Raw genomic sequence first — 53,809 nt, forward strand, 5'->3', positions numbered from 1 at the left:
CCGGTGCCGTGTCCCGGCCATTCGTTGGAGGCGAGGCAGGCGGCGTAGGTGGTGAGGTCGCGGCGGACCTGCTGCGCGCCCTGGTGCTTGCTGGCGGCGTCCAGCATCACGGCGCTGGCCGCATAGGGCCATTCCGTCTCGACCGCCACGAACACGAACGCCAGCACGTCCAAGCCGCTGGCGCGCGCGAAGCCGTCGCTGTAGAACGCGTCCTGCACGTGGTAGCGCTTGCGGGCGATCTGGCGGGCGAACTCGGCCGGGCTTGCGTCGCTGTAGGTCTTGACGTCCAGCAGGATCACGCCGTTGTCGCCGGCCGGATGCACCCAATCAGGACGGCAGCGGCACAACACGCCGGTATCGGGGTCGATCCAGTAGGCGGACACCTCGGGGCGGCCTGCGGCCAGCGCCTCGGCCACGTCCGGCAGCCGGCGCACGCTTTCGGCCTGGCGCAACGCCGTCTCGCGCTGCTCGTGCGTGATGATGATTCGGCCCTGGCTCTTCTGATTCCATTCGGCCCACCACTTCTGGCGCGCAATGCTGCTCTCGCTGGGGTTCTTCGCGTTGAGCATGGCTTCGGTGGGCCGGTCGGGCGCGTCAGCGGGCAGCACGGCGTAGCGCTTGTCGAACTCGGCCGGCTCCAGGATGGCGCAGTGCGCGAGTTGGCCTTCCAACTGGCCGGCGCGCTCCTTCTCGGGCGGCCGGCCCGGATCCAGGTGCAGCGCATAGAACGTCGCCGGCGAGCGCGCAACGTGATCCAGGCCCGTCTTGCTGATGCCCGGGCCGCGGTGATAGGCCTCGATGTCCTGGCCGTCGATCGTGCACGGCGCGTCGATCAGGCTCACGGCTTCGGTGATGGCGTTCATGCTTCGGACTCCGGGATGCCCGACCGCAACCGCAGCTCGCGGATGGTGTCGGCGGTGAATTCACTGTCGGCCGCGTGGCCGAACCATTCGCACGCGGCGACGACGCCGAACGCGCGAATCGTGTTCTCGAAGCGGTCGGCCGGCACCAGCTCGTCTACGGGCGGAATCTCGCCTGGGCCACCGTGGGGGATGCGGCTCATGTTCATTCCTTCGCGACGACCACGGTCTTGCCGCAGCCATCGCAGGCGGTGAGGGTGGATTGGGCTTGCTCGTCGCGCTGCTGGCGGTCGCCGTAGCCGAAGAGCAGGGCGGTCAGCACGGCGGCCACGGTGAATGCGGACAGGCGGGCGTCGCGGTCGCGCAGGAGGCGGCGGATCATTGGGCACCTCGGGCTTTGGCGATGGCATCGCGCGCGGCATCCGCAGCGCGGCCCGACGTGTACTGGTGCGTCAGCGGGTCGTCGACGAAGGCGTCCAGCATCTGTTCCAGGGCGGACAGAAGCTCGGGCGCGGCGGCGATGAGGCGGGCGTCCTCTGCGCGCCAGATGCTCTCGGCGATCAAGTGGCCGCCGTAGTAATCGACATGGTCGTGGCCGCCGTTGAGGGTGTAGTTGGGCAACGGTTGGTCGGACACCACGGTGCCGCCCGTCTTACCGGCGGTCCAGTTCCCAGGCGTGTGTTTCGTCGTCATGCCTTGCTCCAGCCGCGGCGGGCAAACGTCACGCGCTGGCCGTCGTCGCACAGGTCGACCAGATCCGAAACCAGATGGCCCTGGGCCAGCAGCGCCCACTGGCGGAAGTGCGCGCCCACGACGGCGAGATCGTCGCCGCGCACGGAAGACGCAACCGCCATCGCAAACGCCAGCTCGGCAGCCGGCCGGGCCTCGGTCGCCGCATACAGCGCCTCGGCAGCGCGCTGGTCGGCCTCGTGCTGACGAACGACCATCAGGTCCTGAATCAGCACGCGGTGCACGTCGGCGTCCATTTCCCGCAGGGCAGCCGTGCGGCGCTGCGTCTCCGTCAGCGGCGGAATGATCGCGGCCGTGCCGCACTCGGTGGGGTAGGCGAGGTTGGCCATGTCAGTTCCTCGAAGCCAGCTCAGCGTCGTGGGCCATCGACCGGTAATGCTTCAGCGCGGCGGCATCAGCGCGGTAACGGTCGAATTCGGGGCGGAAAGCCTCTTTCACTCGGGCCTGATTCATCGGATCCGCAACGAGCCAGGCTTGCGCCAGCATCTTCACGAAGCTGCCGCCGTACTGGTGCATCGTCTCGGCGGTTTCGCGGTCCGTAGTGGCGTCGATAGCCGCCTGTTTGATCATGCTGCTCATGGTGGTCTCCTTGCCCCGGCACCCGGGGCGGGGTGGGGAAGGATCAGCGGTAGGGGAGGAAGGATTGCTTCACGCCATCAGCGGCGAGATTCGCAGCGACGGTGCTGAACCAGCGGCTGCCGCGGTGCTCTTTCGAGTAGCGCAGGCCGAGCGCGCGAAGGACGCGACCGATCGCCATGCCGGCGATGTGCTGCGCGTTGTCGATCAGGCCTTGCTTCGTCATTTCCGTCTCCCAGGTTGCTCACGGGTTGTGAGTGATGCATTACCGTTTGGTGATGCGATGGGAGAAGATTACCAAATGGTAATTGTGCGATCAATACCAAATGGTAATTTAATTTGTAACGGGCACAAAAAAACCGCCCGGAGGCGGTTGGGTGTACTGGGCGTCTCTATTGGAAGCCGATTGGGAGCGCCCGGACGAGCGCGATGGTGGCCATGTTCAGGGTCTGCTCCGGGTGCTTCTCGCAGTAGTTCTTGATCCAGCCGGCCAGGCCCTCGCGGTCGGTATCGATTTGCCCATTGTCGGGCCTCGTCATATTGGTTGCTGTGACGAACCCTTGCACCCATGCCATGTAGTGGTTGGTCATTGTCGGGTAGGTCTCGCCATTACCGAGGCGGATGGCCCGATCAGGGCCCGCTTTTTTGAACGCAGAAAGGAACGAACCGCAGGAGTCATGCACCCCTACGCCGTGCCCGATTATCTGAGCCTGGCCAGCAAAGGAAACCGTGCAAAGCAGCGATGCGGCGAGCAGGGAACGCTTCATCTATGCAGCCTCCAGGAAGGCGACTAGACCGGCACGAATTTGCCGATCACCACACCGCATATCGTAGCGCGGCCGTTCACGCGAATCACCTTTTCGGGCCAGTCCGGATTGAGTGGGCGCAAGAACATTTCGCCATCCTCGATGATGAGCTGCTTGAACGTCGCGCGTTCTTCATCATCCAGACGGACCACCACGTGCTTGCCGCTGTAAGCCTCGCGCGAGGGGTCCACGAAGATGATGTCGCCGTCCTGAAACTTCTTTTCCATGCTGACGCCTTGGACCTTCAAGGCGAAGGTGTTGGGGCCATGCGCGACGGGACACGGTAGCCACTCGTCGGCGTCCGCGGGCTGGAAGTTGTCGCATATTTCAGCCCATGCGCCTGCCTGCACCCACGAAATCACTGGTACCAACCCCCTTATTTCTGGTCCTGCGCTGATGTTGTCTCCGCTCACGCCGGCGCCCAGCGGACTGCCTTCGTCCGTCTGCTCGAGGTACCGGAGTGGCATGCCGACCGCTTCCTCGAGGTTGCGCGCCTTCCGGCTGCCAAAAGACTTGGTCTTCAGCAACCCAGAAATTTCGCCCTGGTTCAGGCCATGTCGGGCAACGAACGCGGCCATGTTCGGGAAGTGGCTGTCGATCCACTTCCTCAGCTGGCGGCGTCGGTTCTCGACCTCTTTGTCTGCGGCGTTGTTCATGCGCGGCATTGTCTATTACCGAAAGATAAATCACCAAAAGGTATTGACTTACCATTACCAAATGGTAAAGTCACGTCATGCGCACAGAAAACGAAACCCCCTCCCGAGTCCCCGTCGAGGCACTGTTGCAGTGGCTCCGGGATACCCCCAAAGCGGAAGCTGAGGCCCGTTGTGCCGCCCGCGGCACGTCGGTGGGCTATCTGCGACAGATCGCCTACGGCTACAAGGTCGCGGGCCTGATCGGCGCCGATATCGAGCTGATCACGGAAGGGAAGTGCCGGCGGCAAGACCTGCGCCCGCACGACTTCGCGCGGTATTGGCCAGAGCTGTCGACAGAAGGCAGGTCGGCGGCATGACCCCATCAATGCACCGTGGCGTATTCACGCCCATCGGTCGCCCACGCCGTGCGGTCACGTTCGGCGCGCAGTTCATCAAAGATGTCCAGCACCGCTTTCTCGCTCGGATCCACAAAGGTCCGGCGGGCGATGTCTTGCGCGGTCTGCAGCAGTTTTTCGGTTTCGGTCACAACTCAACCCTCGCTCTTTGTTCATAAGGAAGTACTCGATGAGCACCACCCAGCCAGTATCTGGTGACAGACAAGAAAGCACCCGCAAGACCGGCGCAAGATATTTAGCCGAGGTTTTGCAGCGCCTTGCGGTGACGACGCAGGACCGTGCAGCGTCTTGCATGGGCATGGATGCCAGCACGCTCAGCCGCTTCAAGGCAGAGCATCTGGAGCGCGCCTGCCAGCTGCTGGCGGCTGTCGGGCTACAAGTCGCGCCGGCGGATGCCGTTGTCGTGAGCCGCGACGACCTGCAAGCGCTCAAGCGCATGGCCTACAAGTACCTGCAGGCCGAGATTGAATCAGACGAGCGAGTCTGACATGCGCCAGCGCCTGCTGAATCCCCAGACCTATCTGCTGCGCGGAGCCAGCCAGCTTGCTGCCGTGCAGACGAAGCTGGACAACCTGCCGCTGGACGACGAGAACCCGCTGGAAGTCGTGATCCGCGAGCGCGCCAAGCCGCGCCGCATGAGCCAGAACGCGCTCATGTGGGCAGGTCCTCTGAATGACATCGCAGAGCAGGCCTGGGTGAACGGCAAGCGCTTCACCGCCGAGGCCTGGCACGAGCATTTCAAGCGCGAATTCCTGCCCGAGCAGTTCGACCCTGACCTGTGTCTGGAAGGCTATGTGAAGTGGCAGATCACCCCGCGCGGCGATCGCGTGCTGGTGGGCAGCACCACGGGCCTTACGGTAAAGGGCATGGCCCAGTATCTGACGCAGATAGAGGCCGCTGGCGCCGAGCTCGGCGTCGAATTCCGTACGCGTGAGGCCCGACCATGAAAAAAGCCGAGATTTCGGCCGGCGGCCTGCGCAACAGTTCTCTCATGAGAACCGCGCCTCTGACCCGCAAGACCCCGCTCAAGGCCACCACCGGCCTGCAGCGCACCACATTCAAGCGCCGCGCACCGAAGAAGCGCGCCGGCCATGAACCCAAGTACCTGGCCGCATGCCGCGGCGAGCCGTGTTTCCTCCTGATCCCCGGCGTGTGCCGCGGCGAACTGGAAACCGTCGTTCCGTGCCATGCCAACTGGTCTGCCTACGGCAAGGGCATGGGCATGAAGGCCAAGGACATCTTCACCGTTCCCGGCTGCTTTCGCTGCCACCAGTGTCTGGATCAGGGCTTCAGCCTGACCGACGACCAGAAGCGCGCGACCTGGGAATGGGCATACAACCGCTGGCTGCCCGTGCGCGCCGGCAAGATGAACGAAGGAGCCGCCCATGGCTGCTGACTGGATCAAGATGCGCGTCGACCTCCCGACGCATCCAAAAGTTGTCCGCATGGCGTCCGCTTGCAAAGCGGACAGATTGCGCGTTGTTGGTGGACTTTTGTCCGCGTGGAGTCTTTTCGATGTCCATTCCGTCAACGGCCAGCTTGAAGGTTACAGCCCCGAAGTGTTGGACGAGACGATTGGATTCCCCGGTTTTGCACACGCCATGATTTCGGTCGGCTGGCTCGAATTTGACGGCTCGTCCCTATGGATGCCGAGGTTCGAAGAGCATAACGGCCAATCGGCGAAGAAGCGCGCACAGGACGCAGACAGGAAGCGAAACGACCGAAATTCGTCCGCTAATCAAGCGGACAAAAAGCGGACTAGAGAAGAGAAGAATAGAGAAGAAGAAAAGAACCCCCTTAATCCCCCTGCGGGGGCTGAGGCTTGGGCGTTGCCGGACTGGGTTCCTGCTGAACCCTGGAAGCAGTTCGAGGAAATGCGGCGCCGGAAAAAGAAGCCCATGACCGACGCGGCCCGCAAGCTGGCCGTGACCAAGCTGGACACCCTGCGCGGTGCTGGCCACGACGTGGCGACGATGCTGGACCAGTCGATCCTGCACGCCTGGGACACGTTCTACGCCCCGAAGACGAACGACGCGCCGGCGCAAGGCGCCTTCGGCAATGACCAGCCGTGGACGGGGGCAGTGTGATCGGCCATCAATCCCTGTTCGATGCTCGCATGGCCGGTTTCCAACCTGGCGACGTCTGGGTGTCCTGCGTGCAGGAAGGCGTCGAGTACGGCAGTTTCACGCACCCCGATGCGCAGATCGGCCGAATGACGAACGGGCGGTGGGTTGGCCTGCCCGAGATCCACATCCACGACGGCGAGAACGCCGCGCTGCTGGACCTGCGGGTCGTCGTCGGCCTGACCGTCCACATCCTCGCGCCGAACCGCCGGCGCGCCCTGCAACTGATGCGCCAGGTGTCCGAGTGCTCCCCGGCCAAGGTCATCGCCTCCGGCCCGTGGGGTCTGATCGTCTGGCACCCGGCGCAAGAAACCGAGGAATACCCAGCATGAGCCAGATTCTCACCCCCAACGATTTCGACTTCCGGGCGTACATGGAGGAAACCGAGCCGCAGGCCAAGGTGCTGGCCGCCGAAGCTTGGCGCGACGACCTGGTGCGCTCGGTGGAGCATGGCGACCAGCTAACGGGCGCAAAGTTGCCCTGGTCGAAGACGCACGACTTGCTGCGCTTCCGCCCCGGCGAGGTGACGCTGTGGCAGGGCATCAACGGCCACGGAAAGTCCGAGTTGCTAGGCCAGGCCTGCATCGGCTTTGCCACCCAGGGCGAGCGCGTGTGCATCGCCTCGTTCGAAATGAAGCCGCAGGCGACCCTGAAGCGCATGCTGCGCCAGACCGCGATGAATGCCCGCCCGAGTGTGCAGGCCGTCGATCGCCTCATCGACTGGTCGCGCGATCGCCTTTGGCTGTACGACCAGCAGGGGACGGTAACCCCACCGATGCTGTACGCCGTGGCGCGCTACTGCGCCGACCGCAAGAAGGTGCGCCACATGGTCATCGACAGCCTGATGAAGTGCGTCCGCGGCGAGGACGACCACAACGGCCAGAAGGATTTCGTGGACATGCTCTGCTCGCTGGCGCGCGACCTGGGCATCCACATCCACCTCGTCCACCACGCCAAGAAGCAGGCCGACGAGGACCAGGTGCCCGGCAAGTTCGCCGCCAAGGGCTCCGGCGCCATCGTCGACCAGGTGGATCAGATGCTCACCGTCTGGCGCAACAAGCGCAAGGAGCGCATTGCCGAAGCCGAGCTGCGCAAGGACGGCGAGGTATCGGCAGACACCCAGGACCAGCCCGACGCGCTGCTCATCTGCGACAAGAACCGCCACGGCGAGTGGGAAGGACGGATCAACCTCTGGCGCCACGCCGAAAGCCTGCAGTTCACCAGCGACAAACGCCGCCAACCCCTGGACATGATCGGAGCCCTCGCATGACCCAACCCCAAACCGAAGCCTACGACCCGATGGCGGGAACGCTGGCGGCCCTGCAGACGTCGGACAGCTTCGCGCGCGCGCAGGTCGCTGACCCCTGGGCGCGGGATGGCGCCCAAACAGGCCCCGATGCCTCGCCACGCCGCGGCAATGCTGGATCTACGGTGGCGCCCATGCCGGGCGTGAACGTCACCATCCTGGCGCTGGACCTGGGCACGAGACTGGGCTGGGCGGTGCGCGCCCGCGATGGCGCTGTCTGGCACGGCACGGAAGCCTTCACGCCGCGCAAGAGCTGGACGCCGGGCCAGCGCTGGCTGCGCGCGCGGTCCTTCCTGACGGACCTGATCGTGCGCCACCAGGTGACGGTGATCGCCTACGAGGACGTCAAGCGCCACATGGGCACGGACGCCGCGCATGCCTACGGCGCGTTCCTGTGCATCGTGCAGATGGTCGCCGACAGCCACCGCGCCACGCTGCAGCCGGTGGGCGTGAAGACGATCAAGAAGTTCTGGACGGGCAACGGCAACGCCGACAAGGACGCCATGAAGGCCCAGGCCACCGTCCGGGGCCTCAAGCCGGACACCGACAACGATGCTGACGCCCTGGCCATCCTGCATTGGGCCGTCGACCAGGAGCGCAAAGCGTGAGTGCGGAGATTACGACCCCTATTCGCCGCAGTGACTGCGGAGATTACCCGGCGCACGTCTGGCGCAAGGAGACATCCATGAACAAACCCCACATCAAGCTCATCGGCGGCGTATGGCGCTGCCAGTCCGCCGACGTCATGAACACCGGCCCGACGCCGCGCCAGGCGTTCAACCGTTGGCTGGAAGCCACGATCAAGGCCGGCCTGGAGCATTACGGCCGGGCCGAGGCCCTCGTGGAGTTGCCCAAGCCGAAGCGCGAGCGAGCCCGGAGCCGGCCGCAGAAGCCCAAGGCGCTGGACGGCCTGGATATCCCGGTCTTCGTCGCCGAGCCGCGCACCATCAACGCCCTGCAGCGCCCGGCGCTCAGCCTGCAGTCTGTTGGCCTGCGCCTGAACGGCAGCCGCGCGCTGGAAGCGCAGCCGAAGACGCCTTCGCTGGCTGGCGGCCGGCGGGGAGGGGAGTGATGGGATCCATTGCGAACGCTCTTGGGGAAATGTGGCACGGGATTTTCACGCCGCCTGTGATGGCTGCCGATGTCGCGTTGGACATCGTCAAGCGTCAGGAGGAAGAACGGGTGTTTCTGGACCGTCTGCGTGGACTCGATCCCGTGCCAGGACCGAACATGGGGCCTTGGATCAAAAGCTATCGGCGCATCCGCCCCTTTCCGGAAACGGAGCCGCAGCCCGAGGTGATATTCGCCAGGTGGTGCTGGGGGACATTGGCGCGGGTGGAAGATCGCTCCAACTGTTGGGCGTGGGCCGCCGAGAAGCACCGCCGCCTGTGCGTTGAATACCGCTGGCTGATGCGCCAAGCAGAACGCGCGAGCGGCCCGCCGAAAGGCCACGATCACCCGGAATGGGTCTAGGAGACCAGAATGAACCATGCTACCGCCGCCCGCGCCGTCGATCCCTTCCTGTACGCCCAGGCCGACGCCGCCGAAGAACTCATCATGACCTGGTACCGCTACACGCTGGCCTGCCGTCCGCATCTGGGGCATTCGAACGCCTCGCCGATGTTCAAGGACGCCAAGCCCACGCGCGGCCGCACCGATGAAACGCTGGACGAGCGCGAGCTGCGCATCGCCACCAGCCAGGCGCGGCAGGTCGACGTCTGCATCGACAGCCTGCCAACGTGGCAGATGCGCGCCGCCGTCGACATCCACGCGGCCAACCGGCACGCCGGCAACCGCCTGCTGCGCAACCCGCGCCTGTCGCCCGAGCAGTTGCGCGAGGCGTATCAGGAGGCCAAGGAACTGCTGGTGCCGATGTTCATCCGCCGGGGGCTGATGGCCGATCCCCTTGCACCACGCTGAAACCGGCTGTACTATCGCCTCCGAGTCTCCACAAGTGCCCCCATGAAGCCCTGGCCAATGCGCCGGGGCTTTTTCGTTTCCGCCGCTGCGCCTGGTTGGTCCCGGGCCAGCGGCTTTTCATTCGAGCCATGACGATGAAACCCGCCTCCGCGAAGCCTTCGGCCGCCGGCGGGAAAGTTGCGCCTAAAAAAGGGCCGAATAGGGGCAATGCTGGAAAAGGCCGGCCGCCTGGCTCGCCGAACAAGGAAAACAAGCAGCTTCGGGAAATGATCCTGGAGGCGCTGGACCGGAAAGGCGGCGCGGACTACTTGGTCACCCAGGCCGAAGAGAACCCGAAGGCGTTTCTGTCGCTCTTGGGCCGCGTGCTTCCCCTGCAGGTCACCGGCGACGGCGGCGGCCCGGTCGGTCATTCCATCACGGTCACGTTCAAGTAGCCGCGATGAACGTCGAGTTTCCCCAGAAGCTGCGTTGCCTGTTCCAGCCCAGCCGGTACAAGTTCGTCCGCGGCGGTCGCGGCTCGGCGAAATCCTGGAGCATCGCTCGGGCTTTGCTCGTCATGGGCGCATCGCGGCCGCTGCGCATCCTGTGCACGCGTGAGGTCCAGAAGTCGATCAAGCAATCCGTGCACCAGCTGTTGCGCGATCAGATCGTGGCCATGGGCCTGGAGTCGTTCTACGAGCCCCTGGAACATGAGATCCGCGGCAAGAACGGCACGCGCTTTCTCTTCGCCGGCCTGTCGGACCTGACCGCCGACAGCATCAAGTCTTTCGAGGGCGTGGATTTCGTCTGGATCGAAGAGGCGCAGACCATCACGTCGCGCAGCTTGAAGATCCTGGTCCCGACAATTCGTCGTGAGGGATCGGAAATCTGGGCATCGTTCAACCCGGAGCTGGACACCGACCCGATTTACGTGATGGCGGTCATTGAGCCGCCGCCCGATGCGATCAGTGTCGAAATCAACTGGCCGGACAACCCGTGGTTCCCCTCTGTGCTTGAGCAGGAGCGCCAGCACGCCCAGGCGACGATGCCCGAGGCCGAATACCAGCACATCTGGGAAGGGAAGTGCAGGCCGGCGGTCGAAGGTGCGATCTACGCCAATGAAATCGCCGCCTGCGAGGCGCAAGGACGTCTGGCGCGAGTGCCGTATGACCCGATGCTGAAGGTTCACACGGTTTGGGATCTGGGCTTCAACGACTCCATGGCGATCATCATGGTGCAGCGCGCCGCTTCCGAGATCCGCATCGTGGACTACCTGGAAGACGAACGGCGCACCATCGAGAGCTACCTGACCAGCCAGGACCAGGACAGCTTGGCACAGCGCCCCAGCTGGAACTGGGGCAACGACTACCTGCCGCACGACGGATGGGCGCGCCGCCATCAGACTGGCCGCTCCGACGCTGACGTCCTGACCGCGTTCAACCGCGCGCCGATGCGAGTGGACGGTGGCGAAGTCGAGGCCGGCATTCGGCGCGCGCGTCAGTTGTTCCCGCGCGTCTGGTTCAACACCCAGAGCGCCGGCGTCCGCACGTTGCTGGAACACCTGCGGCGCTACCGCCGGCACATCAACCGGCAGACGGGCGCCGCAGGCGCGCCGGTTCACGACACGCACAGCCACGGGGCTGACGCATACCGCTATCTGGCGCAGGTCGCTGACGACCTGTCCAACTCCATCCAGACCGAAGCTCCACGTGAGGATGTTCACGTCGGCGGCGGCTGGATGGGCTGAAAGGAGAGACCAATGGTCGACGTGGTTCCTGGCACAAAGAACAAGGCCATCCGTGAAGTTGTGGACGGCCTGGAATATTTCACCCCCCTGGTTTCGACGGATGCGCCGCCGGCCGGCAATGACGTCGCGACCGACCCGGCCGCCGAGGGCGCCACCGACAACTCGCTGCTGCGCGGCATCCTGGCCGAACTGCAAGCGCAGACGGCGATCCTCGAAACCATCGCAGCCAACACGACGCCGACGCCCTGATGGCTGACCACAACGAACTGCTGGAGACGGCGCGCGAGCGCATGTCTCTGTGCATTGACGCCGATTACACGGATCGTGCGAAGGCTGTGGATGATCTGCGCTTCCTCGCGGGCGAGCAGTGGCCGGCGGAAGCGGCGCGCCAGCGCCAGATCGACGGGCGCCCGTGCATGACATTCAACCGGCTGCCTGCGTTCCTGCGGCAGGTGACGAACGACCAGCGGCAGAACACGCCAGGGATCAAGGTCCACCCGGTCGGCTCCGGTGCGGACGTTGAGACCGCCGAGGTCATGCAGGGGGTGATTCGCCACATCGAGTACAGCAGCGACGCCGATGTGGCATATGACACGGCCGTCAACAGCGCTGCCGCGTGCGGCCGCGGGATCTTCCGACTGCTGACCGAATACGAGTCGCCGGATTCGTTCAACCAGGTCATCCGCTTCAAGCGCGAGCGCAACCCGCTCAACGTCTATATCGACCCGTACAGCCAAAGCCCGGACGGCTCCGATATGCGCTTCGCGTTCATCAACGACACCATGTCGCGGGATGAGTTCAAGCGGCAGTACCCGGACGCCAAGGCAACAGACGGCGTCACCATTCAGGCGATGGGCGACAGCGCGAATCACTGGATGCCCGAAGGCAAGGTAACGGTCGCGGAATACTACTGGGTCGACGAGAAGAAGGCCGTTCTGGTCATGCTCTCGGACGGGTCCACCGGCTACAAGGACGATCTGGACGAAGCGGTCGCGGCAGCCAATGGCATCACGATCGTTGCCCAACGCACCACCACGCGCCGGACGATCCGGTGGGCGAAAATCACCGCCTGCGACGTGCTGGAAGAGGCGGAAATCCCCTGCAAGTGGATCCCGGTCTTTCCGGTGTACGGGGAAGAGCTGGACGTTGAAGGGAAGGTGACGCGCAAGGGCTTGGTGCGGGACGCCAAGGACCCGTGCCAGATGTATAACTTCTGGATGACGAGCGCGACCGAAGAGGTGGCACTGCGTCCGAAGACCCCGTACATCGGCGCCGAAGGCCAGTTCGAGGTCGACAAGGCCAAATGGGCCACCGCCAACGCCAAGACCTACCCGTACATCCAGTACAAGCCCGTCACCCTGGGCGGTGTCATGGCGCCGCCGCCGCAGCGCCAGGCAATGGCAGATGTGCCGGTCGGCGTGCTTCAGATGGCCATGCATGCCGTTGACGACCTGAAGGCCACTACGGGCATCCACGACGCCAGCCTGGGCGCGCGCGGCAATGAAACGAGCGGGCGCGCAATTCTGGCTCGCCAGCGTGAGGGCGACGTCTCCAACTTCCACTTCACCGACAACCTGAATCGCGCCGTGCGTCATGCGGGGCGCTGCATTGTCGACATGATCCCGCGCATCTACGACACCGCGCGCGTGGTCAAAATCCGCGGTGAAGACGAGTCTATGTCGTCTGTCGAGATCAATCAGCCAGTCAGGGATGAACAGGGCGCCATCGTTCAGGTCCTGAACAATCTGATGGTCGGCAAGTACGACGTCACGATTTCGGCCGGCCCCAGCTACACCACGCAACGCCAAGAGGCAGCCGAGGGCATGTCGAACCTGGCCCAAGCGTGGCCGCCCCTCATGGATACCGCCGGCGATCTGGTTGTGAAGAACCTGGACTGGCCTGGCGCCGAGGAGATCTCGGAGCGCATCAAGCGCCGCATCCCGCCTCAGATCATTGGCGGCGAGGAAGAATCGCAGCAGGAAGTCCCGGCGCAGGTCGCCCAGCAGCTCCAGCAGCTTCAGCAGGCGCTCGAGCAGGCCACGCAGGAGCTGCAAGACGCCCAGTCCGGGCTTGCGAAGGCGAGGATCGACGCAGCCAGCCGTGTCGAGGTCGCGCAGATCAACGCCCAGAGCCGGCAGGACGTCGAAGAGATCAAGGGCCTGGTGCAGCTGCTCCTGGAGCGAATGCAGCCGCCGCCCATCCTGGAGGCTTCCGCCTACCAGACCGGCAGGCCGCCAAGCCAGCCCCCTGTCCAGATCACTCAGCGCCCGCCCGATGCGGGCGTTGTCGCATCTGGCCCCCAGCAATTTCAGCAATAGCGTTTCGGCGACTTCCGGCGCCGCCTTCCCGGATGTGACCCGTCAAGGATCGAGCAATGAGCGAGCAAGACCAGCAAGAGCAAATCCCCAGCACCGCAGAAGCCCCGGAAGGCGATTCACCCCAGACCGACGAGAGCCAGCGCGAAGGCCAGGAAGGCCAGCAGCAGGAGAAAGACGATCAGGGCCAGGAAAAGCCCAAGGAACTTACCCCGGCTGAGAAGGAAGCCAAGGCGCTGCGGCGTCGTGTCGACCGTCTCACCAAGGCGCGGTACGAGGGAGAGGCTCGAGCACGCCAGCTTGAGGAAGAGTTGCAGCGCTATCGCGCTCAGCAGCCTCAAGACCAGCATGGCCAGGATTCGCCCCGTCAGTTGGGACCTCAAGACGTTGAACGACAAGCGCGAGAGATCGTGGCAGCGGAGCGTTTCAACGCCAAATGCAATGAGGTCGCGCGGCTGGGCGATGAGCAGTACCCGGACTTTGGCGAAAAGCTGAAGGAACTGGGGAATGAGGCCACGTTGTTCAGCAAGGACGGTCGCCCCGAACCTCTGATGGAAGCAATTCTGGATGTGGATGACCCCGCAGCCCTGATCTACCACCTGGGGGCAAACCCCGATGTGGCCGCCGAGATCGCCGAGCTTTCGCCTCGGCAGCAGGTGCGCCGCCTGGCAGTCATCGAGTTGCAGTTGAAGTCCACGCCGAAAGAACAGAAGCCCGCGAGCGCTCCGGCGCCCGCTGTCACGAAAGCCCCGCCTCCCATTCAGCCGAACCGTTCCGCCTCGGGCCAATTTACCAAGGACCCCGACGCGATGACGGACGCCGAGTGGTGGGCATCGCAACGCAAATCCTAACCGAGAGGTAAGCCACCATGGCCACCACCAATGTTCTGACCCACCAGATGCTCGCCCGCGAGTCCGCCAAGATGTTTCTGGAGGAAGCGCCGTTCATCGCCAACATCAACAAGGGCCGCCAGGAAGAATTCGGCGCCATCACCCAGGGCTTCAAGAAGGGCGACACCGTTCGCATCAAGATCCCGCCCGTGCCCACCGTCTACAACGGCGCGGTGTTCGCCGAAGGCGGCACGCCCGACGACTTCGGCGAACGCGAGGTCAATCTGACCGTGGACACCCAGAAGCACACGGGTATCCAGTTCGGCGCCGCCCAGAAGAAGCTGGATTTGAGCGAGTTCAAGGAGCGCTACCTGCGCCCGGCGATTCAGACGCTCTCGTCGGTGGTCGAGGCCGACCTGCTCCAGCGCGCCTATGCCGGCGTGCCGAGCCTGGTGGGGACGCCCGGCAGCGTGCCGACGCAGATGAAGACGTACGGCCAGGCCCGCAGCAAGCTGCAGCACTACCTGGCACCGGCCAGCGACCGCAGCGTGGTCTTCAGCTCCGACGCCAACCTGGAACTGGTGGATTCGTCCAAGGCGCTGTTCCACGCCAAGAAGGAGATTGACCGCGGCTTCCTGCGCGGCTCTATCGGCGAGGCCCAGGGCGCGGACTTCTACGAGCATCAAAGCTGCCCCATTCACACCAACGGCTCCAAGGTCGCCGGCGTGACGGTCTCGGGTGCCAGCCAGTCGGGCACGTCGCTGGTCGTGGGCGGGCTGACCGCCGCCGACACCATCACCAAGGGTTCGGTGTTCACCATCGCCGGCGTTTACGCCACGCATCCGCTGACCGGGCTGCCGTATGCCCACCTGCAGCAGTTCGTGGTGACCGAGAACTTCACGGCGTCCGGTACCACGGGAACCATCAGCATCTACCCGGCGTTGAAGGCCGCGATGCCCAACAAGACGGTTTCGGCGCTGCCCGCCAACAGCGCCGCCCTGACGTTCGTTGGCAGCGCCAGCACCGCCTACCGGCAGAACCTGATGTTCCACCGTGACGCCTTCACCACCGCGATGGTGCCGCTGGACGTGCTGCCGGGCTGCGAAGGCTACACGGCCCGTCTGCCGAACGGCTTCAGCGTCCGGGTGATGACCGGCGGCGATTTCACGAACGACAAGGAAGCGACCCGTATTGACGTGCTGTACGGGTTCGCAGTCGTTCGCGGCATCCACGCCAGCCGCATCACCGAGTAAGGCGCGGGCCGGGCTTCGGCCCGGCCTATCTCTTGAGGAGAACTCATGTTCCAGGAATACCCCAAAGCCCTGTATCGGGGCGAAGAATTCACGACCGTCCTCGGCGCCGAAGCGGAAGCCGAGAAGCGCGCCGAGGGGTGGCACGATTACGGCCAAGACGCCATCCAGGCGGCTGAAGCGTCCGAACCGGATGCCAAGGACGAGCGGGCCGAGCTGCTCGCCAAGGCGAAGGAACTTGGCATCGACGCAAAAGGCACCTGGGGAGTCCAGAAGTTGAAAGACGCCATCCAGGCGGCCGAGGATCAGTAATGGCGCACGCGCTCGATCTGATCCAGCGGGCCATGCGGCGCATTGGGGTGTTGGCGCCGGGCGAAAGCCCCACCGCTGACGAAACGCAGGATGCGCTGGCAGTTTTCAACGGCATCATCGAGCAGTTCACGCTGGATTCCCTCGGGGTATACCGGCGCATCGAGCTGGTACACCCGATGAATGGGTCGGCCAGCTATTCCATCGGTCCCACCGGCGACATCGTGGCCGACCGTCCGCTACGGATCGAAAGTGCCTTCTCTCGTCTGGATCAGCTGGACCGCGGCATCAACATCGTGGGCGACGACCAGTTCAACTCCGTTGCCTACAAGACGACGCAGGGGCGCCCGGACTTCCTGCGCTATGACGCAGCGATGCCGAATGGCCGGTTCGACCTCTGGCCGATTCCGGATTCGGCCTATCAGCTTCACCTCATCGTCGCCTCGCAGTTCCTGCCGATCGATCACCCCTCGGACGAAATCATCTTGCCGCCGGGGTATGGCCGCGCGCTGGTGCTGTCGCTGGCGTTGGACCTCTGCGGGGAGTTTCAGCGGCCCATTCCTGCCGGCCTGACGGAGCTGACGACGAACGCAGTTGCCGCCGTGCGACGGAACAACATCGAACCGGTATCTGCTGTGTTCGACCCGGCGCTGACCGGCCAGCGATTCCGCGAATTCAGGGACGCCGACTGATGCAAATCCCCTTCGTCGGCCCGGCCTATCGCGCCCGCAGCTTGAACATCAACGCGCAGCGCTGCGTTAACTTCTACCTGGAGTCGGGCGGCCCGGATGGTCGCGCACGCGCGGCGCTGATCGGCACGCCCGGCCTGGTGCGCAAGCTCGTGCTGCCGAACGCGCCCTGCGAGGTGCGCGCGGCCGAGGTGTTCAAGGGCGAGCTGTGGGTGGTCGGCGGCAACAAGCTGTACTCCATCACCAAGGCCTGGGTCGCCACCGAGCGCGGCACGCTGGACACAAGCACCGGAAATGTGTCGATCCAGGCGAACAACAGCCAGCTGATGCTGGTTGACGGCGTCTCGGGCTACATCTGGGACCAGCCTGACGCCACGTTCGGCCGCATCACCGACGCGGAATTCCCGGCCGGTGCGCGCACGGTGTCCTACATCGACAGCTATTTCGTGGCCGAGACGCCGAACACCGAGCAATTTTCCATCAGCTCGCTGGGCAATGGCCGCGAGTGGGACGGTACCGACTTCACGAGCGCGGAGGGCGCGCCCGACAACATCGTCACGCACCTGACCGACCATCGGCAGTTGTGGGTGCTGGGCGAGACCACGATTCAGATCTACGAGAATACCGGCAATGCCTCGTTCCCTCTGGAGGCCAGCGGTACGGCTTTCATCGAGGTGGGGTGTGTGGCGCCCGCCAGCGCCAAGCGCTTCGATAACTCGGTCGTGTGGCTGGGCCAGGACGAGAACGGGCAGGGCATCGTCTGGAAGGCGGCCAACTACAACCCTTCGCGCATGTCCGACCACGGCCTGGAATTCGCGATGCAGAGCTACCCGCGCATCGACGACGCCCGGGCCTTCACCTATCAGCAGGACGGCCACACCTTCTACGTGCTGACCTTCCCGTCCGCCGATGCGACTTGGCACTTTGACGCGGCGACGGGCACATGGGCAGAACGGGCATGGCTGGATTCCAGCACGGGCCAGCTGCACCGGCACCGCGCCAACTGCCACGCCGCATTCAACGGGCAGAACATTGTGGGCGACTGGGAAAACGGCATCCTGTACGCCCTGGACCTGAACACGTTCACCGATGACGGCGCCGCGATCATGTCGCTGCGCGCGGCGCCGGCGCTGGCCGACGAGCAGGCGTTCCTGTTCTTCGGCTCCCTGCAGGTCGACGTTGAGGCGGGCGTGGGCCTGCCGACCGGCCAGGGCGAAGACCCCAAGATGATGCTGCGGTATTCCGATGACGGTGGCCACACCTGGAGCAACCGCCGCGAGGCTTCGATGGGCCGCATCGGCGCTTACGGCGCGCGCGCCAAGTGGAACCGACTGGGCCGCGGGCGCAATCGCGTCTTCGAAATCAGCATCACCGACCCGGTCAAGCGCATCGTGCTGGGTGCATATGCCGACGTCGCGAAGGGGACTGCGTGATGGCCGGCCCGATCCAGCAAACCACGCAGATCAACCTGCCCAACCCGCGCACGCCGCTGATCCGCTTCCAGTTGCCGAATGGGCCCGAGGTTTTCGGCTATCCGACGCGCGAGTTCATGGCGTTGCTGCGCCAGTTGACAGTGCGCGTCGGAGGTACGGGCGGCGACGTCGACATCATCACGCCCGATTCCGACATCCTGCCGCCGCTGGGCGCTGACGCTGGCGGGGACGCGGCGCTCGGCGTCGAACCGCTGATGCTCGTCAGCGGCGCCCAGTTGCAAGAAATGGTCAGCCACGCGGTGGCGGTCGAGGTGCAGATGGCGCTTGCCAGCATGCAGGCGTCCGACCAGGTTTCCGACCAGATCACCAAGGCGCCGCGCGTGCAAGACAGCCCCCTTGCGTCGGAAATGACCATGGGGAGGTCTGCATGAACGGCACCGTCAGTTCTGAAATGGTCATGTGCCCGGTACCTCCCGAGCCAGGCCCGGGCGCGAATCCGTACCAGATCGCGGTCACGGCGTCGCCGATGACCTACACCGCCCGCCGCCGCGAGGCGCTGCACATCACCGGCGGCACGGTCAGCACGATCAGTTACGTGCGCGGCCAGCTGCTGCTAGCCCTTGGCCTCGTGACTGGCGGCCAGCTCATCGAGCTGAACCCTGGCGACCAAGTGCGCATTGCCTACCTGACCACTCCCACCATCTGGAACCTCCCGAGGTAACCATGCAACGAATCCCTGTAGCCATCCCGGCGGCCCAACTGACCACGTCGGCCGCTCCCTACTACACCGCGCCCACCGGCACCAAGGCGACGATCAACAACCTGTCGCTGACCAACACCAGCGCCGCAGTTGTGACAGCGACCCTGCACCGTGTGCCGAGCGGCGGCACGGCGTCGGCCAGCAACATGATCCTGTCCGCCTTCAGCTTGCCGGTCGGCTCGACCTACGTTCCGCCGCAGGCGATTGGCCTGCAACTGGAAGCGGGCATGACCCTGCAGGCGCTGGCGAGCGCTGCGACCTCCGTCACCATCGCCGGTGGCGCTTACGAAACCTCGGGATCCTGATCCACATGAAGCACTTTCACTTCTTGGCCCATGGCGCCGACGTGAACCCCCTTATGCTGGCCATCCGCCGCCGACCGGACCTGTGGAAGGAAGACACGTTCCTGCGCCACTACCCGCAAGGTCCGTTCGGACAGACCGAATCCATCATGCTCAGATTCCCCGAGAAGGTGGAGGGGCTGACGGAAGAGCAGATCGAGGCCTACAAACAGAATCAACTGGCCGGGCACGACCAGTACGAAGCCGTCGACTACCCGGCCTACGCTGTCCTGCACGAAGCGCGGCCGCTGGTCATGAACCTGATGGCGCGAGTGCAGGGCGAGCGTCTGGGGCGCGTGATGATCAACAAGGTGGCGGCGGGCGGGCGCATCTTCGCGCACGCTGACACGCCCGAGCAGACGCGCTACTACACCCGATTCCACATCGTGCTGCATGGCCTGCCCGGCGCCGTCCTGAAGGCCGGAGACGAAGAGATCAACATGAACACCGGTGATGTTTTCTGGTTCGACAACAAGCAGGTGCATGAGGTGATCAACAACAGCCGCGACGACCGCGTAAGCATGGTCGTGGACATCCGGACGGCGAGGTAGCCATGCTGACCGCGCACGTCGAGAACCTGACCGAGCGTTTGGAAGACCTCAAGCCGCTGTTCCCGCTGCATTGGGAAGAACTCGCCCTGAACAAGGACAAGGTGCCGCTGGATCCCCAGTACCACGTCTACCTGCAGCGGGACGCGCGCGGCGAGGTCATCTTCGTGACGTTGCGCGACGCCGGCGAACTGGTGGGGTACTTCGTGGGCTTCGTGGCGCCGGGGCTGCACTACCAAACCTGCCTGACCTGCCACATGGACATCCTGTTCCTGCGCAAGGACAAGCGCGGTGGCCGCGGCGGCGTGATCCTGCTCAAGGCGGTCAAGGCAGAACTGAAGCGGCGCGGCGTGCAGCGCTGGTTCGTGGGCACCAAAGCACACATGGACATCGGCCGGCTGTTCGAGGCGATGGGGTTTGAACACGTAGAGACCACGTACAGCGCGTGGTTGGGAGACTGAAATGGTCGCAGCAGCAGTAGGAGTGGGGACCGCGGTTGCAGGCGTTGCCAGCAGCTCGATGAGTTCCAGCGCCGCAGGGAAGGCGGCAGATGCGCAGGCCCAGTCCGCCGCGGACGCCAACCAGCTCCAGCGGGACATTTACGACCAGAATCAGGCGAACCTCCAGCCCTACCTGGATTTCGGCTCGTCCGGCATGAACGCGCTGGCGTACCGCTTGGGGCTGGGCGGCGTCAGCCCGAGCGGGCAGAGCGTTGCCAACCTGACCTATGACCAGATCCGGGAGGAACTGCTGCCGCAGTTCAGCGGTTCCGGTGGCTCCGGTGGCATGAGCGGAAACCCACCGAGCTTGGCGGAATTGGGAATCTCCGGCGCCTCGAATGCGACTTGGGGGTACGACCCATACAAACAGAAATGGGGCTACAAGGTCGACACCACCACTGGCGGCGACGCCGACATGCCGATCAGCTATTGGCAGTATGCAGATGGTTACCAGCCCGGAGGCGGCGCCGACAATGAGGCCGCGCTCGAAGCCGCCATCCAGAAGCGCTTGGCCGATCAGGCGGCTGCCCAGGCTGCCGCGCAGAAGGATCCGCTGTACGGCTCGTTGCTAGACACTTACCGCGAGTACACGCCTTTCTCGATGTCGGACTTCAACGCCGATCCTGGATACCAGTTCCGCCAGCAGCAGGGCGAGCAGGCGATCGAGCGCATGGCGGCCGCGCGCGGCGGCCTCAACTCCGGGCGCGCGGCGAAGGACCTGGCAGCGTTCAACTCCGGGCTCGCCAGCCAGGAGTACCAGAACGCCTACGGCCGGTACAACAACGACTACCTGACGGGCTTCAACGCCTTCAACACGAACCAGAACAACATCTACAACCGCCTGATGGGCGTTACCGGCGTCGGTCAGTCGTCGGCGTCGGCGCTTTCAGGGGTCGGCAGCGGCTATGCAAACCAGGTCAGCAACAACACGCTGCAGGCCGGGAATGCGGCTGCGGCCGGCATCGTCGGTCAACAGAACGCGATCAACAGCGGCATCGGTTCGGTGACGAACGCGCTTGCCGGCTATGCGGCCAACCGGCCTCAGGGGACGAGCGGCTACAGCGGTGCGTTCCAACCGACTGCCGGCGTCGGCGGTCTCAGCAGCGGTTCCGGCCTCAACGGATGGTGGTAAATCATGGCACTCGACACGAGCATTCCCCTTCAGGTTCGCCCGGCCCAGATCGAAAGCCCGCAGAACGTGCTGATGAACGCGGTCCGCCTGCAAGCCGCGCAAGGCCAGCTTGCCGATCAGCAGCGCATGACGACTGAGCGCAACGCGCTGGCTGACGTCCTGCGCCAGGGGCAGGTTTTCGACGCTCAAGGCCAGCTTACGCCCGGCGGCCTGGGCCAGGTCGCGCAGGCTGCACCGAGCCAAGTTCCGGCCTATGCGCAACTGGCAAACCAGCAGCAGCGCCTGAATCGTCAGGACGAGCTGCAGGGCGTCGGGCTGGCGATGCGAAAGCAGCAGTGGGCGCAGCAGGGTTTCGCCACCGCTGCGACGCCCGAGGCCGCCCGCCAGTACATCCAGAGCGGTGTGTCGGCGGGGATCCTGACCCCGGAAGAAGCGCAGCGGGGGCTGGCACAGGTGCCGGCGGATCAGGCGTCATTCGATCAGTGGCGCAATCAGATCAACCAGTCGATGATGACGCCGGCGCAGCGCGCAGAGCTGGAGCGCGGCACGTATTCCGCACCGGTGCAGACCAACCAGGGTTTTGCGCAGATCGACCGGAATGGCAACGTGCGCATCCCTACTGGGCCGAACGGCCAACCGCTGATGCCGGTGACCTTGGACGCCGCTGGCCAGGGCGCAGCAGCGCAAGCGAAGGCGTATGGCACTGCTCAGGGGAAAGCCCAGGCGGCAAACCAGCAGGAATTCGGGCAGGCCGAGGCGACCGCGAACCAGATCATGGGCGTCATCGATCAGGCGATCAATCACCCCGGGCGCGGCTATGCCACGGGCGCCTCGTCCATGCTCCCGATCATCCCGGGCACCGACGCGGCCGACTTCAACGCGGTGCTGGACCAGATCAAGGGGCAGGCGTTCTTGCAGGCCTTCGAAAGCCTCAAGGGCGGCGGCCAGATCACGGAAGTGGAAGGCACGAAGGCCACGCAGGCTATCGCGCGCCTGGAGCGGTCGCAGTCTGAGGCCGAATTCGTCAAATCGCTGCAGGAACTGCGCAGCATCGTCGCAAACGGTCTGGAGCGCGCGCGGCGTAAAGCTGGCGCTGCGGCCGCGCCGGCAACTGGCGCAGCCACCAGCGCCGGCCCGGCGCGTGAGGTCGCTCGACGCGGCCGCCTGCCGGATGGTCGCCAGGTCGTCGAATACAAGGATGGCACTCGCGAGGTGATCCAGTAATGGCCATGAACGATCTGCTGCGCCTTGTCGCGCAGGCCGAGAGCGGAAACCGGGACTACGACGCCGCCGGCCGCGTGGTGACGTCTCCCGTTGGCGCCAAGGGCCGCATGCAAGTGATGGACGCCACCAACCGCGACCCGGGATTCGGCGTGCGCCCAGCGGCCGACGACAGCCTGGAGGAGCGTGCGCGCGTGGGGCAGGACTACTTGGGCGCCATGGTCAACTATTACGGCGGCGACGTGCGCAAGGGCTTGGCCGCCTACAACGCCGGGCCCGGCAACGTCGACCGCGCGCTGGCGCGTGCGCAGCAGGCCGGCGATGCAGACTGGATGCGCTACCTCCCCAAACCCGAGGAAACCGTCCCCTACGTCGAGAAGATCGTGGCGGGCATGCGCGGGCAGCCGGGCGTGCTGGACACGGTTGCGGCCTCTGTGTTCCCGGCCGCTACTGCGGCTCCCGCGCCGGATGTGGACTGGAACAGCGTGACGTGGGATGAGCCCGCCGCGCCGCCGGCCGCGGCACTCGCCAAGCCGGGCGAGGTGGACTGGTCTACCGTGCAATGGGAAGGCGCAGATACCCCGGCGCGCAGCCCCGACGGTGCGCTGCGCGTCGAAATGTCCCAAGAGTCGAACCCAGCCGCGGCCGCTACTGCCGCACAGCCTACGCAAGCACAGAAGATCCAGGCCAGCGCCTTCGGCCGCATGGCGCAGGGCGCCGTGGTCGACCCGCTGAACGCTGGCGCGCAACTCCTGGTGAATGCCGCGCCTGGTGGAGTGGTGGACGCCGTCAACTCCGCCACGCAGTATGTCAACGAACTGCCGGTCATCGGCCCGGTCACGCGCGCGCTCGGCATGACGCCCGCTACGGCGCAGGACGTCAACCAGGGCGTCCAGCAGCAGGAACAGCAATACCAGGCCGCCCGCCGCGCCACAGGGAACGATGGCTTTGACTGGGCCCGCCTGTCTGGCAGCGTGGCGGCGACTGCGCCGCTGGCCGCCGCGATGGCGCCGGCCGCAGGATTGTCTGTTCCGGCGTCGATGGCAACTGCGGCAGGCTCTGGCGCAGTCTTTGGTGGCCTCCAGCCGGTTACTGAGGGGGGAGACTACGCAGAGAATAAGCTGCGGCAGATGGCGGTAGGCGGAGTCTCCAGCGGTGCACTATCGGGCGTTGGGAATGCGCTTTCCCGCGTTATCAGCCCGCGCGCGTCCGTCAATCCCAACGTGCAGACGCTGCTGGATGAAGGGGTGACGCCGACGCCCGGACAGCTGCTGGGCGGCACGGCGCAGCGCATGGAAGACAAGGCGGTTTCCATCCCCATCGTGGGGGACGCTATTCGCGGCGCGCGCGAGCGGGGGATTCAGGAATTCAACGAGGCGGCGCTGAATCGCGCTGTCGCGCCGCTGGGCCAGCGCGTCACAGCCACCGGCCGGGAAGGCATGCAGCAAGTGCAGCGCATCGTGGGGGACGCCTACGACGACATCATCCCGCGGCTCAACTTCCGAGCTGACAACCAGTTTGCCCAGGAGATCGGCACGCTGCAGCAGATGGCGCAGACGCTGCCGCCCGCGCAGGCACAGCAGTTCGAAACAATCCTGCGCGACCAGGTTATAGGGCGGCTGACGCGCCAGGGCGGCGCCACCGGCCAGAATTACCGCGCCATCGAGAGCGAGCTGGGCCGCCTGGGTGCGAACTACCGTAGCAGCGCGGTCGCCGGCGAGCGCGAGCTGGGCATGGCGATCACGGAACTGCAGGCTTCGCTGCGTGAAACGCTCACCCGTTCGAACCCGCAGGTCGCGCAGGAACTGGCGTCCATCAACCAGGCCTATTCGATGCTGACTCGGTTGCAGCGCGCGGCGAGCGCGACGGGCGCGGATGAGGGCGTATTCACGCCGGCGCAGTTCTCGGCCGCAGTGCGTGCGGCGGACGGGACGGTTCGGAAAAACGCCTACGCGCGCGGGGGTGCGCTGATGCAGGATCTGTCGGACGCCGGGCGCGGCGTCATGAACACGACGGTCCCGAATTCAGGGACGTTCGACCGTGCCGCCCTGGTCGGCGCGGCCACGCTTTCCGCCGCCAATCCGCTCTTCCCAGTAGGGCTCGCGGCGGGCGCGCTCCCGTACCTGCGCGGGCCGAACCGCCTGGCGGCAGCGCTCATAGCACGCCGCCCAGAAATCGCACCACAGCTTGCTGAGCGCATATCCGGTGTCTTGCCGGCAGCGGGCGTCGTGGCCGCTCCAGCCCTGAATCAACTGTTTCAGCCATGACGTGATCCAGGGCATAACCCCAAGAATGGCGCCGCCGATCAAGACGCGCCAGAACTGTTCATCATTCATCCGATTCTGCCCCGCCCCGAGCGGGGCTTTTTATTGAGGTCGAAAAATGGCCGTCGCGTCCTATATCCTGCCCCGCTTCAAGGCCATCGACGACTACGGTCGGCCGATGGTCGGGGCAAAGCTCTACACCTATCAGAACAAGACCACCACGCCGGCGCCGACCTACCAGGACGCGCAGCAGAGCGCCGCCAATACGAACCCGATTGTATTGGATGCTTCGGGGGAGGCGGTCGTTTACCTGCTTACGGATCAGGTCTACACCTTCGTCCTCAAGGACCGCGACGAGGTCTCCGTCTGGACGCAGGACGACGTCACCAGTGCCGTATCTCCCCAGGAGTTGGTCGAGATCGTGGAAGATCTTGCGGCATCTGATGGGTCATCCCTGATCGGATTCATCCAGTCCGGCGCGGGCGCAGTGCCCCGGACGGTTCAGGATAAATTGCGGGAAGTTGTCAATGTTGACGATTTCGGGGCGGTTGGCGATGGCGTGGCGGACGACACCAGCGCTGTGCAGCTCGCGTTGAATTCCGGCGCAGCAGTCGTTGAGTTCAGGAAGGGCGGGATCTACCTGTGGAAGGATGCAAACGGCCCGACGGTGAAATCCAATACGATCGTTCGAGGGAATGGCGCGGTGATCTCGCAGCCGAACAAGGACGAAAGCGCGACCAGCTCGGTAGGCGTTGAGTATTGCGGGTTCCGCGTTGAACCTGGCTCAACGGGTATCGAGTTCAATGGCTTGGAACTGCGCGGACCCTTCTACGGGCTCACGGTTCAACCGATCTATCGATCTATTGGGATCAGTATCTCAGGCCGCTACGACCAGTATTTCTACAACAACCCCAACTACCCGGCCAACCCACCGACGCCTGTCTCTGGCACGTCCTCGGACATCGTGGTGCGCCACTGCGTGATCGAGGGATGGGGCCAGTCGGGAATCATCGCCGATCAGATCGACCGGTTCTCTGCGAACTTCAACCGCATCCGGCACTGCGGCCGCGACGGCGTTCGGATGTATGGCTGCCGTGAATTCGACGTGACCGGCAACAAGATCGAATACATGGCGCCGGGTTTCCCCGCCGAGGGCATCGACCCCAACAACAACGTGTATGGCGTCACGGCGACCCGGATCTACCACTGCACGAACGCCGACGGCACGCTGACTGACTATCGCAACAGCGCTTATGGCGTCATCGCGCAGAACGTCGTGCGACACTGCCCATCCTGGAAGGCGCTGGACACGCACGGCGGCACCGACATCACCTTCGCCGACAACGTCATCTTCAATGCCCACATCGGCATCGGGCTCGACAAGGGCGGCTACAACTTGGTAGACGGCTTCGCGCCGCCGCGCCGGCTGAAGGTTCGCGGCAACATCATCATCGCCGACCCCTCGAACTCCGCAGGAAACCGCGCGGGCATTTTCGCGGTGGCCCACGATGCGACCGAACAGAACATCGGTGAGGATCTGGAGCTGACCGGGAACCATGTCGAAGGCTTTGGGCAGCAGGTTATTGATGGAAACGTGGTCGTCAGCAACTACCGGCGGGTGGTGATCGGTGATTTCACGATCCGCGGCGGTCTTCGCGCCGGCATCAACTTCCAGAACACCGTCGAGGAATACACGATTGGAAAGGGCGTGATTCAGGACATCGGAATCACGTCCGGTGGCGCTTGTACCGGCATCAATTCGCAGGCGGCGACGCAGCGTGGTGTCATTGACGGCGTGGTGTTCCGCAAAACGGATACTGCCGACACGATGATCGCCATCAGCGCGGCTAGCCCGAGCGCTGGGTATGGCGCAAAGGTCGGCATGGATCTTTCCTTTGTGGGCAACATCACGCCGTTCAATTCCACCGCGGCGTTTATCAGGCAAGACAGTCCCTTCGTGCAAAAAAGCCTAGCCGTGGGGAACATCAACAACAACGGCACGGCGACGATTGTGGTCGCGAAGGGAATCGCCTCTGTCACCAGGACAGGTGTTGGGGTGGTGCGGGTGGTGCTGAGCACCCCAGCCACCACGAATCAGACCCTGTTCCCCCAAGCTACAGGCAAGGGCACGTCCCCGATATCGGCTATGTGCTCGATCATCGACGCTTCGACTATAGACGTCACGACCCGGGATAACGCGGGGGTGGCAGTTGACGCAGCCTTCTTCTTCACCCTTCAGGGGTTCTGACGTGGCGCCCGAGCATCTGGGCGCCAGCAGTGCGGACCTTCGCGGCCTGCATGCCCAGATCCAGCAATGGCGGCAGGAGGAACGCCTTGATATGGCGGCCCATCACGCGGAGAACAAGAGCGAGATGGAAGCGTTGCGCCGGGAAATGCTGGCCCTCTCGTCGGCAGTCAAGACTGCCTTCCCCGGCGGCGACTTCGATGGGCACCGCCGCTATCACGAGCTGCTGATCGCCCGCGAGGAACAGCGTCAACAGATCCGGCGCGAGGTAATCACCCACCTGCTGAAGGGCAGCACGTGGGCCATGTTGCTGGGCCTGTTCTGGATGGTGATCAAGCATGGCAAGGACTACCTGAAATGAACCTGATCCAGGGCTGGCGCCGCAAGTTCCCGCGCCTGTGGAGCGTGCGCCTGTCTCTGCTGGCGGCGCTGCTATCCGCCTTTGAGGTGGGCATGAATCTGTGGCTCACCGGCCGGCCGCCGCTGATAGTGATCGGCGCCGGTCTTTTCTCCCTCTGCGCGGCTATCGCGCGCGTTATCTCCCAGCCGAGGCTGACCAATGAAGACCGGAACTAAGCGCACCCTGCAGGGCACTGTTGGCGCGGGCGCCGCTGCCATCCTGCTGTCTGTCGTCCCCAAGTTCGAGGGTATGGTGCTGCGCGGCTACAAAGACCCCATCGGCATCGTGACAGCATGCGCGGGCCATACTGCGACGGCCGTGCTGGGCAAACCCTACACCGTAGAGGAATGCCGGATCCTGCTGGACCAGGATCTGGTCGAGCATGCGCAGGGCGTCCTGGCATGCACGCCTGGGCTTGCCGGGCACACGAACCAGACGGCTGCCGCGGTTAGCTTCGCCTACAACGTGGGCGTGGGCGCCTACTGCCGATCGGTGACGGCGCGCCGGTTCAATGCTGGCGATTGGGCGGGCGCATGCCGCGCCATGAACCAGGCTGACAGCGGCAAGCCGCAGTGGGTCTGGGCCGGCGGGAAGATGCTGCCCGGCCTCGTCTCTCGCCGCGCCGCTGAGCGCGCGCTGTGCGAAACGGACCTGCCGAAATGATCCCGCGCGCCGCGTGGCCCTACCTGATTGGCCCAGCTCTGGTGATGGGCGCCGCGCTGGGCCTGCGCTGGTACGGCGCCGCCCAGTACCAGGCCGGCGCGGACGCCAAGCAGTCGGAAATCGAAAAGCGCCAGGTCGCCATCGAGCGCGCATGGCAGGAGGAAAGAGATCGTGCTGATGCCAAACACCGCGGCGCCATCCTGGCGCGAGAGGCTGCTGAAAAGACTGTTGCCGCTCAGCGTGGCCGCATTGACGGGCTGCTGCGCCAGCTTGCCCGGCGGCGCGCCGAAACTCCCAGCGCCGGCAGCGGACTTGATGCAGCCGGCCCCGACTGGATCGGAATTATTGGATCGTGTGTCGGACGATATGAGCAGTTGGGAAAAGATGCTTCTCGATGGGCTGATCAGGTGAATGGCCTACAGGGCTATATCCGAGGCCTCGGCATACACCCCTAGGGCCGGTCCGGCGTCAGGTCGTCTGGTAGTTGACCGCCCTGTGCGTGCGGGCAGATTCCGGCCATGATTCCATCTCAGCTATCGCCGTTTCGATCTGGCCGATGTCCAGCCCCTTCAGCCGCTCCGGGTCGAACTCGTGCCATCGCAGCGCGGCCAGCCGGTCGCGGATCGACTCATCTTCGAACCGCCATTTGAAGTGTTTCGCCGGCGTTCCCACCACGATGGAATATGGCGCCACATCGCGGGTCACGACGGAGCCCGTTGCTACGACCGCGCCATCCCCGATTGTGACGCCGGACATGATGTAGGCGTTGTCACCAATCCACACGTCGTGACCAACAAGAACTCGAATGCGGCGGGCCGGGTCGGCGAACTTCAGGACAGGGGGATTGCTGTTCGTCTGAAAGAATGGGCTGGTGGAAAGGGCGCTCAAGTCATGCGCGCCCGATCCAAGCGTCACGTTGCGCCCGATGGAACAGTAGCGGCCGACGATCACAGAGCTTCGAACGAATCCGCTGTTCATGTACGACTGAAAGCCGAAGGCGGCGCCGGCGAGGACTTCGCACTTCCCGAGGGTCACACCCTGCTCAAACCTAAACTTTCTCGGCTCGTAACCGTCGAGGACGGTCAAACCCATGGCCGCAAATTTCTTGTTTTTCATCCCTTCCCTCGGTGACCCAACTATATGGCGGGTTCGATTCTAGCCTTTGGCGACCTGCACCCGCTCCGCCCGCTTTGCCACCCAGAACCAGTGGCTGAACTTGCCGCGCTTGGCCTTCTGCTTGCGGAAGAAGATGCGGACGCGGCCGGCGTGGCCGGCGTCGATTTCCACCGGGTATTCCCGGTCTTCGGCGGTCGCCGCGGGCGGGAGTGTCTTCAGCGCCTCGCCGACGTACTGCCCGGGCACCTGCTCCAGGATTCCGTTGTCGTTCATGTTCCCCCCTTTCAGGACGCCGCGCGCAGAGGCGTGACGTTCCAGTCCTTGCCGCTGGCGCAGCTCTCTAGGTAGGCCGCCCAGAGTTCCAGCGCGGCCCGGCGTTCGGGGATGTCGTCGCGCACGTCGTAGATCGCCTCCATCCCCTTGAGCTTGTGATTCAGGGCCAGCTCCGATATTTCGTTGCTCACGCCCAGATTGCGCATGTGGCCCTTGGCGGTGCTGCGCGTGTCGTGCGGGGTGAACCGGCGGATGTCCAGGTCGCCGCGGTCGAAGGCGCGCCGGATGGCTGCCCAGAGTGTCGTTTCTCCGACGTGCGTGTCGCCGCCCTGGTTGCGCCGGCGGCGCTCGTGCCTGGCCGGCAGCACCCATTCCGACGTGCCGGCCAGGGCCTGCAGTTGGCGGAACCAGCCGGCTACGGTCGGCGTGAGCGGCACGGTGAAGCCGCGGCGGACCTTGACGTGTTCTTCTGGCACCCACCAGGTGCCGCGGTCGAGGTCGACATACTCCCACCGGGCCTTGGCCAGCTCCACCGACCGCACGCAGGTGGCCAGCAGGATGCGCAGCGCCAAGGCGTTCTCGGTGCCGATATCCTCGATGTTGGCTAGCAGGCCGCGTAGCTCGGCCTCGGTCAGCATCACGCGGCGCTTGATCGGCGGGCGCGGCCCCATGAGGGATACCAGATCTACGCCGGCGGCCGGATTCGTGTCGATCAGGCGCAGGCCGCAGGCGTGGGCGAAAAGCTGCTTGGCCGTGGTCAGGATCCGTTTGCTGATCGTCCACGTGCGCTTTGCTGACGTGAGCATGTGCACGACGTCGGACGGTTGCACCTGGTCCACGGGAATGACGCCCAGCTTGGGCAAGATCACCTTGTCCAGATCCCAATTCCGGTAGGTGATGGTGTCGGCGGCCAAGCCCGAGAGCTTCTTGGCGCGGAAGTCCTCGACCAGCGTCCGAACGTTCGATACTTTGGTTGCCCGGGCTTTGGTCCGTTGCTTCTCCAGCGCAGGGTCGGCGCCGCGGTCGATTGCCGCCCTGAAATCCCGCGCCGCCTTGCGCGCAGCCGCCAGGGAAATGTCGGGGTAATTCCCGATCGTGACTTCTTTTTGCGGGCCACCTTGGCGATAGCGCAGCACCCATGTCGCGGTACCAGCCGCTGACAGGGTGAAGGTCAGTCCGTCGCCGTCGCTGCGCGCCAGCTTCTCGCCCGCGCTGACCCAGCGCCTAAGCTGGATGTCGTCCAACAGATGTTTTTCCCGTTTTGCCACCCGAATCCCCTCTGAAATGAGTAGCTAGGCGCTCTGGCTACTCACCTGGCTACTCATTGAACTGTCGCCAGCAAAGTACTACATGCAACGCCGGGAAACAAAACAGCCCGCGTTTATGCGGGCTGGCGAGGGATCGGGTGCATGTTGGGAAACAGCAGGCCACCCGGATCGGGCTTGCAGGTGGCGAGTTTCATGTTGTTGGTAGACCGGTGATTATTGCGATTGTCGGCGCTGCCGTTCAAGGACCGGTCTAGCTGCACATCTGGCTACGATCCGGGGTACAGGCAGCCGGTGCGAAGGACAAGGCCAGATGATACCTGCTTACGATTGGAGCCCATGAAAGGCAAATCTATCGGACCACGCCTATTCACCAATTTGGACGAATAGCGCACCCTGGCACCGTCGATCACATTTTGGAGCCGCCGATGTTCGAATGGGATTTCCTGCTCAACAGCCAACCCATGAGCAAGCTAAAAGGCCGTGGGCTGTCCGTGAATGCCTTCTCAGGAAAGGAGGGCCACTTCAACCAGTGTGAGTCCGCCTGCCTACGCAATGTGGGGCCAATTCCAGCCGGCAAGTATTACATTGTGGATCGGCCGACCAGTGGCCTGCGAAGTGCGATTAATACGTGGATAGGCGGCCGATGGGATTGGTTTGCTCTCTATGCTCAAGACAGTAAAGTGGACGATTGGGTTTTCTGCCATGAAGTTGAGCGCGGAAATTTCCGGCTACATCCCAAAGGCCGGAGGGGAATCAGCGAAGGGTGCATAACCATCGATAGCGCCTCGGACTTTGCGGCTGTGCGCAGGACGCTTTTGGGGAGCGAAGGTACCGCTATTCCCGGATCCGTACTCAAGGCTTACGGCATCGTGAACGTGCGATGCGCAAGGGGTCTTTGATGCGCAGGCTTTTGCGTTACTTTCTTCTGGCTCTTTGGCTTATCGTGTCGACGATCGGGTTGACGCTACTTTGGATTCGTGACCCGAGTTTGTGGGCCCCCATTCCGCAGTGGGTCTGGGAGCAAGTGAACCGGCACGTAGAGATTCGCTGCTGCGAAGAGGCCGCCGACGTCGAATACCTTGTGGTTTTTACCGCTGCAGCGATGACCGTGGTTCTGGCGACCGCGCTGATCTGGATTGCCGTGCGCGGTTTGCGTCGGTGCAAGACGCCTGTCCCGTAGTTCGGTTTCGCCGGCTCCAGCGTCGCACAAGCACAGCCCAGATAAAAATCGGGGCTGTCCGGTTGTTGCTACTCGCTGATGTGATTGAATCGTACCGACCCCGGCTCGATTCCGCCGCGCCGCAGCCTGCCGTCCACATCTTCGTGGTCTGCGGCCGAACTATCCGTCTCGGGCAAGTCCAGCCAGTTTGCAAGATCCTGCTTGGCTTGATGCAGTTCGGAAATTCCGCCATTCACGAGGGCCACGCCCTCGCCGCCGTCGAGCTTTCGGTAGGTGATCTGCGTCTTCATCGTGTCTCCTGAGTTTTGGTGAATCTGCCGTTCCACCGTAACACACGATGCATCGGTCGGCCTCAGCCGGGCGGCGAGCCGAATGGCGCTGTCACCTCCGTCATCACCCCTTCACCAGCCCCCCGTCCACAATCAGATTCTGTCCCGTCACCGCCCGCGACCACGGGCTGGCGAAGAACAGCACCGCGTCGGCGAACTGTTCGGGCGTGGTGACTTCGCGCAGCGGGGTGCCGGCGGCGATCATGTCGAAGACGGCGTCGGGCGTGGCGGCCGAGGCGTCGGTGGTGCGCAGCAGGCCGCCGGACACCATGTTGACGGTGATGCCGTCCGCGCCCAGCTCGTGCGACAGGGTGCGGGTGAAAGCGAGCAGGGCGGCCTTGGCGGCGGTGTAGTCGTGGTACGGCACGACCGGGTTCTGGACCAGGTTGGTGCCGACGTTGATGATGCGTCCGCCGCCGGCGGCGCGCATGCCGGGCAGGGCGGCCTGCGTGGTGTTCAGGGCGGCGCGCACGCTGCCTTCGAGCTGGGCGTTCATCTGCGCCCAGTCCAGCGTGTCGGCGTGGGGGCGGGCGTCGCCGTTGAACTGGAAGGCGGGCAGGGCGTTGTTGACGATGGTGTGGACCGGCTGGCCGAAATGCTCGCTGGCGCGCGCGACCATCGCGGCCACGGCGGCCGGGTCGCGCACGTCGGCCTGCACGGCCAGGGCGCAGTCCGGGGCGGACGCCGCGAGCGCCTGCGCGCGATCGGCGCTGTTCAGGTAGTTGATGACGACCCGGGCGCCTTCACGCAGGAAGGCTTGGGCGATGGCGGCGCCCAGGCCGCGGCTGGCGCCGGTGACGATGACCAGTTGCTGGTCCAGGTTCAGTTGCGGGCGTTGCGATGACATGGGTAAACGGTTTCCTGCTTAGTGTTCGGAGCCGCTGTTGAGCATGCGGCTGCGGGCTTTTTCGATGTGGGCGCGCATGACGTTGCGCGCGCCGTCGGCGTCCTGGTCGCGGATCAGGGTGTAGATGTGGCGGTGTTCGTCGATGGCGGCGCGCGTGCGCTTCCAGGGTTCACTGTGCACCAGATGGCGCATGACGTTCACGGCGTGGCTGACGTCGTACTCCAGTGACTTGAGCACCTGCACGAAGCGCTGGTTGCCGGTGGCGGACGCAATCGCGCGGTGAAAGCCGTAGTCGTGATGGTGGGCGATGGCGCCGGACGCGTCGGCTTCTTCGTAGCCGGTCAGCATGCGGTCCATTTCCTGCAGATCCTCGGGGGTGCGGCGCAGCGCGGCGAGGTGGGCGCATTCGGGTTCGATCACCATGCGTAGTTCCAGGCCTTCGAGGATGTGGCCGACCCGGCGCGCGGGGTCGATTGCCGGCATGCCGCCCATCAGGTCCGGCTTGGACTTCACGTAGGTGCCCGATCCCCGGATGGAATCCACGAGCTGGTCTTCGCGCAGCCGGTCCAGCGCCTGGCGCACGACGGGGCGCGACACCTCGAACAGCGCAGCCAGTTCCAGCTCCGTGGGCAGCTTGTTGCCGGGCGCGATCTTGCCGGTGGCGATCGCGTAGAAGAGGCTTTCGTAGACGCGCTCGGCAAAGCGCTCGGCGCGGACGTAGCCCAGGCCGGACGCCACTTCCGCCAGCACGTCCAGTTCGGGACGGGGGCGGGTGGCCGCGGCCAACAGCGATTCGAGCTGCGGGTCACGCACGTTGCTCATCAGGCGCGCTCCTTGAAGATGGGGGACGGGTTGTCATCCTTCATGACTAACCCGTGGGGCGCTAAGCCCCTGAAATATTAGGGATAACCCGGTCATTCAGAAAAATGTCCCGAAGCTTGGGATAAAAGCTGTCATTCCAATTGACAAGTTGCGGGGCGCTCCCGTACCTTGCCATCAAACCACAACGCCCGCGCGCACGACGCGCCGGCGGCGCAACCGGCCCAGCCGCCGGGAAGCGCCTGGAGACACGCAGATCCCCCCAACCGGCCGTTCGGCCGCTACTTTACTCCGCACATCGTGACTCAGAAGAACTTTATCGCCAACCAATGGGTGGCCGCTGCCACCGGTGAAACCATTCCCGTCCTGAACCCGTCCGATGGCAAGCCGTTCGAGGAACTCGCCCGCTCGAACGAAGCCGACGTGGACCGCGCCGTGCAGGCCGCGCGCCAGGCCTTCGAGGGCGAGTGGGGCCAGATGGCGCCCGCCGTTCGCAGCCGCCTGCTGATGAAGATCGCGTTTGCCCTGCTGGACCGCCAGGAAGAACTGGCCCAGCTTGAATCGGCCGACACCGGCAAGCCCATCAAGCAGGCTCGCGCCGACGCCGCTGCCGTGGCGCGTTACTTCGAGTTCTACGCCGGCGCGGTCGACAAGCTGCACGGCGAGACCATTCCCTACACGCCGGGCTTCACCGTCCTGACGGTGCGCGAGCCGCACGGCGTCACCGGCCACATCGTGCCCTGGAACTACCCCCTGCAGATCTTCGGGCGCAGCGTCGGCGCGGCGCTGGCCGCGGGCAATGCCTGCGTGGTCAAGCCTGCCGAGGACGCCTGCCTGTCGCTGCTGAAGCTGGCCGAGATCGCCGCCGAGGTCGGGCTGCCCGCGGGCGCGCTGAACATCGTCACCGGCTACGGCCACGAAGCGGGCGCCGCGCTGTCCGCGCATCCCGGCATCGACCACATCTCGTTTACCGGCTCGCCGCAAACGGGCAAGATGGTGGCCCACGCCGCCGCGGAAAACCACGTGCCGGTCACGCTGGAACTGGGTGGCAAGTCGCCGCAGATCGTGTTCGACGACGCCGACCTGGACGCCGCGATGCCCGTGCTGCTGGGCGCCATCATCCAGAACGCGGGCCAGACGTGCTCGGCCGGCAGCCGCGTGCTGATCCAGCGCGGCGTGTATGAAACCGTGCTCAAGCGCCTGTCGGACGCGTTCGCGGCCACGGTGACCGGCCCGGCCGCCGCCGACCTGGACGTCGGCCCGCTGATCAACGCGCGCCAGCAGGACCGCGTGCGCGGGTTCCTGGCCGAGGCCGAAGCGCAAGGCATGAAAGTGGCCGCGCGCGGCAAGCTGAAGGATGGCACGCCGGAAGCGGGCTTCTACCAGCCGCCCGTCCTGTTCCGCGACGTGCCGCCGGATAGCCGCCTGGCGCAGGAAGAGGTCTTCGGTCCGGTGCTGGCCGCCATGGTGTTCGACACCGAGGAAGAAGCGCTGGAAATCGCCAACGGCACGCTCTATGGCCTGGTGGCCGGCGTGTGGACCCGCGACGGCGGCCGCCAGATGCGTCTTGCGCGCAAGCTGCGCGCCGGCCAGGTGTTCATCAACAACTACGGCGCGGGCGGCGGCGTGGAGCTGCCGTTCGGCGGATCGCGCCAGTCGGGCTATGGCCGCGAAAAGGGCTTTGAGGCGCTCTACGGCTTCACCTCCCTGAAGACCATCGCGATCCGCCACTGATCGCGTTACGGATCGCGGGACGGGCGGCGGCCCCGGGCAAAATATCGGTTAACGTTGATGTTTTGCTTCCGGGGCGCGCCGCCCCGCATTCAGGATCCGTATGTTCACCGGTATTGTTCAAGGCACCGCGAAGATCGCAAAGATCGCGGATCGCGAGGGCCTGCGCACGTTCACGCTGGATTTCCCCCCGGGCTTCTGCACCGACCTGGCCATCGGCGCCAGCGTATCGACGGACGGCGTGTGCCTGACCGTCACTGAAATCCTGTCGGAAAGCCAGGCCACCTTCGATGTCATGCTGCAAAGCCTGGCCATCACCACGCTGGGCCGCTACGTCGAGGGCGACCGCGCCAACGTCGAGCGCGCGGCCAAGGACGGCGCTGAGATCGGCGGCCATCCGCTGTCGGGCCACGTCGATTTCACGTCGGAAGTGCTGATGGTGAAGTCCTCCGATACCAATCGCCTGATGCGCTTCAGCATCCCCGAGGCGTTTCGCAAGTACGTGTTCGCCAAGGGCTACATCGCCATCAACGGCGCCAGCCTCACCGTGTCGGAAGTGAACCGGGCCGAGGGCTGGTTCGAGGTCTGGCTGATCCCCGAGACGCGCCGCATGACGGTCTTCGAGGACAAGCAGGTGGGCGACGCGGTCAATATCGAGATCGAGCGCAGCACCCAGGTCATCGTCGACACCGTGCGCGAGACTGTCCAGGAAAGCCTGGGCAAGCTGCAGCCGCTGCTTGAAGCGATCCTGAAGGAAAAGGGGTTGATGCTGGAAGACTTCGTCAGCCCGCAGGGCAAGCTGAAGTAATCCGGCCGCCCGGCCGCCCGGCGGGCCGCTGCCGACCCCCCAGACCGCGTCGCCCTCACTTCGCCGCGAACGGCTGCCCCTGCGGCCGCACGCGCATGCCCGGCGCCAGTCGGGTCCAGGGCAGATCCGCCGGGTCGGCCTGCATCGGGCCGGGCGCCTTGGCCACCAACACTTCGTGCGCAATGGGCTGGAAATCGGCGCGGAAGTGCACCGAGCTTTTCACCACCAGCATTCCCATCTCCTCGGGCTGCACGCCGCCGACGCGGAACAGGTTGCGGTCCAGCATCTGCGCCTTGCCGGCGCTGACCACGACGCGCACGCCGCCGATGCGCAGCGTGGCGACCGCGCCCAGGTCCACGTCCATGCCGTTCATCATCGGCCCGTCAAAACGCAGCTTGCCGTCTGACAGCGCCTCGACCTCGAATTCGCCTTCGAACGGCGCATCGCCCGCCACGCCGGATTGTCCGCCCAGGCTGAGCCTGACGGTGGCGCCCACGCCTGCGTTCGTCGCCTGGCGCACTGCCTCGGGGTCATAAAGCAGCCCCAACGCCGCGTTCTGCGCGTCGGCCTGCACCAGCGCGCGCAGCATGCCGGTCGTGTTCGCGTCGCCGCCCGCGCCGGGATTGTCCTGCGTGTCCGCGATGACCACGGGCCGCGTGGCGCTCGCGGCCAGGGCCTGCGCGCGCCGCACGGCTTCGGCCGGCTCCAGGAAATCGGGCGACCATTCGGGCTCCAGCGCCTGCACGCGGGCGTACAGCGATTCCACCGCCTGTGTCACTGCCGCGGCGTCCGTGCCGTAGGCCCACACCACCGGTCCGCACTCCGGAAAATCCGCCGCCGGAAAGCCCGGCGCGAACGAGATCGACGCGATCCCGGGCGCCTGTTCCAGTTCCGCCAGCAGTTCGTACACGCCCTGCGAGGGCTGGAGCATGGTGCACATGCCGTTGATCGGAATCAGGAAGGGCAGCCGGCGTTCGCTGCGCGTCCATTGCTCGCCGGCCTGGATGCGGGCGGCCAGCAGGCGCGCGGCCCGCTCGCCGGTGTCGGCCATGTCCACGTGCGGATAGGTGCGAAACGCGACCAGTCCGTCCGCCATCTGCAGCATGCGCGCGGTGACGTTCGCGTGCAGGTCAAGGCTGGCGACCACCGGCACGTCCGGCCCCACGATCTCGCGCACGCGGGCCAGGAGCTCGCCTTCGCCGTCGTCCAGATGCTCGGTGACCATCGCGCCGTGCAGGTCCAGGTAGATGGCGTCAAAGCCGCCCGCCCGGACCGCGTCCAGGATCTCGCCGGCGATGCGCTCGTAGGCGTCCTGCGTCACATGGGCCGACGGGCTCGCGCCGGCCCAGATCACGGTCTTGACGGTGTGGCCTTCGGCCGCCACGGCATTGATGAAGCCGCCCGCCGGGATGTTGACCTCGCGCAGCCCCAGCACGTCCGCACCCCGCACCATCGCGGGAAAGCCCTCGCCGCGGACGAAGTTCTCGTAGCCCGCCTTGGACGGCGCGAAGGTGTTGGTTTCGTGCTGGAAGCCTGCAACCAGGATGTGCATGTTCGTTTTCCTCGCCGATGGGGCGTGAATTCAAGGGTCCGGGAATTATTGGGGGCGGCGCAGCCTTCAGCAATACCGCCAGTGCCGCATATGTCCGCCCATGGCCGCCCACGCCCGTTATCGCGGGAAATCCCTGATCAATCCTGCGTTGCACGCCGCGAAGTTGCTCGCTTAGAATATTTTTATGAACTACGTAGGTATTGCTAATCAATACTTCAAAAGTTGACCCGTGATCGCGCATCGAACCGGATGCGCCATGTCGCGCCCGCCACTCAGGCGCATCAAATTTGCAGGGAAGTCATGCGGATAGACGAATACGAAAAGCTGGATGGGTTGGACCTGGCGGCGCTGCTTGCGCGCAGGCAGGCGACGCCGGCGGAACTGATGGAATGCGCGCTGCAACTGGCCGAGGAACGCGGCTCGCCGCTGAACGCGCTGACCTACGCGCAGCCCGACACCGGCCGCCGCCTGGCGGAACAATGGAACGAACGCGGTCTGTTCCGCGGCATTCCTTTCTTGCTGAAGGATTCGGGCCTGCCCAGCCGGCGCTTTCCGTCCAGCCTGGGTTCGGCGTTGTTCGACGACACCGAGTATGGGTTCGACGCGACGCTGGCCGAGCGCTTCGAGGCGCTGGGGCTGATTCCCTTCGCCCGCACCACCGTCTCTGAACTGTGCATGGGACCGTCCACGGAAGCGCGCCGCAACGGCGGACCCACGCTGAATCCGCGCGCGCTCGACCGGTCGGTGGGCGGTTCGAGCGGCGGCGCGGCGGCCGCGGTGGCGGCCGGCATCGTGCCGGTGGCCCATGGCAGCGACGGCGGCGGTTCGATCCGCATTCCGGCGGCCTGCTGCGGCGTGTTCGGACTCAAGCCCAGCCGCGGGCGCGTGCCCATGGGGCCGGCGCGTGGCGAAGGGTGGGGCGGCATGGCCTGCGAAGGCGTGCTGACCCGCAGCGTGCGCGATACCGCGGCCGCCATGGATGGCATCGGCGGTTACGCCCCGGGCGCGCCCTACGCCGCGCCGCCCGCGCCGGGTTCCTATCTGGATTCCGTGCGCGAGCAGCGCCGCGAGCCGCTGCGCATCGCGTTGTGGCGACAGGCCTGGAATGGCATTCCCATTGCCCCGGAATGCCTTGCCGCCGTCGAGCGGACGGCCCGCCTGTGCCAGGAGCTGGGCCACGAGGTCGTGGAAGCGCCGTTGCCCGACCTGGACTATTCCGGATTCGTCCGCGCCCATGGCACGGTGCTGGCCACCAATATCGTGCTGGCCGTGCAGGCCAGGCTGGCCATTCGCGGCCGCACCTTGCGCGACGACGACCTGGAACCGGTCATCCGCGATGGCCTGTCGATCGGACGCGAGTTGTCGTCCACGCAATACGTCGATTCGATCAACCGCTTCCACGCGATTGGACGCGCCATCGAGTCGGCCATGACCGGCTTCGACCTGGTGCTGACGCCCACGCTGGCGCAACTGCCCGCCAAGCTGGGCGACCTGGCGCTGGAAGGGGAGTTCTGGGCGTTCCGCGAAAAGGTGTCGCGTTACGCGACCTTTCTGGCGGTGATCAATGCGTCGGGCCAGCCGGCAGCCAGCCTGCCGCTGGACTGGACGGAATCGGGAGTGCCTGTGGCAAGCCAGTTGATCGGGCACTTCGGGCGCGAGGACCAGGTCCTGCGCATGGCAGCCGAGCTGGAGCGGGCCGCTCCGTGGGCGGGGCGGCAGATCTTGCTGCCCTGATCGGCATCGCGGTCCGCCGGCACGATCCGGCGGCGCCGTACCAAATCACACAAGGGGAAGAAATGAAACGATCCTTTATGTTTTCCGCAGCCATGTTCCTGGCCGTGGCGGGCCCGCTGGCTGCGGCGCCCACCGCCAGCCAGGCCGAGACCTCCGCCAAGTTCGTGATGCATGCGCCGCTGCGCGTGCTGGACCCGATCCTGACCTCGGCCTACGTAACGCGCAACCACGGCTATCTGGTGTACGACACGCTGTTCTCCATGGATGCCGCGGGCCGTCCGCAGCCGCAGATGGTGGAGTCGTGGAAGGTATCTGAAGACGGCATGGCCTATACCTTCAAGTTGCGTCCGGGGCTGGTCTTCCACGACGGCGCGCCGGTGACGGCCGACGACGTGGTCGCGTCCCTGCAGCGCTGGGAGGCCGGCGATGCCACGATCGGCAATCGGCTCAAGAACGCCACGGCGGAGCTGGCCGCGTCGGGCGCGGACACCTTCACGCTGAAGCTCAAGACCCCTTATGGCCTGGTGCTGGAGTCGCTGGCAAAGGAAAGCTCGCCGGTGCCTTTCATCATGCCCAAGCGCATCGCCTCCGCGCCGGCCTCCCAGGCAATTACCGAGACCGTGGGATCGGGCCCGTATCGATTCGTGCAGGCTGACTTCCAGGCGGGCGTAAAGGCCACCTATGTGAAGTTCGCCGGCTACGTGCCGCGCAAGGAACCCGCTAGCGCGTTCGCGGGCGGCAAGGTCGCCAAGGTCGACCGGCTGGAATTGGTGAACATCCCTGACAGCCAGACAGCGGTGAATGCCCTGCGTAACGGCGAGATCGACTTTCTGGAGGATGTGCCGCCCGACCTGATGCCGCAGTTGAAGGACGCCAAGGGCATCGCGTTGAAATCCTATGGCAAGAACTCCAACATGTTCACCCTGAGGATGAATTGGCTGCAGGCGCCTTTCAACAATGTGAAGGTGCGGCGGGCGGCGCTGGCGGCCCTGTACCAGCAGGATTACCTGGATGCGCAGATCGGTGATCCCGAGGTCTACCAGGTGTGCGGCGCGGTCCTGACCTGCGTGTCGCCCTATGCGTCCGAGGAAGGCGCCACGCAGATCAAGGCGCCGGACCTGGCGCACGCCCGCAAGCTGCTCAAGGAAAGCGGTTACGCCGGCGAAAAGGTCGTGGTGCTGCATCCGACCGACCTGCCCATCTTCGCCAACATCGCGCCCGTCACGGCGCAGGCCCTGCGCAGCATCGGCATGAACGTCGAGATCCAGTCGATGGACTGGGCCACGCTGCTCAGCCGCCGCAGCAAAAAGGAGGGCGTGGACGAGGGCGGCTGGAGCATCTTCCAGTCCAACATGTCCAGCCTGGACCTGATCTCGGCCGTGGGCAACCCCAACCTGGACGGGCGCGCCGGCACCACCTATCCCGGCTGGACCCACGACGAGGTCATGGACTCCCTGCGCAACCGCTTCGCCGCCGCCCGCAGCGAGGACGAGCGCCGCGAACTGGCCCTGGCGATCCAGCGCCGCAATTACGAGCAGGTGATGTATGTGCCGCTGGGCGGGTATTCCAAGTTCAAGGGATACAACGCCAAGTTCGCCGATCTGGTCGACGCGCCGATTCCGCTCTTCTGGACCTCGCCCAAGTAGCGCAAGGGGATCTCCATCATGCTCAACCTGATCTTCAAGCGCGTGCTGGCCGCCATCCCCGTGATGCTGGTGGTGGCCACCGTGGTGTTCCTGCTGTTGCGGCTGGCGCCGGGCGACCCCGCCCGCGTCATCGCCGGCGACATGGCCAGCGAGCAGGCCGTGGCGGAGGTCCGCGCCGAAATGGGCCTGGATCGACCGCTGCCCACGCAGTACCTGCTGGCCATGGGCGCATTGCTCAAGGGCGACCTGGGTGCCTCGATCATTTCCAAGGACCCGGTGGCGACCCTGATCGGCCAGCGGCTGGGCCCGACGATGGCGCTGGCGATCTGCGCGATCCTGCTGACCATCTGCGCCGCGATTCCGCTGGGGGTCTTCTCGGCGTGGTGGCACAAGGGCCTGTTCGACCGCATCACCCTGGCGTTGACGGTGCTGGCGTTCTCGGTGCCGGCGTTCGTGGTCGGCTATCTGCTGATCCTGGTGTTTTCCGTGAAGCTCAATTGGCTGCCGGTGCAGGGCTACGCGGAGCTGGCCTCGGGCTTTGGCACGTTTCTGTACCACATGGCCCTGCCGACCATCACGCTGGCGACGGTGTTCGTGGCGCTGATCACCCGCATCACGCGGGGCAGCATGCTGGAAGTGCTGGGCGAGGACTTCGTGCGCACGGCGCGCGCCAAGGGGGTGCCCGAACGCTATGTCCTGTACCGCCACGCCTTGCGCAACGCCGCGGTGCCCATCGTGACCGTCATCGGCCTGGCGCTCACCACGCTCATCAGCGGCGTGGTCGTCACCGAAACCATCTTCAACATTCCGGGCGTCGGGCGCCTGATCGTCGACGCCGTGCTGGCGCGCGACTATCCGGTGGTGCAGGGCACGATCCTGTTCTTTTCGTTCGTGTATGTCTTCATCAACCTGGCGATCGACCTGCTTTATGTGGTCCTCGATCCGCGCATCCGCTATTGAGGCCGGACATGAACACAACCGTTTTGGACCGTCCCCGCTCGTTCTGGCCCGCGCTGACGCGCGATCCGCTGATGTTCACCGGTCTCGCGCTGCTGGTGGCCCTGGTAGGGCTGGCGATGCTGGCGCCCCTCATCACCTGGCACGATCCGGCCACGCTAGCTCCCCGGATGCGGCTCAAGCCGGTCAGCCTGGAATACCTGCTGGGCACCGATTCGCTGGGCCGCGACCTGTTCTCGCGCGTGCTGTACGGCGGACGCCTGTCGATCACGCTGGCCGCCCTGGTCAGCGTGATCTCGGTGTGCGCCGGTCTGTTGCTCGGCCTGCTGGCAGGCTACTTCCGCAGGCTCGACGCGGTGGTCATGCGCATCATCGACGGCATCATGGCCATTCCCGGCCTGCTGCTGGCCATTGCCATGGTGGCCCTGGGCGGGGCGACCATCCCGACCATGGTGACGGCCATCGCCATTCCGGAGATTCCGCGCGTGGCCCGGCTGGTGCGCAGCGTGGTGCTGTCGGTGCGCGAGGAGCCGTATGTCGAAGCCTCGCTTGGCATGGGCACCCCGACGTGGCGCGTGCTGTGGCGCCACGTCCTGCCCAGCACGATCAATCCGCTGGTGGTGCAGGCCACGTTCATCTGCGCGTCGGCCATCCTGATCGAAGCCGTGCTGGGATTCCTGGGACTGGGCTTTCCGCCCGAGATCCCCAGCCTGGGCAGCATCATTTCCGAGGGTCGCGCGTTCTTCCAGCGCGCGCCGTGGATCGTCCTGTTTCCGGGTGTCTTCCTGGCGCTGCTGATCCTGTCCGTGAACCTGTTCGGCGACGCGCTGCGCGACCGCCTGGACCCGCGCATGGCGCGCCAACGCAAGGGCTGAAGCCGATGTCTTCCACACCCATCCTGGAAATCCGCGACCTGAAGGTCAGACTGCCCGGCGCCGGCGACCGGCGGTATGCCGCCGAGGGCATCGCGCTCACCGTCAATCCGCGCGAAATCGTATGCATCGTCGGCGAATCCGGCTCTGGCAAATCCGTCACGGCCAGCGCCGTCATGGGCCTGCTGCCCAAGCATGCGCTGACGCTCGAAAGTGGCCAGATCCTCCTGTCCGGCCGGGACATCACGCACGCCTCCCTGGCCGAACTGCGCGCCCTGCGGGGTGACCGGATGGCAATGATCTTCCAGGAGCCGATGACGGCCCTGAACCCGCTGATGCAGGTGGGCGACCAGATCGCCGAGATCTTCCAGTTCCATGGTCCGTCGCTGTCGCGCCGGGACGTCGACCAGCGCGTGCTGGCCCTGCTGGCCGACATGCGGCTGCCTTCGCCCGAGACGCTGCGCCACGCCTTTCCGCACCAGTTGTCGGGGGGGCAGCGCCAGCGGGTGATGATCGCCATGGCGCTGGCGATGGAGCCGGCGTTGATCATTGCCGACGAACCGACCACCGCCCTGGACGTGACGTCCCAGGCCCAGGTGCTGCGCCTGCTGCACGGCCTGCGCGAGCGCCACGACACCGGCATCCTGTTCATCACGCACGACTTCGACGTGGTGGCCGAGATCGCGGACCGGGTGATCGTGATGCAGCACGGCCGCATCGTCGAGACCGGCGCCGCCGACGAGGTGCTGGCCAATCCCCAGCATCCCTATACCCGCAAGCTGATCGACGCCGTGCCCCGGGGGCAGTTCGGCGCCGGCGCGCCCCTGCCCGACGGCGACCCCGTCATCTCGGTCGAGAACCTGGGCATGCGCTTCGTGACGTCCAGCCTGTTGCGCGCCAAGCGCCGCGAGGTCAACGCGCTGGACGGCGTCTCGCTGTCGCTGGCCCGTGGCGAAACGCTGGGCATCGTCGGCGAATCGGGGTCGGGCAAGACCACGCTGGGGCGTTGCCTGGCGCACTTCGCGCGCCCCACGTCCGGGCGCATCGTCATGAACGGCGAAGATGTGTCGCACCTGTCCCGCGCGGCCTGGCGGCAGTGGTGCAAGCGCATCCAGATGGTGTTCCAGGACCCTTACCGCTCGTTCAATCCGCGTCTGACCATCGAAGCGACGCTCTCGGAGGGACCGCTGAACTACGGCGAGGATCCGGCGCGCGTGCAGGCGCGGATGCGCGACATGCTGGCGCTGGTCAGCATCGACGACAGCGCGCTCCAGCGATACCCGCACGAGTTCTCCGGGGGCCAGCGCCAGCGGATTTCGATCGCGCGGGCGCTGATGATGGAGCCCGAGATCCTGATTGCCGACGAGGCGGTGTCGGCGCTGGACGTGTCCGTGCAGGCCCAGATCCTGGATCTGCTGGAACGGATCCGCGCGCAGTTGAACCTGAGCATGATCTTCATCACCCACGACCTGCGCGTGGCGGCCAGGCTGTGCCATCGCATTGCGGTGATGCAGCGCGGCCGCGTCATGGAGATCGGCCCTGCCGAACAGATCTTCACACGGCCGGGCAGCGCCTACACCCAGGAACTGCTGGCCGCCATCCCCGGCAAGGAAGGGCTGGGCAGCCGCTGCGCGCCCGGCCTGGCCCTGGCCGGCGCTTGAAGGAGACGGCGATGACACGCGTTGCCTTATTGAGCCGGTCGGCCAATCTTTCCTACTTCCAGCCCCTGTTGCAGGGCCTGGCGCCCGAGCTGGACGTTGCCGTCTGGCCCGACCCGCGCAGCCTGCAGGCCGACGTGGCGGTGTGCTGGAATCCGCCGGAGGGCGTGTACGACGACATGCCCAACCTGAAACTGATCCACAGCATCGCCGCCGGCGTGGACAACCTGCTGGACGGCCAGCGTACGCGCGGGCTGCCGGTCTGCCGCGTGGTGGATCCGCAGCTTGCGCAGGGGATGCTGCAGTACGTGCTGTGGTGCGTGCTGACCTTCCATCGCAGACTGGATCTGGCGCTGTCCAACCAGCGCGCCGCGCGCTGGCACCGTCCCGCGCAGACCCCCGCCTCGCAATGCCGGGTCGGCCTGATGGGCCTGGGCGAGCTGGGCGGCGCGATCGCCGCTGTGCTGCCGGGGCTGGGCTATGCCGTCAATGGGTGGTCGCGCACACCCCGGCAGATCGAGGGCGTGCGCGTCTATGCGGGCGAGGGCGCCTTCGACGCGTTCCTTGCCAACACCGACATATTGGTGTGCCTGGTGCCGCTGACCCGCGCCACCCGCGGCATCCTGAACCGGCGCACGTTCGACGCCCTGCCGCAAGGCGCGGCGGTGGTCAATTGCGGCCGCGGCGAACACCTGGTCGAGGCGGACCTGATCGACGCGCTGGCCCGCGGGCAATTGCGCGGGGCGGTCCTGGATGTATTTGCCCAGGAGCCGCTGGATTCGGCCAATCCGCTGTGGTCCACGCCCGGCGTGATCGTGACCCCGCACATGGCCACCATGCCGGCGCCCGCCACCGTGGCCGAGCAGGTCGTGGCCAATATCCGCCGCCTCGGGCAGGGCGAAGCCCTGGCCAACGCGGTGGACCTGACGCGCGGCTACTGACTCCATCAGCCCATCAGCCCAGCCCGTTATCCGATTGCCAACCCTAGACGAGAAACTTCCATGTATTTTGATGACCCCGCGTTCACCATTCCGACCGGCGCGCCCGCGCCCCTGGACCCGCAGATCGCAGAATTCCTGAAGCGCATGGCGGCGGACGCTTCCCAGTATCCGCGCCGCGACACCCTGTCCATCGAGCAGGGCCGCGCCAACGCCGAAAAGGTGCGCTTGCCGTGGGCCCAAGGCGGTCCCGCCATGGCGCGCACCGATGAGCGCCAAGTCACGACGCGGCACGGCCAGGTGCGCGTGCGCGTCTATTACCCGGCGCAGCGCCGGCTGCCCGGCGCCTTCATGTACATCCACGGCGGCGGCTTCGTGCTGTTCAGCATCGACACGCATGACCGCGTGATGCGCGAGTACGCGGAGCGGGCCGGCATCGTGGTCGTCGGCGTGGACTACACCCGCGCGCCGGAAGCCAAGTTTCCCCAGCCGCTGGAGGAGTGCGTGGACGTGCTGCGCTGGATCGCCGCGTCGGCATCCGACCTGGACGTCGACCCGGGCCAGATCTTCGTGGGCGGCGATTCCGCCGGCGCCAATCTGTCCATGGGCACGGCGCTGACGCTGCGCGACGAGGGCACCCCGCTCATCAAGGGGCTGGTGCTGAACTACGGCGGCTTCGGCAGCAACCTGTTCCGCAATTCCGTCGTCCGCTACGGCGCGGGGGAATACGGGCTGTCGCTGCACATGATGATCTGGTTCCGCGGCATGCATATCCGCCACGGCAAGGACTTCTTCGACCCCCGGGTGGATATCCTGCGCGCCGACCTGACGGGCCTGCCGCCGGCGTGGCTGGTGGTGACCGAATGCGATCCGCTGCACGACGACAGCATCGAGCTGGAGCGCAAGCTGCGCGAAGCCGGCGTGGACGTCGCGTCCAAGGTCTACCCCGGCACCGCGCACAGCTTCCTGGAAGCCGTATCGATCGCGGCGGTGGCCGGCGAGGCGTTCGACGACACGGCGAGCTGGCTGCACGCCAAGGCCTAGGAGCGCGCGATGTATACCCCGCCGGCCTATGCCGAAACCGATATCGGCGTGCTGCACGCGTTCATCCGTGCGCACAGTTTCGCCACCCTGGTGACCGTGGGCGCGGAAGGCGCGAATGCCACGCATCTGCCGTTCCTGCTGCGCGACGACGGCGGGCGGGGCGTCCTGGTCACCCACCTGGCGCGCGCCAACCCGCAATGGCGGGACTTGCTGGGCGGCGCGCAGGCGCTGGTGCTGTTCCAGGGACCGCACGCGTTCATTTCGCCCAGTTGGTACGTCAACCGCCAGACGTTTCCCACCTGGAACTACACGGCGGTCCATGTGCGCGGTGCGCCGCGCCTGATCGAGGCGCCCGAAGCCATCCGCGCGGTGCTCTCCGAGACGGTCGCGCGCTACGACGCGCCGCTTGGCGGCGAGTGGACCTTCCCGTCCATGCCCGAATCCCTGACGGCGCCGCGCCTGCAGGCGATCGCGGCGCTGGAGATCCCCATCGGCACGCTGGAAGGAAAGATGAAGCTGAATCAGGACAAATCGGTGGCCGACCGCCTCGGGGTGATACGCGAACTGGAGCGCCTGGGCGACACTGGCAGTCTGGCCATTGCCCGACTGATCCGTGCCCAGCCTGATCTGGCGGCGCAGGCGGCCGGCCCAGCCTGACCACAACCGGAGTCCCTCATGATTCAAGATGCAAACGAAGCGCGCGTGCGCGACGAACTGGCCGCGTTGTACCGCCTTGTCGCCCACTTCCGCATGACCGACCTGATCGACACCCACATCAGTGCGCGGGTGCCGGGCACGGATAACCATTTCCTGATCAACCGCTACGGCGTGCTGTTCCATGAAATGCGTCCGCAGGATCTGGTGAAGATCGACCTGGAGGGCAATCCGGTCGATCCCGGCGACGCCGAAAGCCAGATGGTCAATGCGGCGGGGTTCACCATTCATTCGGCGGTGCACGCCGCGCGCCATGATCTGGCCTGCGTGGTGCATACGCACACGGCCGATGGCATTGCGGTGGCATGCCAGCGCGACGGCCTGTTGCCGATTACCCAGCATGCGCTGCGCTTTTATAAGCGGCTGGGCTATCACGACTACCAGGGCATTGCGCTGGATCTGGAAGAGCGTGAAAGCCTGGTCGCCAGTCTTGGACCCCACAAGGCCATGATCCTGCGCAACCACGGCCTGCTCGCGGCCGGTTCGTCGGTGGCGGAGGCCTTCGTCAACATCTATTACCTGGAGCGCGCCTGCCAGGCGCAGGTCAAGGCGCAATCGACCGGCGCGCCCCTGGTGTTCCCGTCGGAGGCGGTGTGCGAGCGCACCGCGAGCCAGTACGAACGGCCGACCGCCCCGATCTACACGCAGCGGGTATGGACCGCGGCGCGGCGCCTGCTGGAGCCGGACTTGGAGACAATCGAATGAAAGACAGCCTGGCCAACCTGGACGGGCGGGCCGGCGGTCAGGACAAGCCGACCTTGCCGCTCAGGCCGCGCGCGGCGGTCAGCAGCAGCGGCGAATAGCGCCGCGCGAATTCCGCCGGCGTGGCCCATTCGGACACCAGCCCCGCGATCTGAATTGCCGCCACCGGGCGATGGCGATGGTCCAGGATGGCGGCGGCCAGGTTCAGTTCGCCGAGCATGCTTTCCTCGATGGCAATGGCATACCCGTCCTGGCGCGCCTGCTCGACCAGGGCGCGGATACGGTCCGGATCGTTGTCGGTCTTGGGCGTGGTCGGGATGGCGGCAAGCGGCATCTGCGCCGACCGGGCCAGGATGTCTTCGACCTCTTCGGCGGGCAGATGGGACATGATGGCGCGCCCGCCGGCCGTCTGCACCATCGGCAAGGCGCGGCCGGCCAGCGTGCTGCTGAAGGTCTGGCGCTTGGTCTGGCGGCGCAGCGCAAAAATGATGTAGAGGTCGTCGAACAGGCTCAGCTCGACGCGTTCGTTGGTTTCGCGCTGCATTTCGGCGATGAGCGGGGTGGCGCGTTCAAGCAGCGGCACACTGCGCATGTAGTCGAAGCTGCGCTGCAGGATCTTTTTGCCGGGCGTGTAGCCCTTGCCGCCCGCGCCGCGTTCCAGGTAGCCCAGCGTGACCAGGGTGTGCGTCATGCGCTGCGTGGTGCTGCGGTCGAACCCCGTAATCTCCATGAGTTCATTCATGCTCATGGTGGACGGGCGCTGGGCGAAGGCTTCGAGCAGCTCGAAGCCTTTGGCCAGGGATTGAACGAACAGGGGGTCGGGACGGCTCATGGATATCGCTTCCAGGGCGATGGGTCGCCCGCTCAGATAGGAACCCAGGGATTTTATAAAGGTTCTTAAGTATTTCCTATAGATACTTGTGTGCTTACCGGCGAGACCGTGCGCGGCAGGCCGATTGGCATAGAATGCCCTACATCAGCGGCCATACCGAGGTCATCATGTCGGTCACATCCGATATCAAGATTCGCCCCCTCGAGCGCGGCGACCTGCACTTCGTGCACAAGATCAACAATAACGACGTCATCATGCGCTACTGGTTCGAAGAGCCCTACGAGGCCTATGACGAACTGGTCGCCCTGTACGACCGCCATCTGCATGACCAGAACGAGCGGCGCTTCATCATCGAGCACGACACCGGGCAGCCCGCGGGGCTGGTCGAACTGGTGGAGATCGATTACATCCACCGCCGCGCCGAATTCCAGATCATCATCGCGCCCAGCTACCAGGGCAGGGGCTACGCCAAGGCCGCGACCCGCATTGCCGTGGGCTATGCGTTTCGCGTGCTGAACCTGCACAAGGTGTATCTGATGGTCGACAAGGACAATACCGCGGCCGTGCACGTCTACGAGCGCTGCGGTTTCCAGATCGAAGGCCTGCTGAAGGAAGAGTTCTTTTCCAACGGCGCGTACCGCGACGCCTACCGGATGGCGCTGCTGCAGCACGAGCATCTGCGCGACGTCGGGCCAGGCGCGCCGGATGCGCCCGTGCTGCGCGACTGGCCGCAGGAAGAGCAGGCGGGCTGACGCCCGCCGCTCGCTCAGGGCTTGAAGAACGCCGTGGGCGTCATCAGCCGGTTTTCCTGGCTGATCAGGTATCCGGCATCCGCGCTCTTGGTCAGGTAGGTGGCCCAGTCCGGGTCCTTCTGCAACGCCTGGCGCTTGGCTTCGCGGTCGGCGGCGCTGTCATAGACCCAGATGTGCATGTAGGTGTTGACGTTGCCCGTCTCGGTCTGCATGTAGGCGAGCGGCTTGCCCAGATGGCGGCTCTGCACCTCGTAGCCGTGCTCGGCGTAGAGCGCCAGGTGCTTCTTGATGGTGCCGGCGCGGCAAGTGTAGGTACGTACGTCGTAAAGCATGGTGCATCCTCGATGAATGTTGCGTAAAAGCCTGCTAGTCGGCCGTGGCGCCGGACTGCTTGACCAGCGCGCTCCAGCGTTTGACTTCGTTGTTCACGTATTGCTGGAAGGCGGCATGGCCGTCGCCCACGGGATCGGCGCCCAGGCCCTTGAGCTTGTCCTGCACCGCGGGGTCCGCGACGCCATCGGTGATGGCCTTGGACAGCTTTTCGACCACCGGCGCGGGCGTGGCCGCGGGCACGAACAGCCCGAACCAGGAACGCGCGTTCATGGCCGTGTAGGGCGTTTCGGAAAACGCGGGCACGTCGGGCAGGGCGGCGTGGCGCTGCGTGCCGGTGACGGCGATGGGCGTGAGGCGGCCCGCCTGCACCTGCGACAGCACTTCCGGCAGGTTGGCGAACATGATCTGCACCTGGCCGCCCATCAGGTCATTGAGCGCCTGCGCGCCGCCCTTGTACGGCACATGCGTCATCTGCGCGTCCGCCAGCGAATTGAATTGCGCGCCGGCCAGGTGCGACGCGGTGCCGGTGCCGCCGGACGCATAGTTGACGCGGTTGCCGTTGGCCTTGGCGTAGGCGGCCAGCTCCTGCGGCGTCTTGGCCGGCACCGAGGGGTTCACCACCAGCAGCAGGGGCACCGACGCCAGGTTGGACAGGCCTGCGAAGTCGCGCGTCAGGTTGTAGTCCAGCTTGTGGTAGAGCGTGGCGTTGATGGCATGGCTGGAGGTGGCCATCAGCAAGGTGTAGCCGTCGGGCTCGGCGCGCGCGGCCATGACGGCGCCGATATTGCCGTTGGCGCCCGCCTTGTTTTCCACCACCACGGGCTGCCCCAGGCGGGTGGACATGGATTGCGCGACGGTGCGGGCGATCACGTCGGTGGCGCCGCCGGCCGCGAAGGGCACGATGATGCGCAGGGGTCGCTCCGGGAATTGCGCCGCGGCGGGCGTTGCCACCGCGCCCAGAGAGGCGGCGGCCAGCATGGCGGCGCCGGCGAGGCGCCGCGCGCGGGTCAGGGAATTCGTCATGTCTCTCTCCAGTGTTGGATTTTTTTATGGGGTGCCGGACCTGCGTGCGTCAGGTCCTGGCGGCGCGCGCCTTGTCGCGCAGGCTCGTCAGGGTGGCCCGGGGCGTGATCACCTCGGGGTCCAGACTGAGTTCGATGAGATAAGGGGAGCCGCTGTCCAGCGCACGCGCCAGGGCGGGGGCGAAGTCTTCATGGCTCGCCACGCGTTCGGCGGTCAGGCCGAACGACTGCGCGTACGCCACGAAATCGGGGTTGCACAGGTCCGTGCCGATGGTGCGGCCGGGGTAATGGATCTCCTGGTGCATGCGGATCGTGCCGTACATGCCGTTGTTGAACACGATGAATACGATTCCCAGCCGATGCTGTTTCACGGTGGCCAGCTCCTGCGAGGTCATCAGGAAGCAGCCGTCGCCGGCCAGGCAGATCACCTGGCGGTCGGGGTGGCGCAGCTTGGCCGCAATGGCCGCCGGCACGCCGTAACCCATGGCGCCGCTGGTGGGCGCAAGCTGGGTGCGGGGCTGGCTGAAGCGGTAATAGCGATGCGCCCAGGCGCTGTAGTTGCCCGCGCCGTTGGTCAGGATCGCGCTGGGCGCCAGCGTGTCGCGCAGCGTCAGCATGACGCGCGCGGGGTCCAGCCGCGCCGTCGAGGCGGGCGGTTCCGTGTAGCGCAGGTAGTTGTCGCGCAGGCCGCTCGCCCAGCCGCGCCAGGGCGCCGCATCCAGGGGCTCCAGTTCCGCGGACATGCGGGCGAAGGCGTCCATGCCGGACTGGATCTTGAGCGCCGGCTGGTAGACGCGGCCCAGTTCTTCCGCGCTGGCCAGCACATGGATCAGCGTCTGGGAGGGCACCGGCGATTGCAGCAGCGTGTAGCCGCCCGTCACCATCTCGCCCAGCCGCGCGCCCACGGCCAGGATGACGTCGGCGCTGCGCACCGCCTCGGCCAGTTCGGGGTTCACGCCGATGCCGACTTCGCCCACGTACTGCGCGTGGCGGTTGTCGAACAGGTCCTGGCGGCGGAACGAGGCCGCCACCGGCAGACCGTTCAGGGTGGCAAAGCGGGTCAGGTTCGCCAGTCCCGCGTCGGTCCATCCCGAGCCGCCCACGATCATGAGGGGGCGTTGCGCACCGGCCAGCAGCGCGCGCATGTCGGCCAGCGCCTCGGGCGCCGGGTAGGCCTGCGGCACCTGGATCGACCCGCAGGGCAGGGCCGGGGCCACGTCGGTCAGCATGTCCTCGGGCAGCGCCAGGACCACCGGGCCGGGGCGGCCGGAGGTCGCGACGGAAAACGCGCGGTTCATGTATTCGGTGACGCGCGCGGGGCTGTCGATCTGCGCCACCCACTTGGTGAACTGGCCGAACATGCGGCGGTAGTCGATCTCCTGGAACGCCTCGCGCTCGACCATGTCGCTGCCAACCTGCCCGACCAGCACGATGAGCGGCGTGGAGTCCTGGAACGCGGTCTGCACGCCGATGCTGGCGTTGGTGGCGCCGGGGCCGCGCGTGACCATGCAGATGCCCGGGCGTCCGGTCAGCTTGCCGTGCGCCTCGGCCATGAAGGCGGCCGCGCCTTCATGGCGGCAGGAGACCAGGCGGATCCGGTCGCCCGCCGTGTACAGGGCGTCCAATACGTCCAGGTAGCTTTCGCCGGGGACACCGAAAACCGTATCCACGCCGTGTTCCAGCAAGGCCCGCACCACATGCTGGCCGCCCGTCATCAAAGTTGAAGTGTCGTTCATCGCCGTTTCAGTTCATCGCCGTTTCAATCAGGCCGCAGCGCGGCGGGTTGAGTCTGGATGAACTGTACGCAGCCCCGGCCGGGGCGCGTTAGGACAGATCAGAGCTTGTTTTGCACTTTTTTGCGGCCCGGCCCGGGGTGGCCGGCAGCGTGGGCGCCGGCGAGGGCGCCGACGAGGGCGTCATTCGACGGGGCGGTAGTACTTCTTGCGAAAGTCGCCCGGCGGGCAGCCGGTATGCTTTTTGAAGAAGCGGGCGAAATACGCCGGGTCTTCGATGTTCAGCTGGAATCCGATCTCGGCGATGCTCAGATCGGTATTGCACAAGAGCCGCTTGGCTTCCAGCGCGATGCGTTCCTGGACGAGCCGGCTGGCGGTGCGCCCCACGCTGCGCTTGACGGCGTCGTTGAGCTGGCGTTCGCTGACGCACAGGGCGTCGGCGTACTGGCGGATGGCGGTGAAGTCCAGGTAGTGCTCTTCGATCAGCATGGTGAACCGCTTGGCCAGCGAATAGCTGGGGCCGGCGGCGGTCTCGCGTTCGTCGGCGGGGTACAGGCGGCGTAGCTGCGTCAGGAGGATCAGCAGGTAGGAGCGCACCACGTCGAAGCGCCCCGTTTGGCGATCGCGGGTTTCGCGTTCGATCTCGCCCAGCAGCGGCAGCATGGCGTCGTGCTGGTCGCGGGTCAGGTAAATGACCGGCGAGCCGCCTGCCAGGTGAAAGAACGGAAACTTGGCGATGTCGTCCGCGCGCGGAAACATCTGCGCGAAGAACTCCGTGCTGATGTTCATGACGTAGCCGCTCGGCTTGACCGACGACGTCCAGGCGTGGATCTGGCCGGGCGACAGGAAGAACACCGAATGGTCGCGCACCTCGTGCTGTTCGAAGTCCAGCATGTGCGAGCCATGCGCATGGGTCATCCAGAGCAGGTGG

The 53,809-nt window shown here is 65.7% G+C and carries 69 protein-coding genes (1 of these 69 cut by a window edge); 47 read left to right on the top strand and 22 right to left on the bottom strand.

Features of this window, described 5'->3' with window-relative positions:
* The 9 genes from BMW75_RS21120 to BMW75_RS29755 form a co-directional block, all read right to left on the bottom strand.
* A partial coding sequence (locus BMW75_RS21120) for a PD-(D/E)XK nuclease-like domain-containing protein (RefSeq protein ID WP_092581717.1) occupies positions 1–863 on the bottom strand: 863 nt, incomplete at its 3' end.
* Complete coding sequence (locus BMW75_RS21125; RefSeq protein WP_092581718.1) at positions 860–1,063, bottom strand: hypothetical protein; 204 nt, start codon at positions 1,061–1,063, stop codon at positions 860–862. The genes BMW75_RS21125 and BMW75_RS21120, both read right to left, overlap by 4 nt.
* A 2-nt stretch (positions 1,064–1,065) precedes the next feature.
* Complete coding sequence (locus tag BMW75_RS29530) at positions 1,066–1,242, bottom strand: hypothetical protein (RefSeq protein ID WP_175493239.1); 177 nt, start codon at positions 1,240–1,242, stop codon at positions 1,066–1,068.
* Entirely contained in the window at positions 1,239–1,553 is a 315-nt protein-coding gene (locus BMW75_RS21130) for a hypothetical protein (RefSeq protein WP_092581719.1), read from the bottom strand. Before BMW75_RS21130 ends, BMW75_RS29530 begins: the two co-directional genes overlap by 4 nt.
* Complete coding sequence (locus tag BMW75_RS21135; RefSeq protein WP_092581720.1) at positions 1,550–1,939, bottom strand: hypothetical protein; 390 nt, start codon at positions 1,937–1,939, stop codon at positions 1,550–1,552. Before BMW75_RS21135 ends, BMW75_RS21130 begins: the two co-directional genes overlap by 4 nt.
* A gap of 1 nt (position 1,940) precedes the next feature.
* A complete protein-coding gene (locus BMW75_RS21140) occupies positions 1,941–2,189 on the bottom strand; it encodes a hypothetical protein (RefSeq protein ID WP_092581721.1) in 249 nt (82 codons plus the stop codon).
* A 43-nt stretch (positions 2,190–2,232) separates the two neighbouring features.
* Positions 2,233–2,412 carry a hypothetical protein gene (locus BMW75_RS21145; protein ID WP_092581722.1) on the bottom strand — a complete coding sequence of 60 codons (180 nt, stop codon included), beginning with the start codon at positions 2,410–2,412 and terminating at the stop codon, positions 2,233–2,235.
* 166 nt (positions 2,413–2,578) lie between these two features.
* A complete protein-coding gene (locus BMW75_RS21150) occupies positions 2,579–2,953 on the bottom strand; it encodes a hypothetical protein (RefSeq protein ID WP_092581723.1) in 375 nt (124 codons plus the stop codon).
* 23 nt (positions 2,954–2,976) lie between these two features.
* Positions 2,977–3,648 (bottom strand): LexA family protein, encoded by a 672-nt coding sequence (locus BMW75_RS29755; protein ID WP_175493240.1) that lies wholly within the window; start codon positions 3,646–3,648, stop codon positions 2,977–2,979.
* Between the two features lie 77 nt (positions 3,649–3,725).
* Here BMW75_RS29755 and BMW75_RS21160 point away from each other — a divergent pair, with 77 nt between their 5' ends.
* Positions 3,726–4,004, top strand: a complete 279-nt coding sequence (locus BMW75_RS21160; RefSeq protein WP_092581725.1) for a hypothetical protein — start codon at positions 3,726–3,728, stop codon at positions 4,002–4,004.
* 5 nt (positions 4,005–4,009) lie between these two features.
* Here the strand turns inward: BMW75_RS21160 and BMW75_RS29535 are convergent, their stop codons facing one another.
* Positions 4,010–4,174: a hypothetical protein gene (locus tag BMW75_RS29535; protein WP_092581726.1), complete on the bottom strand. Its 165-nt coding sequence runs from the start codon at positions 4,172–4,174 to the stop codon at positions 4,010–4,012.
* A 38-nt stretch (positions 4,175–4,212) separates the two neighbouring features.
* Between BMW75_RS29535 and BMW75_RS21170 the strand changes: the two genes are divergently transcribed.
* From BMW75_RS21170 to BMW75_RS21330, 32 genes are all read left to right on the top strand, one after another.
* The gene (locus tag BMW75_RS21170; RefSeq protein WP_092581727.1) at positions 4,213–4,530 is read left to right on the top strand and encodes a CII family transcriptional regulator; all 318 of its coding nucleotides are present in this window, start codon (positions 4,213–4,215) and stop codon (positions 4,528–4,530) included.
* Positions 4,508–4,990 (top strand): recombination protein NinB, encoded by a 483-nt coding sequence (locus BMW75_RS21175; RefSeq protein ID WP_254792089.1) that lies wholly within the window; start codon positions 4,508–4,510, stop codon positions 4,988–4,990. Before BMW75_RS21170 ends, BMW75_RS21175 begins: the two co-directional genes overlap by 23 nt.
* Positions 4,991–5,034: 44 nt before the next feature.
* The gene (locus tag BMW75_RS21180) at positions 5,035–5,439 is read left to right on the top strand and encodes a nuclease domain-containing protein (protein ID WP_092581854.1); all 405 of its coding nucleotides are present in this window, start codon (positions 5,035–5,037) and stop codon (positions 5,437–5,439) included.
* Entirely contained in the window at positions 5,429–6,130 is a 702-nt protein-coding gene (locus BMW75_RS21185) for a hypothetical protein (protein WP_092581729.1), read from the top strand. The genes BMW75_RS21180 and BMW75_RS21185 overlap by 11 nt, the downstream gene beginning before the upstream one ends.
* A 29-nt stretch (positions 6,131–6,159) precedes the next feature.
* Positions 6,160–6,498: a hypothetical protein gene (locus BMW75_RS21190; protein ID WP_254792090.1), complete on the top strand. Its 339-nt coding sequence runs from the start codon at positions 6,160–6,162 to the stop codon at positions 6,496–6,498.
* Entirely contained in the window at positions 6,495–7,436 is a 942-nt protein-coding gene (locus tag BMW75_RS21195; protein WP_092581731.1) for an AAA family ATPase, read from the top strand. The genes BMW75_RS21190 and BMW75_RS21195 overlap by 4 nt, the downstream gene beginning before the upstream one ends.
* The gene (locus BMW75_RS21200; RefSeq protein ID WP_092581732.1) at positions 7,433–8,080 is read left to right on the top strand and encodes a RuvC family protein; all 648 of its coding nucleotides are present in this window, start codon (positions 7,433–7,435) and stop codon (positions 8,078–8,080) included. Before BMW75_RS21195 ends, BMW75_RS21200 begins: the two co-directional genes overlap by 4 nt.
* Positions 8,081–8,157: 77 nt before the next feature.
* Positions 8,158–8,544 carry a hypothetical protein gene (locus BMW75_RS21205; protein ID WP_092581733.1) on the top strand — a complete coding sequence of 129 codons (387 nt, stop codon included), beginning with the start codon at positions 8,158–8,160 and terminating at the stop codon, positions 8,542–8,544.
* A complete protein-coding gene (locus tag BMW75_RS21210) occupies positions 8,541–8,945 on the top strand; it encodes a hypothetical protein (protein ID WP_175493241.1) in 405 nt (134 codons plus the stop codon). The genes BMW75_RS21205 and BMW75_RS21210 overlap by 4 nt, the downstream gene beginning before the upstream one ends.
* A 9-nt stretch (positions 8,946–8,954) precedes the next feature.
* Complete coding sequence (locus BMW75_RS21215) at positions 8,955–9,392, top strand: hypothetical protein (protein ID WP_092581735.1); 438 nt, start codon at positions 8,955–8,957, stop codon at positions 9,390–9,392.
* A gap of 134 nt (positions 9,393–9,526) precedes the next feature.
* Entirely contained in the window at positions 9,527–9,826 is a 300-nt protein-coding gene (locus BMW75_RS21220) for a hypothetical protein (RefSeq protein ID WP_092581855.1), read from the top strand.
* 5 nt (positions 9,827–9,831) lie between these two features.
* The gene (locus tag BMW75_RS21225; protein WP_092581736.1) at positions 9,832–11,118 is read left to right on the top strand and encodes a PBSX family phage terminase large subunit; all 1,287 of its coding nucleotides are present in this window, start codon (positions 9,832–9,834) and stop codon (positions 11,116–11,118) included.
* Between the two features lie 12 nt (positions 11,119–11,130).
* A complete protein-coding gene (locus tag BMW75_RS21230) occupies positions 11,131–11,367 on the top strand; it encodes a hypothetical protein (protein ID WP_092581737.1) in 237 nt (78 codons plus the stop codon).
* Entirely contained in the window at positions 11,367–13,436 is a 2,070-nt protein-coding gene (locus tag BMW75_RS21235) for a portal protein (protein ID WP_092581738.1), read from the top strand. Before BMW75_RS21230 ends, BMW75_RS21235 begins: the two co-directional genes overlap by 1 nt.
* A gap of 56 nt (positions 13,437–13,492) precedes the next feature.
* Positions 13,493–14,284: a hypothetical protein gene (locus BMW75_RS29225; protein WP_139208573.1), complete on the top strand. Its 792-nt coding sequence runs from the start codon at positions 13,493–13,495 to the stop codon at positions 14,282–14,284.
* Positions 14,285–14,301: 17 nt separating this feature from the next.
* A complete protein-coding gene (locus BMW75_RS21250; RefSeq protein ID WP_092581741.1) occupies positions 14,302–15,516 on the top strand; it encodes a P22 phage major capsid protein family protein in 1,215 nt (404 codons plus the stop codon).
* Between the two features lie 45 nt (positions 15,517–15,561).
* Complete coding sequence (locus BMW75_RS21255; protein WP_092581742.1) at positions 15,562–15,825, top strand: hypothetical protein; 264 nt, start codon at positions 15,562–15,564, stop codon at positions 15,823–15,825.
* Entirely contained in the window at positions 15,825–16,514 is a 690-nt protein-coding gene (locus BMW75_RS21260; protein WP_092581743.1) for a hypothetical protein, read from the top strand. The genes BMW75_RS21255 and BMW75_RS21260 overlap by 1 nt, the downstream gene beginning before the upstream one ends.
* Positions 16,514–17,944, top strand: a complete 1,431-nt coding sequence (locus tag BMW75_RS21265; RefSeq protein ID WP_092581744.1) for a hypothetical protein — start codon at positions 16,514–16,516, stop codon at positions 17,942–17,944. The genes BMW75_RS21260 and BMW75_RS21265 overlap by 1 nt, the downstream gene beginning before the upstream one ends.
* Positions 17,944–18,375: a hypothetical protein gene (locus BMW75_RS21270; RefSeq protein WP_092581745.1), complete on the top strand. Its 432-nt coding sequence runs from the start codon at positions 17,944–17,946 to the stop codon at positions 18,373–18,375. The genes BMW75_RS21265 and BMW75_RS21270 overlap by 1 nt, the downstream gene beginning before the upstream one ends.
* Positions 18,372–18,665, top strand: a complete 294-nt coding sequence (locus BMW75_RS21275) for a hypothetical protein (protein ID WP_092581746.1) — start codon at positions 18,372–18,374, stop codon at positions 18,663–18,665. Before BMW75_RS21270 ends, BMW75_RS21275 begins: the two co-directional genes overlap by 4 nt.
* A gap of 2 nt (positions 18,666–18,667) precedes the next feature.
* Entirely contained in the window at positions 18,668–19,009 is a 342-nt protein-coding gene (locus BMW75_RS21280; RefSeq protein ID WP_092581747.1) for a hypothetical protein, read from the top strand.
* A 41-nt stretch (positions 19,010–19,050) separates the two neighbouring features.
* Complete coding sequence (locus BMW75_RS21285) at positions 19,051–19,596, top strand: aspartyl/asparaginyl beta-hydroxylase domain-containing protein (RefSeq protein ID WP_254792091.1); 546 nt, start codon at positions 19,051–19,053, stop codon at positions 19,594–19,596.
* Between the two features lie 2 nt (positions 19,597–19,598).
* Positions 19,599–20,054, top strand: a complete 456-nt coding sequence (locus BMW75_RS21290) for a GNAT family N-acetyltransferase (RefSeq protein WP_092581749.1) — start codon at positions 19,599–19,601, stop codon at positions 20,052–20,054.
* A gap of 1 nt (position 20,055) precedes the next feature.
* Complete coding sequence (locus BMW75_RS21295) at positions 20,056–21,225, top strand: hypothetical protein (RefSeq protein ID WP_139208574.1); 1,170 nt, start codon at positions 20,056–20,058, stop codon at positions 21,223–21,225.
* 3 nt (positions 21,226–21,228) lie between these two features.
* A complete protein-coding gene (locus BMW75_RS21300; protein WP_092581751.1) occupies positions 21,229–22,449 on the top strand; it encodes a hypothetical protein in 1,221 nt (406 codons plus the stop codon).
* 5 nt (positions 22,450–22,454) lie between these two features.
* Entirely contained in the window at positions 22,455–24,713 is a 2,259-nt protein-coding gene (locus BMW75_RS21305; RefSeq protein WP_217646956.1) for a lytic transglycosylase domain-containing protein, read from the top strand.
* A gap of 115 nt (positions 24,714–24,828) precedes the next feature.
* Complete coding sequence (locus BMW75_RS29230) at positions 24,829–26,958, top strand: right-handed parallel beta-helix repeat-containing protein (RefSeq protein WP_139208575.1); 2,130 nt, start codon at positions 24,829–24,831, stop codon at positions 26,956–26,958.
* A 1-nt stretch (position 26,959) separates the two neighbouring features.
* Positions 26,960–27,316, top strand: a complete 357-nt coding sequence (locus BMW75_RS21315; protein WP_092581753.1) for a hypothetical protein — start codon at positions 26,960–26,962, stop codon at positions 27,314–27,316.
* Positions 27,313–27,531 carry a DUF7940 domain-containing protein gene (locus BMW75_RS21320; RefSeq protein WP_092581754.1) on the top strand — a complete coding sequence of 73 codons (219 nt, stop codon included), beginning with the start codon at positions 27,313–27,315 and terminating at the stop codon, positions 27,529–27,531. Before BMW75_RS21315 ends, BMW75_RS21320 begins: the two co-directional genes overlap by 4 nt.
* Entirely contained in the window at positions 27,515–28,018 is a 504-nt protein-coding gene (locus BMW75_RS21325; RefSeq protein ID WP_092581755.1) for a lysozyme, read from the top strand. Before BMW75_RS21320 ends, BMW75_RS21325 begins: the two co-directional genes overlap by 17 nt.
* On the top strand, positions 28,015–28,473 hold the full coding sequence (locus tag BMW75_RS21330; RefSeq protein WP_092581756.1) for a hypothetical protein: 459 nt from the start codon (positions 28,015–28,017) through the stop codon (positions 28,471–28,473). The genes BMW75_RS21325 and BMW75_RS21330 overlap by 4 nt, the downstream gene beginning before the upstream one ends.
* A 13-nt stretch (positions 28,474–28,486) precedes the next feature.
* On the opposite strand, the gene BMW75_RS29925 is transcribed toward BMW75_RS21330, so the two are convergent.
* Genes BMW75_RS29925 through BMW75_RS21345 form a run of 3 tightly spaced genes read right to left on the bottom strand, consistent with a single transcriptional unit; the run spans position 28,487 to position 30,651 of the window.
* Positions 28,487–29,134, bottom strand: a complete 648-nt coding sequence (locus tag BMW75_RS29925) for a CatB-related O-acetyltransferase (RefSeq protein ID WP_092581757.1) — start codon at positions 29,132–29,134, stop codon at positions 28,487–28,489.
* A gap of 39 nt (positions 29,135–29,173) precedes the next feature.
* Positions 29,174–29,407, bottom strand: coding sequence for a hypothetical protein (locus BMW75_RS21340; RefSeq protein WP_092581758.1), 234 nt, complete (start codon positions 29,405–29,407; stop codon positions 29,174–29,176).
* An 11-nt stretch (positions 29,408–29,418) separates the two neighbouring features.
* The gene (locus tag BMW75_RS21345; RefSeq protein WP_254792092.1) at positions 29,419–30,651 is read right to left on the bottom strand and encodes a tyrosine-type recombinase/integrase; all 1,233 of its coding nucleotides are present in this window, start codon (positions 30,649–30,651) and stop codon (positions 29,419–29,421) included.
* A gap of 449 nt (positions 30,652–31,100) precedes the next feature.
* On the opposite strand from BMW75_RS21345, the gene BMW75_RS21350 reads away from it, so the two are divergent.
* Positions 31,101–31,574 carry a DUF2778 domain-containing protein gene (locus BMW75_RS21350; protein WP_092581760.1) on the top strand — a complete coding sequence of 158 codons (474 nt, stop codon included), beginning with the start codon at positions 31,101–31,103 and terminating at the stop codon, positions 31,572–31,574.
* On the top strand, positions 31,574–31,855 hold the full coding sequence (locus tag BMW75_RS21355; RefSeq protein ID WP_254792093.1) for a hypothetical protein: 282 nt from the start codon (positions 31,574–31,576) through the stop codon (positions 31,853–31,855). Before BMW75_RS21350 ends, BMW75_RS21355 begins: the two co-directional genes overlap by 1 nt.
* A 68-nt stretch (positions 31,856–31,923) precedes the next feature.
* Here the strand turns inward: BMW75_RS21355 and BMW75_RS21360 are convergent, their stop codons facing one another.
* From BMW75_RS21360 to BMW75_RS21370, 3 genes are all read right to left on the bottom strand, one after another.
* Complete coding sequence (locus tag BMW75_RS21360; protein WP_092581762.1) at positions 31,924–32,145, bottom strand: hypothetical protein; 222 nt, start codon at positions 32,143–32,145, stop codon at positions 31,924–31,926.
* Positions 32,146–32,248: 103 nt separating this feature from the next.
* Entirely contained in the window at positions 32,249–33,031 is a 783-nt protein-coding gene (locus tag BMW75_RS21365; protein WP_092581763.1) for a 3-oxoacyl-ACP reductase, read from the bottom strand.
* An 18-nt stretch (positions 33,032–33,049) separates the two neighbouring features.
* A complete protein-coding gene (locus tag BMW75_RS21370) occupies positions 33,050–33,853 on the bottom strand; it encodes a FadR/GntR family transcriptional regulator (RefSeq protein WP_092581764.1) in 804 nt (267 codons plus the stop codon).
* A 294-nt stretch (positions 33,854–34,147) separates the two neighbouring features.
* On the opposite strand from BMW75_RS21370, the gene BMW75_RS21375 reads away from it, so the two are divergent.
* Both BMW75_RS21375 and BMW75_RS21380 read left to right on the top strand, forming a co-directional pair.
* Positions 34,148–35,584: an aldehyde dehydrogenase family protein gene (locus BMW75_RS21375; RefSeq protein ID WP_175493243.1), complete on the top strand. Its 1,437-nt coding sequence runs from the start codon at positions 34,148–34,150 to the stop codon at positions 35,582–35,584.
* A gap of 100 nt (positions 35,585–35,684) precedes the next feature.
* Complete coding sequence (locus tag BMW75_RS21380) at positions 35,685–36,389, top strand: riboflavin synthase subunit alpha (protein ID WP_092581766.1); 705 nt, start codon at positions 35,685–35,687, stop codon at positions 36,387–36,389.
* Between the two features lie 55 nt (positions 36,390–36,444).
* Here the strand turns inward: BMW75_RS21380 and BMW75_RS21385 are convergent, their stop codons facing one another.
* Entirely contained in the window at positions 36,445–37,941 is a 1,497-nt protein-coding gene (locus BMW75_RS21385; protein WP_092581767.1) for a M81 family metallopeptidase, read from the bottom strand.
* Positions 37,942–38,241: 300 nt separating this feature from the next.
* Between BMW75_RS21385 and BMW75_RS21390 the strand changes: the two genes are divergently transcribed.
* The 9 genes from BMW75_RS21390 (at position 38,242) to BMW75_RS21430 (ending at position 48,209) form a co-directional block, all read left to right on the top strand.
* Positions 38,242–39,675 (top strand): amidase, encoded by a 1,434-nt coding sequence (locus BMW75_RS21390; protein WP_076521447.1) that lies wholly within the window; start codon positions 38,242–38,244, stop codon positions 39,673–39,675.
* A 62-nt stretch (positions 39,676–39,737) separates the two neighbouring features.
* A complete protein-coding gene (locus BMW75_RS21395) occupies positions 39,738–41,321 on the top strand; it encodes an ABC transporter substrate-binding protein (protein WP_139208576.1) in 1,584 nt (527 codons plus the stop codon).
* An 18-nt stretch (positions 41,322–41,339) separates the two neighbouring features.
* A complete protein-coding gene (locus tag BMW75_RS21400; RefSeq protein ID WP_092581769.1) occupies positions 41,340–42,281 on the top strand; it encodes an ABC transporter permease in 942 nt (313 codons plus the stop codon).
* A gap of 8 nt (positions 42,282–42,289) precedes the next feature.
* Positions 42,290–43,153, top strand: a complete 864-nt coding sequence (locus BMW75_RS21405; protein WP_076521443.1) for an ABC transporter permease — start codon at positions 42,290–42,292, stop codon at positions 43,151–43,153.
* Between the two features lie 5 nt (positions 43,154–43,158).
* Positions 43,159–44,811: an ABC transporter ATP-binding protein gene (locus BMW75_RS21410; RefSeq protein ID WP_092581770.1), complete on the top strand. Its 1,653-nt coding sequence runs from the start codon at positions 43,159–43,161 to the stop codon at positions 44,809–44,811.
* A gap of 11 nt (positions 44,812–44,822) precedes the next feature.
* Entirely contained in the window at positions 44,823–45,749 is a 927-nt protein-coding gene (locus tag BMW75_RS21415) for a 2-hydroxyacid dehydrogenase (RefSeq protein ID WP_092581771.1), read from the top strand.
* A 60-nt stretch (positions 45,750–45,809) separates the two neighbouring features.
* The gene (locus BMW75_RS21420; RefSeq protein ID WP_092581772.1) at positions 45,810–46,790 is read left to right on the top strand and encodes an alpha/beta hydrolase fold domain-containing protein; all 981 of its coding nucleotides are present in this window, start codon (positions 45,810–45,812) and stop codon (positions 46,788–46,790) included.
* A gap of 9 nt (positions 46,791–46,799) precedes the next feature.
* The gene (locus tag BMW75_RS21425; protein ID WP_092581773.1) at positions 46,800–47,447 is read left to right on the top strand and encodes an FMN-binding negative transcriptional regulator; all 648 of its coding nucleotides are present in this window, start codon (positions 46,800–46,802) and stop codon (positions 47,445–47,447) included.
* 18 nt (positions 47,448–47,465) lie between these two features.
* Positions 47,466–48,209, top strand: a complete 744-nt coding sequence (locus BMW75_RS21430; RefSeq protein ID WP_092581774.1) for a class II aldolase/adducin family protein — start codon at positions 47,466–47,468, stop codon at positions 48,207–48,209.
* Positions 48,210–48,246: 37 nt separating this feature from the next.
* Here BMW75_RS21430 and BMW75_RS21435 read toward each other — a convergent pair whose 3' ends face one another.
* Positions 48,247–49,038, bottom strand: a complete 792-nt coding sequence (locus BMW75_RS21435) for an IclR family transcriptional regulator (RefSeq protein WP_076521437.1) — start codon at positions 49,036–49,038, stop codon at positions 48,247–48,249.
* Between the two features lie 167 nt (positions 49,039–49,205).
* Here BMW75_RS21435 and speG point away from each other — a divergent pair, with 167 nt between their 5' ends.
* Complete coding sequence (speG, locus tag BMW75_RS21440; RefSeq protein WP_092581856.1) at positions 49,206–49,790, top strand: spermidine N1-acetyltransferase; 585 nt, start codon at positions 49,206–49,208, stop codon at positions 49,788–49,790.
* 14 nt (positions 49,791–49,804) lie between these two features.
* Here speG and BMW75_RS21445 read toward each other — a convergent pair whose 3' ends face one another.
* The 4 genes from BMW75_RS21445 to BMW75_RS21460 form a co-directional block, all read right to left on the bottom strand.
* On the bottom strand, positions 49,805–50,122 hold the full coding sequence (locus BMW75_RS21445; protein ID WP_092581775.1) for an NIPSNAP family protein: 318 nt from the start codon (positions 50,120–50,122) through the stop codon (positions 49,805–49,807).
* Between the two features lie 34 nt (positions 50,123–50,156).
* Positions 50,157–51,146, bottom strand: coding sequence for a Bug family tripartite tricarboxylate transporter substrate binding protein (locus tag BMW75_RS21450; RefSeq protein ID WP_092581776.1), 990 nt, complete (start codon positions 51,144–51,146; stop codon positions 50,157–50,159).
* A gap of 49 nt (positions 51,147–51,195) precedes the next feature.
* Positions 51,196–52,881 (bottom strand): thiamine pyrophosphate-binding protein, encoded by a 1,686-nt coding sequence (locus tag BMW75_RS21455; protein WP_092581777.1) that lies wholly within the window; start codon positions 52,879–52,881, stop codon positions 51,196–51,198.
* A 180-nt stretch (positions 52,882–53,061) separates the two neighbouring features.
* Positions 53,062–53,809, bottom strand: the 3' portion of a protein-coding gene (locus tag BMW75_RS21460) for a helix-turn-helix domain-containing protein (RefSeq protein ID WP_092581778.1). Its footprint extends 152 nt past the window's final position; the window shows 748 of its 900 coding nt (coding positions 153–900); the start codon falls outside the window, past its right edge; it ends in the stop codon at positions 53,062–53,064.

The organism is Achromobacter sp. NFACC18-2 (genome assembly GCF_900108985.1).
Classification (GTDB): Bacteria; Pseudomonadota; Gammaproteobacteria; order Burkholderiales; family Burkholderiaceae_B; genus Achromobacter.

Coding starts and splice junctions, on each gene's coding strand:
- BMW75_RS29755 (WP_175493240.1), bottom strand. CDS start 3,648: ATGAACAACGCCGCAGACAAAGAGGTCGAGAACCGACGCCGCCAGCTG.
- BMW75_RS21160 (WP_092581725.1), top strand. CDS start 3,726: ATGCGCACAGAAAACGAAACCCCCTCCCGAGTCCCCGTCGAGGCACTG.
- BMW75_RS21230 (WP_092581737.1), top strand. CDS start 11,131: ATGGTCGACGTGGTTCCTGGCACAAAGAACAAGGCCATCCGTGAAGTT.
- BMW75_RS21325 (WP_092581755.1), top strand. CDS start 27,515: ATGAAGACCGGAACTAAGCGCACCCTGCAGGGCACTGTTGGCGCGGGC.
- BMW75_RS21385 (WP_092581767.1), bottom strand. CDS start 37,941: ATGCACATCCTGGTTGCAGGCTTCCAGCACGAAACCAACACCTTCGCG.
- BMW75_RS21275 (WP_092581746.1), top strand. CDS start 18,372: ATGAACGGCACCGTCAGTTCTGAAATGGTCATGTGCCCGGTACCTCCC.
- BMW75_RS21180 (WP_092581854.1), top strand. CDS start 5,035: ATGAGAACCGCGCCTCTGACCCGCAAGACCCCGCTCAAGGCCACCACC.
- BMW75_RS21215 (WP_092581735.1), top strand. CDS start 8,955: ATGAACCATGCTACCGCCGCCCGCGCCGTCGATCCCTTCCTGTACGCC.
- BMW75_RS21360 (WP_092581762.1), bottom strand. CDS start 32,145: ATGAAGACGCAGATCACCTACCGAAAGCTCGACGGCGGCGAGGGCGTG.
- BMW75_RS21145 (WP_092581722.1), bottom strand. CDS start 2,412: ATGACGAAGCAAGGCCTGATCGACAACGCGCAGCACATCGCCGGCATG.
- BMW75_RS21295 (WP_139208574.1), top strand. CDS start 20,056: ATGGTCGCAGCAGCAGTAGGAGTGGGGACCGCGGTTGCAGGCGTTGCC.
- BMW75_RS21265 (WP_092581744.1), top strand. CDS start 16,514: ATGCAAATCCCCTTCGTCGGCCCGGCCTATCGCGCCCGCAGCTTGAAC.
- BMW75_RS21435 (WP_076521437.1), bottom strand. CDS start 49,038: ATGAGCCGTCCCGACCCCCTGTTCGTTCAATCCCTGGCCAAAGGCTTC.
- speG (WP_092581856.1), top strand. CDS start 49,206: ATGTCGGTCACATCCGATATCAAGATTCGCCCCCTCGAGCGCGGCGAC.
- BMW75_RS21170 (WP_092581727.1), top strand. CDS start 4,213: ATGAGCACCACCCAGCCAGTATCTGGTGACAGACAAGAAAGCACCCGC.
- BMW75_RS21410 (WP_092581770.1), top strand. CDS start 43,159: ATGTCTTCCACACCCATCCTGGAAATCCGCGACCTGAAGGTCAGACTG.
- BMW75_RS21395 (WP_139208576.1), top strand. CDS start 39,738: ATGAAACGATCCTTTATGTTTTCCGCAGCCATGTTCCTGGCCGTGGCG.
- BMW75_RS21305 (WP_217646956.1), top strand. CDS start 22,455: ATGAACGATCTGCTGCGCCTTGTCGCGCAGGCCGAGAGCGGAAACCGG.
- BMW75_RS21280 (WP_092581747.1), top strand. CDS start 18,668: ATGCAACGAATCCCTGTAGCCATCCCGGCGGCCCAACTGACCACGTCG.
- BMW75_RS21225 (WP_092581736.1), top strand. CDS start 9,832: ATGAACGTCGAGTTTCCCCAGAAGCTGCGTTGCCTGTTCCAGCCCAGC.
- BMW75_RS21270 (WP_092581745.1), top strand. CDS start 17,944: ATGGCCGGCCCGATCCAGCAAACCACGCAGATCAACCTGCCCAACCCG.
- BMW75_RS21250 (WP_092581741.1), top strand. CDS start 14,302: ATGGCCACCACCAATGTTCTGACCCACCAGATGCTCGCCCGCGAGTCC.
- BMW75_RS21400 (WP_092581769.1), top strand. CDS start 41,340: ATGCTCAACCTGATCTTCAAGCGCGTGCTGGCCGCCATCCCCGTGATG.
- BMW75_RS29230 (WP_139208575.1), top strand. CDS start 24,829: ATGGCCGTCGCGTCCTATATCCTGCCCCGCTTCAAGGCCATCGACGAC.
- BMW75_RS21200 (WP_092581732.1), top strand. CDS start 7,433: ATGACCCAACCCCAAACCGAAGCCTACGACCCGATGGCGGGAACGCTG.
- BMW75_RS21220 (WP_092581855.1), top strand. CDS start 9,527: ATGAAACCCGCCTCCGCGAAGCCTTCGGCCGCCGGCGGGAAAGTTGCG.
- BMW75_RS21420 (WP_092581772.1), top strand. CDS start 45,810: ATGTATTTTGATGACCCCGCGTTCACCATTCCGACCGGCGCGCCCGCG.
- BMW75_RS29530 (WP_175493239.1), bottom strand. CDS start 1,242: ATGATCCGCCGCCTCCTGCGCGACCGCGACGCCCGCCTGTCCGCATTC.
- BMW75_RS21330 (WP_092581756.1), top strand. CDS start 28,015: ATGATCCCGCGCGCCGCGTGGCCCTACCTGATTGGCCCAGCTCTGGTG.
- BMW75_RS21365 (WP_092581763.1), bottom strand. CDS start 33,031: ATGTCATCGCAACGCCCGCAACTGAACCTGGACCAGCAACTGGTCATC.
- BMW75_RS29225 (WP_139208573.1), top strand. CDS start 13,493: ATGAGCGAGCAAGACCAGCAAGAGCAAATCCCCAGCACCGCAGAAGCC.
- BMW75_RS21390 (WP_076521447.1), top strand. CDS start 38,242: ATGCGGATAGACGAATACGAAAAGCTGGATGGGTTGGACCTGGCGGCG.
- BMW75_RS21430 (WP_092581774.1), top strand. CDS start 47,466: ATGATTCAAGATGCAAACGAAGCGCGCGTGCGCGACGAACTGGCCGCG.
- BMW75_RS21140 (WP_092581721.1), bottom strand. CDS start 2,189: ATGAGCAGCATGATCAAACAGGCGGCTATCGACGCCACTACGGACCGC.
- BMW75_RS21350 (WP_092581760.1), top strand. CDS start 31,101: ATGTTCGAATGGGATTTCCTGCTCAACAGCCAACCCATGAGCAAGCTA.
- BMW75_RS21370 (WP_092581764.1), bottom strand. CDS start 33,853: ATGAGCAACGTGCGTGACCCGCAGCTCGAATCGCTGTTGGCCGCGGCC.
- BMW75_RS21425 (WP_092581773.1), top strand. CDS start 46,800: ATGTATACCCCGCCGGCCTATGCCGAAACCGATATCGGCGTGCTGCAC.
- BMW75_RS29925 (WP_092581757.1), bottom strand. CDS start 29,134: ATGAAAAACAAGAAATTTGCGGCCATGGGTTTGACCGTCCTCGACGGT.
- BMW75_RS21340 (WP_092581758.1), bottom strand. CDS start 29,407: ATGAACGACAACGGAATCCTGGAGCAGGTGCCCGGGCAGTACGTCGGC.
- BMW75_RS21455 (WP_092581777.1), bottom strand. CDS start 52,881: ATGAACGACACTTCAACTTTGATGACGGGCGGCCAGCATGTGGTGCGG.
- BMW75_RS21125 (WP_092581718.1), bottom strand. CDS start 1,063: ATGAGCCGCATCCCCCACGGTGGCCCAGGCGAGATTCCGCCCGTAGAC.
- BMW75_RS21255 (WP_092581742.1), top strand. CDS start 15,562: ATGTTCCAGGAATACCCCAAAGCCCTGTATCGGGGCGAAGAATTCACG.
- BMW75_RS21205 (WP_092581733.1), top strand. CDS start 8,158: ATGAACAAACCCCACATCAAGCTCATCGGCGGCGTATGGCGCTGCCAG.
- BMW75_RS21300 (WP_092581751.1), top strand. CDS start 21,229: ATGGCACTCGACACGAGCATTCCCCTTCAGGTTCGCCCGGCCCAGATC.
- BMW75_RS21445 (WP_092581775.1), bottom strand. CDS start 50,122: ATGCTTTACGACGTACGTACCTACACTTGCCGCGCCGGCACCATCAAG.
- BMW75_RS21190 (WP_254792090.1), top strand. CDS start 6,160: ATGGCCGGTTTCCAACCTGGCGACGTCTGGGTGTCCTGCGTGCAGGAA.
- BMW75_RS21290 (WP_092581749.1), top strand. CDS start 19,599: ATGCTGACCGCGCACGTCGAGAACCTGACCGAGCGTTTGGAAGACCTC.
- BMW75_RS21450 (WP_092581776.1), bottom strand. CDS start 51,146: ATGACGAATTCCCTGACCCGCGCGCGGCGCCTCGCCGGCGCCGCCATG.
- BMW75_RS21185 (WP_092581729.1), top strand. CDS start 5,429: ATGGCTGCTGACTGGATCAAGATGCGCGTCGACCTCCCGACGCATCCA.
- BMW75_RS21130 (WP_092581719.1), bottom strand. CDS start 1,553: ATGACGACGAAACACACGCCTGGGAACTGGACCGCCGGTAAGACGGGC.
- BMW75_RS21355 (WP_254792093.1), top strand. CDS start 31,574: ATGCGCAGGCTTTTGCGTTACTTTCTTCTGGCTCTTTGGCTTATCGTG.
- BMW75_RS21320 (WP_092581754.1), top strand. CDS start 27,313: ATGAACCTGATCCAGGGCTGGCGCCGCAAGTTCCCGCGCCTGTGGAGC.
- BMW75_RS21405 (WP_076521443.1), top strand. CDS start 42,290: ATGAACACAACCGTTTTGGACCGTCCCCGCTCGTTCTGGCCCGCGCTG.
- BMW75_RS21415 (WP_092581771.1), top strand. CDS start 44,823: ATGACACGCGTTGCCTTATTGAGCCGGTCGGCCAATCTTTCCTACTTC.
- BMW75_RS21260 (WP_092581743.1), top strand. CDS start 15,825: ATGGCGCACGCGCTCGATCTGATCCAGCGGGCCATGCGGCGCATTGGG.
- BMW75_RS21150 (WP_092581723.1), bottom strand. CDS start 2,953: ATGAAGCGTTCCCTGCTCGCCGCATCGCTGCTTTGCACGGTTTCCTTT.
- BMW75_RS21235 (WP_092581738.1), top strand. CDS start 11,367: ATGGCTGACCACAACGAACTGCTGGAGACGGCGCGCGAGCGCATGTCT.
- BMW75_RS21195 (WP_092581731.1), top strand. CDS start 6,495: ATGAGCCAGATTCTCACCCCCAACGATTTCGACTTCCGGGCGTACATG.
- BMW75_RS21135 (WP_092581720.1), bottom strand. CDS start 1,939: ATGGCCAACCTCGCCTACCCCACCGAGTGCGGCACGGCCGCGATCATT.
- BMW75_RS21380 (WP_092581766.1), top strand. CDS start 35,685: ATGTTCACCGGTATTGTTCAAGGCACCGCGAAGATCGCAAAGATCGCG.